Source organism: Streptosporangium sp. NPDC048047, assembly GCF_040653115.1.
In the GTDB taxonomy this organism is placed as follows: domain Bacteria; phylum Actinomycetota; class Actinomycetes; order Streptosporangiales; family Streptosporangiaceae; genus Streptosporangium.
In genome coordinates this window covers 160,154-217,824 of record NZ_JBEZNH010000006.1, presented here as the reverse complement: position 1 = coordinate 217,824, position 57,671 = coordinate 160,154, and the positions used below count along the sequence as shown (strand labels likewise).

The 57,671-nt window shown below is 72.1% G+C and carries 50 protein-coding genes, 1 tRNA gene and 1 pseudogene (2 of these 52 running past the window's edge); 21 read left to right on the top strand and 31 right to left on the bottom strand.

Annotated features, from left to right (window positions below):
• The 6 genes from AB0D67_RS07990 to AB0D67_RS07965 form a co-directional block, all read right to left on the bottom strand.
• Positions 1 to 723, bottom strand: partial view of a TIGR04222 domain-containing membrane protein gene (locus AB0D67_RS07990; RefSeq protein ID WP_362931167.1) — the 5' portion only. It extends 297 nt beyond the left edge of the window; 723 of the gene's 1,020 nt are visible here — the first part of the coding sequence; it begins with the start codon at positions 721 to 723; its stop codon lies off the left edge, out of view.
• A 132-nt stretch (positions 724 to 855) separates the two neighbouring features.
• Positions 856 to 2,658, bottom strand: a complete 1,803-nt coding sequence (locus AB0D67_RS07985; protein ID WP_362931165.1) for a phosphoenolpyruvate carboxykinase (GTP) — start codon at positions 2,656 to 2,658, stop codon at positions 856 to 858.
• A gap of 290 nt (positions 2,659 to 2,948) precedes the next feature.
• Positions 2,949 to 3,476, bottom strand: a complete 528-nt coding sequence (locus tag AB0D67_RS07980) for a hypothetical protein (RefSeq protein WP_362931163.1) — start codon at positions 3,474 to 3,476, stop codon at positions 2,949 to 2,951.
• A gap of 214 nt (positions 3,477 to 3,690) precedes the next feature.
• Complete coding sequence (locus AB0D67_RS07975) at positions 3,691 to 4,983, bottom strand: C40 family peptidase (RefSeq protein ID WP_362931161.1); 1,293 nt, start codon at positions 4,981 to 4,983, stop codon at positions 3,691 to 3,693.
• Between the two features lie 240 nt (positions 4,984 to 5,223).
• Entirely contained in the window at positions 5,224 to 5,724 is a 501-nt protein-coding gene (gene greA, locus AB0D67_RS07970; protein ID WP_362931159.1) for a transcription elongation factor GreA, read from the bottom strand.
• A 126-nt stretch (positions 5,725 to 5,850) separates the two neighbouring features.
• Entirely contained in the window at positions 5,851 to 6,279 is a 429-nt protein-coding gene (locus AB0D67_RS07965; protein WP_362931157.1) for a DUF4307 domain-containing protein, read from the bottom strand.
• Between the two features lie 243 nt (positions 6,280 to 6,522).
• On the opposite strand from AB0D67_RS07965, the gene mca reads away from it, so the two are divergent.
• Together mca and AB0D67_RS07955 are read left to right on the top strand one after the other, a co-directional pair.
• Positions 6,523 to 7,413 carry a mycothiol conjugate amidase Mca gene (gene mca / locus AB0D67_RS07960; protein ID WP_362931155.1) on the top strand — a complete coding sequence of 297 codons (891 nt, stop codon included), beginning with the start codon at positions 6,523 to 6,525 and terminating at the stop codon, positions 7,411 to 7,413.
• 34 nt (positions 7,414 to 7,447) lie between these two features.
• Positions 7,448 to 7,630 carry a hypothetical protein gene (locus AB0D67_RS07955; RefSeq protein WP_362931153.1) on the top strand — a complete coding sequence of 61 codons (183 nt, stop codon included), beginning with the start codon at positions 7,448 to 7,450 and terminating at the stop codon, positions 7,628 to 7,630.
• 187 nt (positions 7,631 to 7,817) lie between these two features.
• Here AB0D67_RS07955 and AB0D67_RS07950 read toward each other — a convergent pair whose 3' ends face one another.
• Complete coding sequence (locus AB0D67_RS07950; protein ID WP_362931151.1) at positions 7,818 to 8,966, bottom strand: hypothetical protein; 1,149 nt, start codon at positions 8,964 to 8,966, stop codon at positions 7,818 to 7,820.
• Between the two features lie 127 nt (positions 8,967 to 9,093).
• Positions 9,094 to 10,092 (bottom strand): Lrp/AsnC family transcriptional regulator, encoded by a 999-nt coding sequence (locus tag AB0D67_RS07945; protein WP_362931149.1) that lies wholly within the window; start codon positions 10,090 to 10,092, stop codon positions 9,094 to 9,096.
• Positions 10,093 to 10,231: 139 nt separating this feature from the next.
• Here AB0D67_RS07945 and AB0D67_RS07940 point away from each other — a divergent pair, with 139 nt between their 5' ends.
• The 9 genes and pseudogenes from AB0D67_RS07940 (at position 10,232) to AB0D67_RS07900 (ending at position 21,631) form a co-directional block, all read left to right on the top strand.
• The gene (locus AB0D67_RS07940; protein WP_362931147.1) at positions 10,232 to 11,542 is read left to right on the top strand and encodes an MFS transporter; all 1,311 of its coding nucleotides are present in this window, start codon (positions 10,232 to 10,234) and stop codon (positions 11,540 to 11,542) included.
• Entirely contained in the window at positions 11,539 to 12,591 is a 1,053-nt protein-coding gene (locus tag AB0D67_RS07935) for a membrane dipeptidase (protein ID WP_362931145.1), read from the top strand. Before AB0D67_RS07940 ends, AB0D67_RS07935 begins: the two co-directional genes overlap by 4 nt.
• A 136-nt stretch (positions 12,592 to 12,727) precedes the next feature.
• Complete coding sequence (locus AB0D67_RS07930; RefSeq protein ID WP_362931143.1) at positions 12,728 to 13,915, top strand: amidohydrolase; 1,188 nt, start codon at positions 12,728 to 12,730, stop codon at positions 13,913 to 13,915.
• Positions 13,912 to 15,183, top strand: a complete 1,272-nt coding sequence (locus tag AB0D67_RS07925) for an amidohydrolase (protein ID WP_362931141.1) — start codon at positions 13,912 to 13,914, stop codon at positions 15,181 to 15,183. The genes AB0D67_RS07930 and AB0D67_RS07925 overlap by 4 nt, the downstream gene beginning before the upstream one ends.
• A complete protein-coding gene (locus AB0D67_RS07920; RefSeq protein WP_362931139.1) occupies positions 15,180 to 16,367 on the top strand; it encodes a 2-dehydropantoate 2-reductase in 1,188 nt (395 codons plus the stop codon). Before AB0D67_RS07925 ends, AB0D67_RS07920 begins: the two co-directional genes overlap by 4 nt.
• A complete protein-coding gene (locus AB0D67_RS07915; protein WP_362931137.1) occupies positions 16,367 to 17,161 on the top strand; it encodes an SDR family oxidoreductase in 795 nt (264 codons plus the stop codon). Before AB0D67_RS07920 ends, AB0D67_RS07915 begins: the two co-directional genes overlap by 1 nt.
• A 103-nt stretch (positions 17,162 to 17,264) precedes the next feature.
• A complete protein-coding gene (locus AB0D67_RS07910) occupies positions 17,265 to 17,567 on the top strand; it encodes a hypothetical protein (protein ID WP_362931135.1) in 303 nt (100 codons plus the stop codon).
• A 288-nt stretch (positions 17,568 to 17,855) separates the two neighbouring features.
• Entirely contained in the window at positions 17,856 to 19,454 is a 1,599-nt protein-coding gene (locus AB0D67_RS07905; RefSeq protein WP_362931133.1) for a recombinase family protein, read from the top strand.
• Between the two features lie 148 nt (positions 19,455 to 19,602).
• Positions 19,603 to 21,631: pseudogene (locus tag AB0D67_RS07900) on the top strand (thioredoxin domain-containing protein).
• Between the two features lie 164 nt (positions 21,632 to 21,795).
• On the opposite strand, the gene AB0D67_RS07895 reads toward AB0D67_RS07900, so the two are convergent.
• A complete protein-coding gene (locus AB0D67_RS07895; RefSeq protein WP_362931131.1) occupies positions 21,796 to 24,009 on the bottom strand; it encodes a transglycosylase domain-containing protein in 2,214 nt (737 codons plus the stop codon).
• A gap of 104 nt (positions 24,010 to 24,113) precedes the next feature.
• Positions 24,114 to 24,593, bottom strand: coding sequence for an Lrp/AsnC family transcriptional regulator (locus AB0D67_RS07890; RefSeq protein WP_362931129.1), 480 nt, complete (start codon positions 24,591 to 24,593; stop codon positions 24,114 to 24,116).
• Between the two features lie 102 nt (positions 24,594 to 24,695).
• Here AB0D67_RS07890 and hppD point away from each other — a divergent pair, with 102 nt between their 5' ends.
• The 3 genes from hppD (at position 24,696) to AB0D67_RS07875 (ending at position 27,984) form a co-directional block, all read left to right on the top strand.
• A complete protein-coding gene (hppD, locus tag AB0D67_RS07885; RefSeq protein ID WP_362931127.1) occupies positions 24,696 to 25,805 on the top strand; it encodes a 4-hydroxyphenylpyruvate dioxygenase in 1,110 nt (369 codons plus the stop codon).
• A gap of 186 nt (positions 25,806 to 25,991) precedes the next feature.
• Complete coding sequence (locus AB0D67_RS07880; RefSeq protein WP_362931125.1) at positions 25,992 to 27,482, top strand: M1 family metallopeptidase; 1,491 nt, start codon at positions 25,992 to 25,994, stop codon at positions 27,480 to 27,482.
• Positions 27,483 to 27,705: 223 nt separating this feature from the next.
• Positions 27,706 to 27,984 carry an FtsX-like permease family protein gene (locus AB0D67_RS07875; protein ID WP_362931123.1) on the top strand — a complete coding sequence of 93 codons (279 nt, stop codon included), beginning with the start codon at positions 27,706 to 27,708 and terminating at the stop codon, positions 27,982 to 27,984.
• A 22-nt stretch (positions 27,985 to 28,006) separates the two neighbouring features.
• Here AB0D67_RS07875 and AB0D67_RS07870 read toward each other — a convergent pair whose 3' ends face one another.
• The 3 genes from AB0D67_RS07870 to AB0D67_RS07860 form a co-directional block, all read right to left on the bottom strand.
• Positions 28,007 to 28,639 carry a LysE family translocator gene (locus tag AB0D67_RS07870; protein WP_362931121.1) on the bottom strand — a complete coding sequence of 211 codons (633 nt, stop codon included), beginning with the start codon at positions 28,637 to 28,639 and terminating at the stop codon, positions 28,007 to 28,009.
• A gap of 292 nt (positions 28,640 to 28,931) precedes the next feature.
• A complete protein-coding gene (locus AB0D67_RS07865) occupies positions 28,932 to 30,056 on the bottom strand; it encodes an ROK family protein (RefSeq protein WP_362931119.1) in 1,125 nt (374 codons plus the stop codon).
• 9 nt (positions 30,057 to 30,065) lie between these two features.
• Positions 30,066 to 31,256 carry an FIST N-terminal domain-containing protein gene (locus AB0D67_RS07860; protein ID WP_362931117.1) on the bottom strand — a complete coding sequence of 397 codons (1,191 nt, stop codon included), beginning with the start codon at positions 31,254 to 31,256 and terminating at the stop codon, positions 30,066 to 30,068.
• A 151-nt stretch (positions 31,257 to 31,407) separates the two neighbouring features.
• Between AB0D67_RS07860 and AB0D67_RS07855 the strand changes: the two genes are divergently transcribed.
• Positions 31,408 to 32,805, top strand: coding sequence for a sigma 54-interacting transcriptional regulator (locus tag AB0D67_RS07855; protein ID WP_362931115.1), 1,398 nt, complete (start codon positions 31,408 to 31,410; stop codon positions 32,803 to 32,805).
• Positions 32,806 to 32,948: 143 nt separating this feature from the next.
• Positions 32,949 to 34,898, top strand: a complete 1,950-nt coding sequence (locus tag AB0D67_RS07850) for a hypothetical protein (protein WP_362931113.1) — start codon at positions 32,949 to 32,951, stop codon at positions 34,896 to 34,898.
• Between the two features lie 10 nt (positions 34,899 to 34,908).
• Here the strand turns inward: AB0D67_RS07850 and AB0D67_RS07845 are convergent, their stop codons facing one another.
• The gene (locus AB0D67_RS07845) at positions 34,909 to 35,331 is read right to left on the bottom strand and encodes a DUF6292 family protein (protein ID WP_362931111.1); all 423 of its coding nucleotides are present in this window, start codon (positions 35,329 to 35,331) and stop codon (positions 34,909 to 34,911) included.
• A gap of 407 nt (positions 35,332 to 35,738) precedes the next feature.
• On the opposite strand from AB0D67_RS07845, the gene AB0D67_RS07840 reads away from it, so the two are divergent.
• A complete protein-coding gene (locus AB0D67_RS07840; RefSeq protein WP_362931109.1) occupies positions 35,739 to 36,200 on the top strand; it encodes a hypothetical protein in 462 nt (153 codons plus the stop codon).
• Between the two features lie 195 nt (positions 36,201 to 36,395).
• Here AB0D67_RS07840 and AB0D67_RS07835 read toward each other — a convergent pair whose 3' ends face one another.
• Both AB0D67_RS07835 and AB0D67_RS07830 read right to left on the bottom strand, forming a co-directional pair.
• Positions 36,396 to 37,535 carry a cystathionine gamma-synthase gene (locus tag AB0D67_RS07835; RefSeq protein ID WP_362931107.1) on the bottom strand — a complete coding sequence of 380 codons (1,140 nt, stop codon included), beginning with the start codon at positions 37,533 to 37,535 and terminating at the stop codon, positions 36,396 to 36,398.
• Between the two features lie 191 nt (positions 37,536 to 37,726).
• Positions 37,727 to 37,990: a hypothetical protein gene (locus AB0D67_RS07830; RefSeq protein ID WP_362931104.1), complete on the bottom strand. Its 264-nt coding sequence runs from the start codon at positions 37,988 to 37,990 to the stop codon at positions 37,727 to 37,729.
• A gap of 136 nt (positions 37,991 to 38,126) precedes the next feature.
• On the opposite strand from AB0D67_RS07830, the gene AB0D67_RS07825 reads away from it, so the two are divergent.
• On the top strand, positions 38,127 to 39,386 hold the full coding sequence (locus AB0D67_RS07825; RefSeq protein WP_362931102.1) for a histidine kinase: 1,260 nt from the start codon (positions 38,127 to 38,129) through the stop codon (positions 39,384 to 39,386).
• 34 nt (positions 39,387 to 39,420) lie between these two features.
• On the opposite strand, the gene AB0D67_RS07820 is transcribed toward AB0D67_RS07825, so the two are convergent.
• Positions 39,421 to 40,791 (bottom strand): cystathionine beta-synthase, encoded by a 1,371-nt coding sequence (locus AB0D67_RS07820; RefSeq protein WP_362931240.1) that lies wholly within the window; start codon positions 40,789 to 40,791, stop codon positions 39,421 to 39,423.
• Positions 40,792 to 40,931: 140 nt separating this feature from the next.
• Here AB0D67_RS07820 and AB0D67_RS07815 point away from each other — a divergent pair, with 140 nt between their 5' ends.
• The 3 genes from AB0D67_RS07815 to AB0D67_RS07805 all read left to right on the top strand — a co-directional run bounded on the left by AB0D67_RS07815 (position 40,932) and on the right by AB0D67_RS07805 (position 44,841).
• The gene (locus tag AB0D67_RS07815) at positions 40,932 to 41,903 is read left to right on the top strand and encodes an SGNH/GDSL hydrolase family protein (RefSeq protein ID WP_362931238.1); all 972 of its coding nucleotides are present in this window, start codon (positions 40,932 to 40,934) and stop codon (positions 41,901 to 41,903) included.
• A 52-nt stretch (positions 41,904 to 41,955) separates the two neighbouring features.
• The gene (locus tag AB0D67_RS07810; protein ID WP_362931100.1) at positions 41,956 to 43,326 is read left to right on the top strand and encodes a PQQ-binding-like beta-propeller repeat protein; all 1,371 of its coding nucleotides are present in this window, start codon (positions 41,956 to 41,958) and stop codon (positions 43,324 to 43,326) included.
• A 294-nt stretch (positions 43,327 to 43,620) separates the two neighbouring features.
• Positions 43,621 to 44,841, top strand: a complete 1,221-nt coding sequence (locus tag AB0D67_RS07805; protein ID WP_362931098.1) for an acetyl-CoA C-acetyltransferase — start codon at positions 43,621 to 43,623, stop codon at positions 44,839 to 44,841.
• Between the two features lie 54 nt (positions 44,842 to 44,895).
• Here the strand turns inward: AB0D67_RS07805 and AB0D67_RS07800 are convergent, their stop codons facing one another.
• The 14 genes from AB0D67_RS07800 to mfd form a co-directional block, all read right to left on the bottom strand.
• On the bottom strand, positions 44,896 to 45,306 hold the full coding sequence (locus AB0D67_RS07800; RefSeq protein ID WP_362931096.1) for a PPOX class F420-dependent oxidoreductase: 411 nt from the start codon (positions 45,304 to 45,306) through the stop codon (positions 44,896 to 44,898).
• Positions 45,307 to 45,375: 69 nt separating this feature from the next.
• Complete coding sequence (locus tag AB0D67_RS07795; RefSeq protein ID WP_179826446.1) at positions 45,376 to 45,603, bottom strand: DUF4287 domain-containing protein; 228 nt, start codon at positions 45,601 to 45,603, stop codon at positions 45,376 to 45,378.
• 292 nt (positions 45,604 to 45,895) lie between these two features.
• On the bottom strand, positions 45,896 to 46,678 hold the full coding sequence (locus AB0D67_RS07790) for a Bax inhibitor-1/YccA family protein (RefSeq protein ID WP_362931094.1): 783 nt from the start codon (positions 46,676 to 46,678) through the stop codon (positions 45,896 to 45,898).
• A gap of 263 nt (positions 46,679 to 46,941) precedes the next feature.
• A tRNA-Leu gene (locus tag AB0D67_RS07785) sits at positions 46,942 to 47,014 on the bottom strand.
• Between the two features lie 169 nt (positions 47,015 to 47,183).
• Positions 47,184 to 48,500, bottom strand: coding sequence for an FAD-dependent oxidoreductase (locus tag AB0D67_RS07780; protein ID WP_362931092.1), 1,317 nt, complete (start codon positions 48,498 to 48,500; stop codon positions 47,184 to 47,186).
• Positions 48,501 to 48,669: 169 nt separating this feature from the next.
• Entirely contained in the window at positions 48,670 to 49,467 is a 798-nt protein-coding gene (locus tag AB0D67_RS07775; RefSeq protein ID WP_362931090.1) for a uracil-DNA glycosylase, read from the bottom strand.
• Positions 49,468 to 49,735: 268 nt separating this feature from the next.
• Positions 49,736 to 51,121, bottom strand: a complete 1,386-nt coding sequence (locus AB0D67_RS07770) for a hypothetical protein (RefSeq protein WP_362931088.1) — start codon at positions 51,119 to 51,121, stop codon at positions 49,736 to 49,738.
• A gap of 176 nt (positions 51,122 to 51,297) precedes the next feature.
• Entirely contained in the window at positions 51,298 to 52,269 is a 972-nt protein-coding gene (locus AB0D67_RS07765) for a Ppx/GppA phosphatase family protein (RefSeq protein ID WP_362931086.1), read from the bottom strand.
• The gene (locus tag AB0D67_RS07760; RefSeq protein ID WP_362931084.1) at positions 52,266 to 52,871 is read right to left on the bottom strand and encodes a DUF501 domain-containing protein; all 606 of its coding nucleotides are present in this window, start codon (positions 52,869 to 52,871) and stop codon (positions 52,266 to 52,268) included. Before AB0D67_RS07760 ends, AB0D67_RS07765 begins: the two co-directional genes overlap by 4 nt.
• Positions 52,868 to 53,284, bottom strand: coding sequence for a septum formation initiator family protein (locus AB0D67_RS07755; protein ID WP_362931082.1), 417 nt, complete (start codon positions 53,282 to 53,284; stop codon positions 52,868 to 52,870). The genes AB0D67_RS07760 and AB0D67_RS07755 overlap by 4 nt, the downstream gene beginning before the upstream one ends.
• A gap of 131 nt (positions 53,285 to 53,415) precedes the next feature.
• The gene (gene eno / locus AB0D67_RS07750; RefSeq protein WP_362931080.1) at positions 53,416 to 54,693 is read right to left on the bottom strand and encodes a phosphopyruvate hydratase; all 1,278 of its coding nucleotides are present in this window, start codon (positions 54,691 to 54,693) and stop codon (positions 53,416 to 53,418) included.
• Positions 54,694 to 54,795: 102 nt separating this feature from the next.
• Positions 54,796 to 55,836, bottom strand: coding sequence for a MazG family protein (locus AB0D67_RS07745; RefSeq protein ID WP_362931078.1), 1,041 nt, complete (start codon positions 55,834 to 55,836; stop codon positions 54,796 to 54,798).
• A 161-nt stretch (positions 55,837 to 55,997) separates the two neighbouring features.
• Positions 55,998 to 56,618: a SurA N-terminal domain-containing protein gene (locus AB0D67_RS07740; protein ID WP_362931076.1), complete on the bottom strand. Its 621-nt coding sequence runs from the start codon at positions 56,616 to 56,618 to the stop codon at positions 55,998 to 56,000.
• 123 nt (positions 56,619 to 56,741) lie between these two features.
• A protein-coding gene (gene mfd, locus AB0D67_RS07735) for a transcription-repair coupling factor (RefSeq protein WP_362931074.1) crosses the window boundary here: on the bottom strand, positions 56,742 to 57,671 show its final stretch. Its footprint extends 2,640 nt past the window's final position; 930 of the gene's 3,570 nt are visible here — the last part of the coding sequence; its start codon lies beyond the right edge, outside the window; the stop codon is at positions 56,742 to 56,744.

Genomic DNA, 57,671 nt, shown 5'->3' with positions numbered 1-57,671 from the left:
GGGCAGGCCCGCGGCACGGGGGACGCCCCGCACATGGGTTCTGCCGGCGTCGGCGAGGACCTCGCGCCCGGCGTCGGTCAGCATGCCGCGCAGCTCACGCCTCCGTCGCCGGTAGGTCGTCAGGCCGACGACCGCGGCGAGGGCGCCGGCCAGCAGCGTCACCACGGCGAGCCCTCCCCCGCCCCTGATGAACATGACGGTGAGGAACTCGAAGACGAGGGGGCCGAAGGCGAGGACCTCGAAGGCGACGGCGATGACGGTGAGGACCAGCAGGACGTTGAGCAGCCTCCTGGCCGGGGCGACCGCGCCGTCGGGAATGAGAAGACCCGCCCGCGTCAGGCCGTCGCGCAGGTCGTTCATGGCCTGGTCCTCGGCGACGGCGTGACGCAGCTGCCCGGCCTGGCAGGACCCGCCCCGGACGCGGAGCGCCTCGAGGACGGCCCGCTCGATCGGATCGGGGGACGGCGGGGCCCCGGTGACCAGGCTGACCTGGCCGCCCCGGGACACGCGGACGCCGCCGCCCCTGGCGAGCACGGCCAGGGCGGTGTTGACCGCCCGCAACGGCCCACCGGCCAGGTAGGCCAGCTCGTAGTGCCCGGGTGAGCCGGTGAGGGTGACGGATGAGGCCGAGCGGACCCGGCGATGCTCCCTGGACAGGGCCGACGCGGTGAAGCCCACGGCGGCGAGGAGGATCAGTGCGACGACGAGCAGTGTTGCTGCCATGTCCGGCCTCCTGGGGGTGGAGGAGATGCGGATGCCCCGCCGTCATGTAGACGATCGGGGCATCACGGAAGTTCGCCGCGGAGGCCGTTTTTCCACCGCATCCCGGATCGCTCCGGGGTGCGGCGGCCGGCCCTACCCGCCCAGGCGCTCGACCAGGGCGTTGTACTCGTCCCAGAGCTCCTTGGGGAGGTGGTCGCCGAAGGTCTCGAAGAAGGCCGGGATCAGCGCGGCCTCCTCCTTCCAGACCTCGGTGTCGACGCTCAGCAGGGTCCGCAGGTCCTCGGCGGAGAGGCCGAGGCCGTCGGTGTCGAGCTCGGCGGGCAGCAGGCCGATCGGGGTCTCCACCGCCTCGGCCCTGCCGTTGATCCGGTCGACGATCCACTTCAGGACGCGGATGTTCTCCCCGAAGCCGGGCCAGACGAACTCGCCCTCGTCGTTCTTGCGGAACCAGTTGACGTAGTAGATCTTCGGAAGCCGGACGCCCTCCCGACGGCCGACGTTGATCCAGTGGCCGAAGTAGTCGCCCATGTTGTAACCGCAGAACGGCAGCATCGCGAACGGGTCGCGGCGCAGCTCGCCGACCTTGCCCTCGGCCGCGGCGGTCTTCTCGGAGGCGATGTTGGCCCCGGTGAAGACGCCGTGCTGCCAGCTCAGCGACTCGGTGACCAGCGGCACCGCGGTGGCGCGGCGCCCGCCGAACAGGATCGCCGAGATCGGCACGCCCTTGGGGTCCTGCCACTCGGGGGCGATGGTCGGGCACTGGCCGGCGGGCACGGTGAACCGGGCGTTCGGGTGCGCGGCCGGCTCCTCGCTGTCCGGGGTCCAGTCGCGGCCCTTCCAGTCCGTCAGGTGCGCCGGGGGTTCGTCGGTGAGCCCCTCCCACCACACGTCGCCGTCGTCGGTGAGGGCGACGTTCGTGAAGACGCTGTTGCCCCAGAGCGTCCTGATCGCGTTGGCGTTGGTGGACTCGCCGGTGCCGGGCGCCACGCCGAAGAAGCCCGCTTCGGGGTTGATGGCGTACAGGCGGCCGTCGTCGCCGAACCGCATCCAGGCGATGTCGTCGCCGATCGTCTCGACCTTCCAGCCGGGGATGGTCGGCTGGAGCATGGCCAGGTTGGTCTTGCCGCACGCGCTCGGGAACGCGGCCGCGACGTAGCGGGTCTCGCCCTCCGGCGGGGTCAGCTTGAGGATGAGCATGTGCTCGGCCAGCCAGCCCTCGTCGCGGGCCATCGTGCTGGCGATGCGCAGCGCGTAGCACTTCTTGCCGAGCAGCGCGTTGCCGCCGTAGCCCGAGCCGTAGGACCAGATCTCACGGGTCTCGGGGAAGTGGCTGATGTACTTGGTGGAGTTGCACGGCCACGGCACGTCCGCCTGGCCGGGTCCGAGCGGGGCGCCGACCGAGTGGACGGCCTTGACGAAGTCGCCGCGCTCCTCGATGAGCCGCAGCGCGGCCTCGCCCATGCGGGTCATGACCCGCATCGACACGGCGACGTACGGCGAGTCGGTGATCTCGACGCCGAGCTGCGAGATCTCGCCGCCGAGCGGGCCCATGCAGAACGGCACGACGTACATGGTGCGGCCGCGCATGCATCCGGAGAAGAGCTCCCCGAAGGTCCTGCGCATCTCGTCCGGGGCGATCCAGTTGTTGGTCGGCCCGGCGTCCTCCTCGCGCTCGGAGCAGATGTAGGTCCGGTCCTCCACGCGGGCGACGTCGCTGGGGTCGGAGGCGGCGTAGAAGCTGTTCTGCCGCTTGGCCAGGCGCTTGAACGTGCCCTGTTCGACCAGGAGGTTCGTGAGGCGCGTCCACTCGGCTTCCGAGCCGTCGCACCACTCGATCCGGTCGGGCTGCGTCAGCTGGGCGATCTCGGCGACCCAGGCGGCCAGTCCGGCGTGGCTGGTCGGGCTGGGGGCGGTTACGTCCTCGATAACGGACACTGCTACGGCTCCTTACGCTTCTCAGGGCCAAAACATCATTGACCAGGAAACCGCGTCCGATCCAATTGGCGTAGACCAGTGAATTGACGCGGCCGGCGGTCGCCCTGGCCCCTCACCCGCCCGGCTCCCCGGACGTATGAGCTGGCAGGGGGCATGTGATTGAGACGACCTACCCAAAAGAAGCGAGCCTAAAAAAGACGCTTACCGCAGTGGTATAGGCCACTGAGAAAGGTCTAAACCAATCAATGAACAGGTTCAGACCAATTCACGGCCGTTTTCCCTGACCAGGCTCACGAATCCAGGTCGGGCCCGGCGGCCCGGACCTGGTCCACGTGCCGCAGCGCGTCCCGTAGATCCGCCAGCCAGGAGTCGGTGTTCCTGCCGACCAGACGGACGCACCAGGCCAGCGCGTCACTGCGGCTGCGGGCCACCCCGGCGGCCACGAGGGTGTCCAGCACCCGGCGCTCCGGCTGCCTCAGCCGCGTCATGACGGGGACCGACAGTGTGGTGAACATCACTGTCTCGTCGCCCACCTCGATCCCCCAGGAGACCTTGCGGCGGAAGCGGCGCTCCGCCTCCAGGGCGATCTCGATGCGCCGCTCCCGGGTCTCCTCGCGGAACCGCTGCATGCCGCCCTCCAGTGCGGCGGCGCGCTCCACCTCCGAGACGTCGTCGGCGAAGGAGGGTGCGGGGAGCCGGCCGATCACCGTGATCTCCTCGCGGTCCAGGACGATCTCGGGCTGTCCCTCGAACCAGTCCTCGGGCAGCCGCCCGGAGAACCAGCCGCGCAGCTTCTGCGTTGCTTCCTCGATATCCATGTAATCGACATTACAACGCTAAAGACGTTGGGAACAGAGGCGGATTCGCCGTACGCGGGAAACGGGCACGGGCAGGCCATGCGGCCGTCCGGGCGGGACGTCCGGGGAGGCGAGCGCGTCGCGTGGCCGGCCGAGACCGTACGGGGCCGACCGGGGCCGTACGGGGCACGGTCCGCACCGTACGCGGGGGTGGTGAGGGGGAGGACCCCGCGGGTCAGCGGACGCGGGCCGCGGCGACAGGGCTGACCCGGACGACCCCGGCGAGGTTGCGGGTGCTGATCGGGCTGAACTTGACCACGTCACCGGTCCGCGGCGCCTGGAGCATCTTGCCGTCGCCCCAGTAGATCGCCACGTGCGATACGTACCCGGGGTTGGTGGGGTCGGACCGCCAGAACAGCAGGTCGCCGGGCTGGGCCTGGGAGAGCGGGACCTGCGGGCCGGCGGCGAACTGCTGGTGCGTCACCCGGGGCATCCTCACGCCCGCCTGGGCGAAGGCCCACTGCACCAGGCCCGAGCAGTCGAAGGTGTCGGGTCCCTCGGCCCCCCACACGTACGGCCGGCCGAGCTTGCCGGCGGCCGCGGTGAGGGCCACCCTGATCTGGCCCGCGGTCATGAAGGAGCCCGCCGGCCAGACCGTGCGCCCGGGCTGCTTCCCGGACTCCTTCCCGGGCTGCTGCACGGGCGCCCGCAGCACCGGGTCGATCGCGGCGACCTGGCTGCCCTTGGGCAGGACCCGCAGCAGGGCGGCGCGCAGCCTGGCGGCGCCGGCCCTGGGCGCGCTCACCACCAGCGCGTTGTTCTCCGGGACACCCAGCGCCCGCGCGGTGTCCCGGGAGACGACCGCGTCGATTGCGCCCATGCCCATCGTCGCGTAGGCGCCCACCCGCAGGTTGCGCCCGGCCGCGTTCACGACCTTGCCCAGCGGCATGCCGCCGTCGTTGCCCAGGACGAAGGAGACGGCCATCTCGCCGGTGGCGACGTTGTGCCAGAGCCGGTCGGAGCGGGCGGTCGGCTTGGGAGTGTAGGCGCGGAACGTCGAGGGATCGACCCCCAGGGTCTGCACGCGCTTGCCGTCCATGCCCACCTCGGCGGCGTCGGCGCGCTCCACCGCCCGCACCCCGGGGATCTGGGCGACCTTCGCGACCACGGCCGAGCTCAGCGCCCGGTTCGCGACGACGAACATGCTGGGCTTGTGGATCGAGGTGAGCGGCGCCACCCGGGGGGACGCGTTCCCCGTGGCCGCGGGAGCCGGCGTGGCGGCGGCCCGGACGGTCTCCGTGGTGACCGGCCTGCGCAGGGCGACCGTGGTCTCGGGGACCCGCTCGGGCAGGGTGACGACGACCAGCGTCCCGGCCGCCAGGGCGGTGACGAGGAGGAGCAGGACGACGGGGAACAGGCGCCGGCGCCGCGGGATGCCGGGCTCGGCGCGCCGGATGCGCGGCGCGTAGGCGAGGTCCTGCCGAGCCTCGTGGATCAGCTGGGAGACGCGCGTCCGCCCCTCGAACACGTCGTCTCCTTCCCTCAACCCGGTGCCAGACCAAGAGTGCCGGAAATCAGGCGATGACGCACGGAAAGCCGCTAAAAGTTCTCTAACGACTTATCGCCGCGCGACCGGGACGGCGCTCTCCCCCGCGGTGCGCGGACCTACGCGGCGCGAAGCCCCCGCACACGGAGATCCGCCGGGACGGTGTCCCGGCGGATCCGCCGGCTGGGAACATCTCGGCCCGGAAGGTCACGGGCCGGCGGGTCAGCTGCCGACGTACGGCACGGCGTCGAGGATCTCCACCGAGTTGGAGCGGCCGTTCGGCATCGTGTAGGTGGCCTTCTCGCCCACCTTCTTGCCGTTGATCGCCGAGCCGAGGGGCGACTTCGGCGAGTAGACGTCGATCGGGGCGCCGCTCTCCTCACGGGAGGCCAGCAGGAACGTGACCTCCTCGTCATCGCCCTCGAAACGGACGGTGACGGTCATGCCGGGGCCCACGACGCCCTCGGTGCGGGGCGCCTCACCCACCTTGGCGTTGTCGACGATCTGGCGGAGATGGAAGATCCGGGCCTCCATCTTGCCCTGCTCGTCCTTGGCGGCGTGGTAGCCGCCGTTCTCCTTCAGGTCACCCTCTTCGCGGGCCGCCTCGATCTTCTTGGCGATGTCGACGCGCCCGGGCCCCGAGAGGTATTCCAGCTCTGCCTTCAGGCGGTCGTACGCCTCCTGAGTGAGCCAGGTGACGCTCTCGTTGTGGGAGTCGGCCACGGGTTCTCCTTGCATCCTCTTGAAGGGGGCTTCGTACTCGGACAGGCATTCGTACGCTGGGTGGCGCACGGTCGAATCTCGACAGGCTAACAAGTTAACGGCTCGAACGCTTCCCCAAATATCTCACTATACGAGATGACAGTATTGGACCGAGCCGGAAGTCGCCTGGGCACTGGTCTGCAACCGCTCGGTGAGGCGGATATATCCCTTACCAGCAGGAATATCGATCTCACGGCTGCCCACTTCGACGTGGTTGACGTCCACGGCCCGCAGCCGGCAGACGGCGGCGCGGTCGGACGGCTTGACCACCTCGAAGGTGATCTGCAGGGAATCGCTGCGGTTGGCGTCGAATGCGATGACCTCGTCGATGACGTCGGTGCTGCCCTTCGACGCCCACATGACGTAACCCCACCCGGCGGCGCACACCGCGCACAGGATGGCGATCACCACGTGCACGACGAAGTTGCCCCGGCGGCGCTCCCGCTCCGGGAAGTCGCCGGGACTGCCGAGCACGGGCCGGGGCTCCCGGCCCTGCTCGGCCTCACTGATGGCCATGACGGAATCTCCAAGCACTACCGCGGTGTTGTCCGAGACAATTGTCCCCCGCGGGGGCGTCGCCCCCGCGACCGCCCACGAGAAACTAACCTCTCTCTAGAGTGCCTCAGGCCGGGCCGTGGAACGGCACGGCGCTCCAGGGCTCGGGCGGGCGGCCGGTCCCCCGGACCGCGGCGGGGCAGACGGAGATCCGAGCGTGACAGACAGATGAGCGTGACAGACAAAGAGGAGACAGCGAGCCCCGTGAGTGCACCGCTGAGGCTTATGGCCGTTCACGCGCACCCCGACGACGAGTCGAGCAAGGGCGCCGCCACGATGGCACGTTACGTCGCCGAGGGCGTGGAGGTGCTGGTCTGCACCCTCACGGGCGGAGAGCGCGGTTCCATCCTCAATCCCAAGATGGACCGTCCCGACATCCTCGAGAACATCGGCGAGGTCCGCCGCCTGGAGATGGAGCGCGCCCGCGAGATCCTGGGCGTGGGGCAGCGGTTCCTGGGCTTCGTCGACTCGGGCCTGCCCGAGGACGAGAACGAGCCGCTGCCCGAGGGCTGCTTCGCCCTCCAGCCGCTGGAGACCGCCGCGGCGCCGCTGGTCGCGGCCGTGCGCGACTTCCGGCCGCACGTGATCCTCACCTACGACGACGACGGCGGCTACCCCCACCCCGACCACATCATGACCAACAAGGTCTCGGTGGAGGCGTTCGAGGCGGCCGGCGACCCCGACCGCTACCCGGACGCCGGCGAGCCCTGGCAGCCCCTGAAGCTCTACTACCACATGGGTTTCACCCGGGAGCGGTTCGAGGCCCTGCACGAGGCGATGGTCTCCCGCGGCCTCGGCTCCCCCTACAGCGACTGGATCGCCCGCTGGGAGGACCGCCCGCAGAAGGACAGGTGGCCGGTCACCACCCGGGTCCCCTGCGGGGACTACTTCGAGGTCCGCGACCAGGCGCTGATCGCGCACGCCACCCAGGTCGACCCCGACGGGTTCTGGTTCGTCTGCCCGCGCGACGTGCAGATCGAGGTCTGGCCGACCGAGGACTACCACCTGGCGCGATCCCTGGTGGACACCGAGCTTCCCGAGGACGACCTGTTCACCGGTGTCCTGGCCGAGGAGACCTCCCCCGCCCGCCACTGACGGGACCGCCGGGGGGCGGTGGCAGACTTGAGAGGTGACTTCCATCGTGTTCGCCGCCGCCGCCCAAGGCGACGTCAGCCCGGGTGTGCTGGGCTTCCTCGTCGTCGCCGCCATCGGCTTCGCGCTTTTCCTGCTCGTCAAGTCGATGCGGAAGCAGATCTCCAAGATCGACCTTCCCGCCGAGCGGGATACCCGCAAGCCCGGCGGAAACGCCTGATCGCATCCGCCGCGGGGTCCCGCCGGCCGTGCCCCGGGGGCGGGGCCGGCGTTCCCGCGCCGGTGGGGCCGGCGTCTCCGCGCCGCTCGCGGCCGGGCCGCCGTACACCGCCACCCGGCCCGCGCGCCCGGCCGTACGGCTCGGCCCGCCGTGACCGGGCCCGCCGCGGCTCCGGCCGTACGGCTGCTCAGCCGGCCTGCGACCAGGCCCGGTCCAGGGCCCTGGGCAGGCCCCAGTGGCCCAGCGGGGTGAGCACCTCGCTCCGGTCGACGATCCCGAGGCAGGCCCACAGCGGCGTGACCGACCCGAACAACGCTTCCGCCGACTCCAGGTCCTCCGGCTCGTCCATCCGGACGTCGATGTCCTCCGACTCCGCGATGAGCCGGGCGATCCGCTCCGGTGAGGCCAGCACTCCTGGGCCGCGCCTGGCCAGCGCGGCCACCACCGCCAGCCAGTCGGCGTGGTCGATCGCGCACAGCGCCGCCAGCACGGAGTCCTCGGAGTTCAGCTCGCCCTCCAGGTCGGCGAACGCGTCGGCCGTGTCGCCCTCCTCCGGCAGGTCGGAGATCGGCCCGGCTATCCCCGCCGCGACCGTGAGCCACAGCTCCTCGTCGTCGGCCGGCAGCGGGCCGCCCTCGTAGCCGGCGCAGGCGCGCAGCACGTTGCCCGGGTAGCCGGGGGCCGTCATCAGCTCGCGCAGCCGGGTGCTCGCCGCCCGCAGCGCCTCTCCGGGCCGGTCGGCCTCGGGCAGATCGGCCATGATGCGCCGCAGCTCGCCGAGGGCGAACGCCTCCTCCTCGTGCCAGGCGGCCGACAGCTCCTCGTCCTGCTCGTCGCTCACCGCGTCCCTGGGCACCCGCCCGTCGGGCAGCGGGGCGCCGAGCCAGCGCTCCTGGATCTCCTCGTAGGAGGCCCTGGCCGACTCGTCGCCCAGCGCGAGGGCGTCCGGATCGACCTCGCCCGCGGCGACCCGCCGCTCCAGGTGGGCGACCAGCCGGTGGAACATCTCCTCGGCGACCGGCCCGCGCTCGTCCTCCTCGGGCCAGACGAACATGCTCCGGGTCAGCAGCAGCGGCTCGGTGCCGGTGGACTCCAGCCAGCGCTGCACGTCGCCCACGGTCGCGGCGCCCGACTCGATCGCCCCCAGCGCCGTCCTGGCGGACTCCCAGAAGGGCGGGGTCAGCGGGTTCCCGGCCCGCTCCATCGCCCGGCGCAGGTCGGGAAGGGCCACCAGTGCCACGCCGGACGGCACGGCGAGCAACGCGCGCACCACATCACGCCGGGTCAGCTCCGCGACCGGCCTTGCGGCGTGCACGCGGACGAAGTCGAGATCCACGCTCAACGAGCCTACGCCCCGAACCCGCCCGAACACACCTATCCCCCGCTCCCGGCGGCGCGCCGCCCCGCCGAGCCGTACGGCGCCCCCGCACCCCCGCGCTCCCGGCGGAGAGCGTCAGGGGTGATCAGAACGGCGAGGGGGGCGGCTGGGGGAACCACGGGCTGACGATGGAGGCGCGTTTCAGGGTCTGCAGGCCCATCGTCACGTCCACGTCGCGGATCCCGGGGATCGCGCCGAGGGTCCCGGTGAGGAAACCGTGCAGGTCCGAGTACTCCGCCACCGCCACCTCCCCGCAGATGGTGTGCTCGCCGGCCGTCGCGCACAGGAGCAGCACCGCCGGATGCCGTGCCAGCTCCCCGGCCACCGCGTCGACCCGGTGCGGGTCGACCCGCAGCCACAGGAACGCCGTCACCGGCAGCCCCAGCGTCTCCGGCTCGACGATCGTGCGCAGCCTCAGCGCGCCGGACCTGCACAGGTTCTCCACCCGCCGGCGCGCGGTGCTCTCCATGGTCCCCACGCGGGCCGCGAGGTCCCGCCAGCGCATCCGGCCGTCCTCGGCGAGGGCCGCGACCAGCAGCTCGTCCACGTCGGACAGCGGCGGCACGAGTTCGGTGGGGTGCGCCCTGTCCCAGCGGTCGAGCCGGCCCGCGCGCAGGGCCGTCACCGCCGCGGGGTCCAGCAGTCCCGGATCCCAGCCCACCCCGGTGGTGAAGCGGCGCAGCACGATCTCGGAGCTGCTGCCGACGACCCCGTCCAGTTCCGGCAGCCGCAGCAGGGTGAGGTCGAGCAGGTCGCTGCGGTCGGCGGCCACCAGTTCGACCAGGCAGTCGGCCGCCCCGGAGACCAGGGAGACGAACCGCACGCTCGGCCAGCCGGTGAGCGCGTTGGCGACCGACACCGTCCTGCGCGGCTCGCACCGCACCCGTACGAACACGGGCACGCCGCGGCCGGTGGCCAGCACGTCGAGGGTCGCCGCGACGTGGACCAGCCCCGAGGAGAGGATCCTGGCCGCGCGCCGGGACACCGTGGCCTCGGAGACGTTCACCGCCCTGGCGACCGCGGGCCAGCTCGCGCGCGGGTCGGCGATCAGGGCGGCGATGACGCGGAGGTCGACCTCATCCATGCGAGCGACATCCTTCACCTGGCAAGCAGAAATTGACGCATCCATGCAGATTTATCACCAACATTGCTGTTTAGCGTATGCAAGTCGCACTATGTGATGCATCATCACCCCCCTCCCTATTTCTTCCGTGGAGTCGCACATGTCCTCCTCCACCACGGCCGCCCCCGGGGCCCGGACCGCGGGTGGCACCGCGAACGCGCTGATCGGCGGCACCATCGGCAACTTCGTCGAGTGGTTCGACTGGTCGGTGTACGGGTTCTTCGCCGTGTACTTCGCCGACCAGTTCTTCCCCGGCGGCGGCACCACCGCCACCCTGTCGACGCTGCTGGTGTTCGCGATCAGCTTCTTCATGCGGCCGGTCGGCGCGACCGTGCTCGGCGTCTACGCGGACCGGCACGGGCGCCGGCACGGCATGACCCTCACCATCCTGCTGATGGCCGGGGGCAGCCTGCTCATCGCCCTGGCCCCCACCTACGACGCGGTCGGCTGGCTCGCCCCGGCGATCCTCATCATCGGCCGGCTGCTGCAGGGGTTCTCCACCGGCGGCGAGTTCGGCACGTCGGCCTCGTTCCTCGTCGAGTGGGCCAAGCCGGGACGCCGCGCCTTCGCCGGATCCTTCCAGCAGGTCTCGGTGGTGCTGGGCATCCTGTGCGCGTCGCTGAGCGCCACCGTGCTCACCCGGGTCCTCGACGACGCCGCCATGTCCTCCTGGGGCTGGCGGGTCCCGTTCGCCCTCGGCGCGGTGATCGGCCTGGTCGGCATGTACATCCGGCGACGCCTCGCCGAGCCGGAGGCGTTCCGCCTGCTGGAGCAGAGCGGGAAGCGGGAGCAGCGCCCGCTGGGCGCCATGGCCGCGGGTCACCGGCGCGGCGCGTGGTTCGTGTTCGGCATCTCCATCGCCGGCTCGGTGATCACTTACATGTGGCTGACCTACCTGCCCACCTACGCGGTGCTCACCCAGAACGCCGACAAGGCGGACGCGCAGCTGGCCAACACCCTCGCACTCGCCTTCTTCGTCGTGATCCTGCCGTTCGCGGCGCTGCTGTCCGACCGGTTCGGACGCCGGCCGACGATGCTGGTCTACGCGGCGGCGTTCGTGATCCTGCCGTTCCCCCTGCTGTCCATGCTGGGCCCGAGCTTCGGCAGCGTGCTGATCGTGTCGCTGGTCGGCATGGCGTTCCTGTCGCTCAACCACTCCAACCTCGCGACGGTCTTCGCCGAGCTGTTCCCGCCGCAGGTCCGCACCATCGGCATCGCCCTGCCGTACGCCATCTCGAACGCGATCTTCGGCGGCACCGCGCCCAGCGTGATGCAGTTCTTCGGCGCCCGCGGCAACCTCTGGGCCGTACCGCTCTACGTCAGCGTCTGCGCGCTGGTCACGGGGGTGTTCTTCTACTTCATGCGGGAGACCAAGGGCGTGGACACGCACGACGTGGAGATGCGCGCGTGATCCCCCTCGCCGCGGACGTGGACCGGCTGCCGCCGTACCCGCTGGACCTCGACGACCGGCAGCGCGAGCGGGTGGACCGCCTGATGTCCGGGACGGTGGTGTCGCTGCACGACCACCCGGTCCGGCTGCCCGACCCCCTCACCCCGGAGAGCTGGGCGGAGTACGGCGAGAGCGGGACCGAGCACCTGGGACACGCCGGCCTGGAACGTTCCGGGCTGGACGTGGTGCTGGCCAGCTCGCTGGCCGAACCCGACCAGGACCGGCTGCTGCGCTGGGCCCGCCGGATGCGCGACGCCCTCGCCGCCGTCGCCTCCGGGCCCGTGATCCTGCCGGCCCTGGAGGACCTGGGCAGCATCGGCGCCGACCTGGACGGCATCGCGGACCTGTACGACGCCGGGATCCGCTCCGCCGGCCTCGCCTACAACGCGGGCAACCCCCTCGGGGGCGGGCTCGGGCAGCCGGTCGACGGGGGCCTCACCCCGCTCGGCCGGCGGGCGGTGGCCGAGATGAACCGGCTCGGCATGCTGGTCGACCTGTCCCACACCGGCGACCGCACCGCCATCGAGACCGCCGCGATCAGCGAGGCGCCGGTGGTGATCAGCCACGCCGGCGCGCGGGCCCTGTGGCCCAGCCCGCGGATGAAACCCGACGACGTGCTGCGCGCGGTCGCCGGCGCCTCGGGGGTGATCGGCGTGGAGGCCGCGCCGGGCTCCACCAGGGTGGAGGGCAACCCCGAGCACGACCTGGACGCGGTGATGGCCCACGTCGAGTACATCGCGGAGCTCGTCGGCGTCGACCACGTCGGTCTCGGCCCCGACACCTTCTTCGGCGACCACACCGGCCTGTACGCGGCCGCCGGATGGGCACCGCAGCCGGTGCCCGGCCACGAGGGGCTCGCGCTGCCCGGGTACGTCTCCGGCATGGAGAACCCCGCGGAGGCGCCGCGCAACGCCGCCGGCTGGCTGGTACGGCGCGGCTGGACCGACGCCGACATCGCCAAGGTCCTCGGCGGCAACGCCCGCCGCGTGCTCGACGCGGTGCCGCGCTGACCCGCCGCACACCCGGCCCCACGGCCGGCGCGCCCCGTACGGCGACGGCCCGCCGTACGGCCGGCTCTCCCCGCGCGACCCGTACGGCGGCCGGCCCGCCGTACGGCCGACCCACCCCACGACGAAGGAGATCCCTGTGAGCGGCGCCGCCGCCGAGATCCACGAGCGGATCGAGGAAGAGATCCGCGGGCTGTCGGACGACCTGATCGGCCTGAGCCTGGACCTGCACGCCCACCCCGAGCTGGCGATGAACGAGAAGTACGCGGCCGGGCGGCTGACCGACCTGCTGCGTGCGGACTTCGCGGTGGAGGAGGGGGTGGGCGGCCTGCCCACCGCGTTCCGCGGCACCGCGGGCGCCGGGTCGCCGGTGCTCGCCTTCCTCTGCGAGTACGACGCGCTGCCCGGCATCGGGCACGGATGCGGGCACAACCTGATCGCGGCCGGCGGGGCCGGCGCGGCGATCGCGTTGCGCCGCGCCGCGCCGGAGCTGCCCGGCACGGTGACCTGCGTCGGCACGCCGGGCGAGGAGGGCGCGGGCGGCAAGGTGCTGCTGCTGGAGGCCGGCGTGTTCGACGGCGTGGACGCCGCCCTGATGTTCCATCCCGGCGACACGACGATGCCGATCCGGCACGCCACCGCCACCCGCCAGCTCGTGCTGGAGTTCCACGGCGTGGCCGCGCACGCGGCCGCCAGCGCCCAGGACGGGCGCAGCGCGCTGGCCGCGATGATCCAGTTCTTCACCGGGGTGGACTCGCTGCGCCAGTTCGTGCCGGAGACCAGCCGCCTGCACGGGATCATCACGCACGGCGGCGACGCGCCCAACGTGGTGCCCGCCTACACCCGCGCCGAGTTCATGGTCAGGGCGCTCACCGGCGACGTCGTGGACGACATCGCCGGCCGGGTCGAGGCGGTCGCCACCGCCGCCGCCACCGCCACCGGGACGACGGTCCGGATCAGCGGGGGACTCGGCTACGCCGAACGCAAGAACAACCACCTGATCGCCGGCCTGGTCGCCGGGCACCTGCGCCGCCAGGGCGTCACCGTCGAGCAGCCGGTGCTGCGCGGCGGCACCGGCTCCTCCGACATCGGCAACGTCAGCCTGGTGCTGCCGACCGTCCACCCCTACCTGCAGGTGATGGACACCGGCACGCCGACCCACTCCGCGGCCATGGCCGAGGCGGTCGCCCTGCCCCGGGCGCAGCAGGCCATGCTGCGGATGGCCACCGCGCTGGCCTGCGCCGGAGCCGACCTGCTCGCCGACCCCGAGCTGTTCGACGCCGCGCGGGCGGAGTTCGCCGTCAGCGGGCCGGACCTGCCGTCATGACGTCCCCGTGGCCCCGCGACGTGACCGACGTGGTCGCCGTACGCCGTGACCTGCACGCCCACCCCGAGCTCGGCTTCACCGAGATCCGCACCGCCGCCAGGGTGGACACCGCGCTGCGCGACCTCGGCTGGAGCGTCCGCTCCGGGCGGGAGGTGTTCGACGCGGCCGGACTGCCCGGCCTGCCCGAGGTGGCCGTGCTGGAGCACGCGGCCGACCGTGCGGCGGCCGAGGGCGTGCCGGAGGACCTGGTGACCCGGTTCTCCGGCGGCCGCACCGCCGTGGTCGCCACCCTGCGCGGCGACCGGCCCGGACCGACGGTCGCGCTGCGCTTCGACATGGACGCGCTGCCCATCACCGAAACGGCCGACGACGCCCACCCGCCGCTCCGGCGGGGCTTCGCCTCCCGGCACCCGGGCGTGATGCACGCCTGCGGCCACGACGGGCACGTCGCGATCGGCCTCGCCCTGGCCGCGGCCCTGTCCACGCGCGACTTCCCCGGCACCGTGCGGCTGCTGTTCCAGCCCGCCGAGGAGGGGGTGCGCGGCGCGCAGCCCCTGGTGGCGGCGGGCGTCTGCGCGGACGTGGACGTGCTGCTCGCGATCCACCTCGGGTTCGGCCTGCCCAGCGGGCGGCTCGCCCCGGCGGCCACCGAGCTGATCGCCACGTCCAAGCACCTGGCCAGGTTCACCGGCCGCGAGGCGCACGCCGCCAAGGCGCCCGAACAGGGGCGCAACGCGCTCCTCGCCGCCGCGACGGCCACGCTGAACCTGCACGCGCTGCCCCGCTTCGCCGGGGCGACCACACGGATCAACGTCGGGCGGCTGCAGGGCGGGGTCGCGGCCAACGTGATCGCCGGAGAGGCGGAGCTGGCGTACGAGACGCGCGCGGACACGGCCGGCGTGGCGGACGAGCTGGCACGGCGCGCCGAGGTCGTCGTGCGCGCCGCCGCGGCGATGCACGAGGTCGGCGTCGAACTGACCCGCACCGGGCACGCCACCGCGGCCACGACCGACCCCGCGGTCGCGGCGGCGCTGACCTCCGCCGCCGAGGGACTGGCCGAGGTGCGCGCCACCCATCCGCTCGGCGCGAGCGACGACGCGAGCCTGCTGATGCGGGCCGTGCAGGAGGCGGGGGGCGTGGCGGGCTACGCCGTCGTCGGGTCGGACGGCCCCGGCCCTCCCCACTCCCCCGGATTCGACGTGGACGAGGAGGTGCTGCCGGTGGCGGTGGCCTGGCTGGAGCGAGCCGTACGAGGAGGACAGTGGTGAGCGGGAACTACACCGTCGTCGGCGGCGGCGCCATCGGCGGCACGATCGCCTTCCATCTGGCCGGGGCCGGCCACCGGGTGCTCATCGTCGACTCCGACGCCGCGCAGGTGGCGGCGGTGCGCGAGCGGGGCCTGACCATCCGCCGCGCCGACGGCACCGAGCGGAGCGTGCGGATCGAGGCCCGCACCCCCGGCGAGGTGACGGAACCGCTGCGCGACGTGCTGCTCGCGGTGAAGGCGAACGCCACCGCGACGGCCGCGCGGTGGATCGCCCCCAGGCTGGCCGAGGACGGGTTCGTGGTGAGCCTGCAGAACGGCCTGTGCGAACCGGAGATCGCCGCGGCCGTGGGAGCCCGGCGGACCGTCTCCGCCTTCGTGAACCTGTTCGCCGACCTGGTCGAACCGGGGGTGATCGCCGACGGCGGACCCGGCGCGCTGGTGGTCGGCGAGCTCGACGGCACGGCCGGCCCCCGGGTGCGGAGGATCGTCGCGGACCTTCAGGCGTGGGGCCCGGCGACGGCGAACGGGAACGTCGCCGGTTTCCTGTGGTCCAAGCTCGCATACGGCGCGGTCGCCGCGGCCAGCGCCACCAGCGACGACCCGGTCGCCGACACCATCGAGCGGCATCCCGGGCTCACCGTCGCGCTGGCCCGGGAGGTCTACGCCGTCGCCGCCGCGCAGGGGGTCACGCCGGAGTCGTTCGACGCCTGGCGGGCGGACGCGTTCGCCGAGGACGCGCCGCCGGACCTCACGAGCACCGCCCTGACCGGGTTCTGCGCCTGGCTGCGCACGCAGCCGAAGACCAGGACCGGCATCTGGCGGGACCTGGCGGTCCGGCGCCGCCCCACGGAGGTCCCGGCCCAGTACGGCCCCGTACTGCGCCTCGCGGAAGGCCACGGCCTCCGGTGCCCCGGGGTCGAGGCCGTGCTCCGGCTGATCGGCGAGCTGGAGGCCGGACGGCGGCCGATGTCCCGGGACAACCCGGCCGAGCTCGAACGCGCGGTCCTCGGCGGGAACACCGGCACGGCGTACGGCGGGAGCCCCGGCGCGGTTCGCAGCGGGACACCGGGAACGGTTCACGGCGAGGCACCGGACACGGTTCGCGACGGGACACCGGGAACGGTTCACGACGAGGCCCCCGGCGGGGACCCCGAGGCGCTTCACGACGAGGAGAGGAACACCTGATGTCACGTCACGTACTGATCACCGGAGTCGCGGGCGGCCTCGGCGGCGCCATCGCCGAACGGTTCGCCGCGGCGGGCGACCGGATCACCGGGGTGGACGCCCGGGAGGAGCCGCTGCGCGAGCGGCTCGACGCGATCGCGTCGGCGTACGGCGTCGCCACGGACGCCGTCACGGCGGACCTGGGCGACCCCGGCGCGGGGGAGGTCGTCGACCGGGCGTGGCGGAGGTCCGGCCCGGTGGACGTGCTGGTGAACGCGGCGGGCATCTGGCCCGCGACCCCGCTGCTGGAGATGACCGCGCCGATGTGGGACCACGTGCTGGGCGTCAACACCCGGGCCCCCATGCTGACCACGGTGGCGCTGGCCCGGCTGGCCGTGGCCGAGGGCCGCCCGGCGAGCGTGGTGAACCTGGCCTCGGGCGCGGCGATCCGGGCCAGGCCGGGCGCGGCGCACTACTCGACGTCCAAGGCGGCGCTGGAGATGCTCACCCGCTCCTGCGCGGTCGAGCTGGGCGCCGCGGGGATCCGGGTGAACGCCGTGTCGCCCGGGTTCGTGGCCGGCAGCAGCCAGGAGGTCAACCCGATCACCGAGGAGTACGCGGCGGCGGTCTCCGGCAACCCGCTCGGCCGGGTCGGGCAGCCGGCCGACGTGGCCGCCGCGGTGTTCTTCCTCGCCTCACCCGAGGCCGCCTGGACCACCGGCGCGGTGCTGCGGGTGGACGGCGGCTCGTCGGCGGGCAACCCCGCGCTTCCGGTGCACTGGACGGAACCCACCTCGGCCCAGTCACCCCGCTGACCCGCCCCCGGCGCCGTCGGCTGAGCCGCCGGTGTCACCGATGGCACACGAAACCGTACGGCGACGCCGTACCCTGGCGGGAAAGCGAGGAAAGGCGGTACGGATGAGCACCCGGCCCGTCCACCGGCACGCGACCGACTCGCAGCGGGTACCTCGGACGATCGGCAGGATCTCCAGCGCGCTGCGCGGCGGACGGCGCGCCCGGTTCTTCGCGGAGCTGCTCGAAGCCCGTCAGGGACCGGAGCTGGACGGTGTGCTGACCGCCTGGTGGGGCCACGCGATGCTCGACACCGACCCCGACCGTGACCGCGTCCACGCGGCGGCCGAGGCCGGGACGCTGCCTACGACCACCATGGACGAGATCCTCCGCCGTCGGCGTCCCGTAGGAGCCGGTAGGAATCCGTAGGAACGAACAAGGAGAGTGTCCGGGAGTCGAGGACCACCGGGCGGGCGGCTCCTTCACGCGGCGTCCCGCCCAATGCCGCCGACGCTCTCTCCGAACAGTTCGCGGTGCGCCACCTCGCTCCCTCCGACACAACGCCATGGACGAGAAACCCATGCCGGTGAACGACTTCTCGTAATATTCTGTTAAACGTTGAGAACGTGGTCGATGAACAAGGCCGCTTAATTCCAGCATAAGGGTCATATCTCTTCAGATCGGAAAGGGTCCGCATTGCGTCCGCAAAAGGGAGAGGTGCTCGCAGAACTGGCGGAGCACGGGGTGCCGACAGGCATCCCATCTGTGGCCGAGTGCATTGAGCAGGGAGTCATCTGCCTGATCGCTTACGCACGTATCTCCGACACCAGGAGAGGCAAAAACGAGACCAGCGGGATCACCACCCAACATGGCTGCATGCGGATGCGGGTCCGCCGCATGGGCCCGCGATACCGAATCGTTCGCCGTTACATCGACAATGATCTATCCAGCGCGAAGAATGACTACAGACCTGAATACGAAGCCATGATCGACGACCTGATCCGGCACACCACTCCGGAGGGATATCCGGTGCATGGTGTCATCTGCACGGAGGAAGACCGCATCTACCGCCTGCCGGATCAGTGGCAACGGTTCGTCACCGCATTCCGGTCACATCCCGGTAGACATTTCTACGACCACGCCGGACACCAGGATCTGTACGCAGAAGGCGCTGATCTCAGAGGATTGATCAACGTCACCGTCAGCTTGGGCGAGATCAGGAAGAAGAAATCCCGTACTCGAATATGGCACGAAGGCCGCGCCATGCGAGGCATCCCGCACGTGGGGGTACGCCCCTTCGGCTGGTCGCCCGACGGCAGGATGTCAAATCCAGAAGAGGCTCCGTTGGTCCGCAAGGCCGTCGAGGCATGCATTGCCGGCGAGAGTTGGGCCGGCATCGTCCGCATCTTCCAGGAATCTGGAATCCCGACGCGCAGCGGTGGCCCTTGGCGGGGTCAAACTATAAAACAAATCGTTGCGAACCCCCGCAACGCGGGACTCAGGATGATCGACGGCACAGTCTATATGGACGAAGAAACCGGGCAGCCGAAAATCGGTGACTGGGAAACGATCTGCACCGTCGCAGAACTCGAACAGGTCTGGACACGGTACAGACCCCGCATCCGCCGCACCAGCCGGGACGTCCTTCCCGCGACCGGAGAGGAACCACGTCCAGCGGTTCCAGCCGAACGAGGCAGGTCCGTCGACAAGGCAACCAAGTATCTCCTGTCAGGTCACCTGAGATGTGGAAGGGTCCGACCCGACACGGAACGGCCGTGCATGGCGAAACTAAGGGGTACGGCTACCAATAAAGGCATAGCCGGTTACACCTACACCTGTCCGCCGAAGAGCGAAGGCGGATGCTCAGGCGTCGGCCGCTCGGGGCCGGAGACGGACAGGCGCATCGAAGAACTCGTCATCACGAAGATGAAGGAGCGGGCCACCCGAGCGACCCTTACCGAACCGTTCACGAAGGAGGGGGTGATCACCGAGCTTGACCGCAAGCTGGACGCCCTGCATCGAAAATGGCTCGCAGGCGAAATCACCGATGAACGGTACTTCACCGCGTCCATCGATATCAGAGATCACTTAGTGCGACTGCAGATGGAGCGCACCGCCTGGAAGAAGGAGCGGAAGGCGGCCGACGGGCCGTCCATGGACGTCGATCATTTATGGAGAGACGGCATGAACCTCGGCCAGAAGCGAGCGATCATCGCCGACATGTTCACAATGATCATCGTGAACCCCGTGGGAAGAGGGAGAAAGACCGGAAAGGAGCAGGCCATCCAGGTCGTATGGAGCCAAGGCTATGAATGACCAGGAAATCCAGGTCTCCCGTACGGTCTCGTCAGGTCATGATCGACATGATGTCCGCAGCGCCCCCGGCGAGTCCATCATCATCCGGCGCGACGGATGTTTCTCAGCACCCTCGTGTCACAGACGGGTCGCATGAGACCATGGGGGCATGAACCGACTGGGTAGCGAGACATCTCCCTACCTCCTCCAGCACGCCGACAACCCAGTTGACTGGCGGCCTTGGGGAGAGGAGGCGATGCAAGAAGCGAGACGGCGGGACGTTCCCCTACTGATCAGTGTGGGGTACTCATCCTGCCACTGGTTACCCGCTTCTTGACTTCACCTGATGTCACGTCATGGCGCACGAGTCCTTCGAGGACGGCGAGACCGCCGCGCTGATGAACGAGCACTTCGTCAACGTCAAGGTCGACCGGGAGGAGCGTCCGGACGTGGACGCGGTCTACATGACCGCGACCCAGGCCATGACCGGCCAGGGCGGGTGGCCGATGACGGTCTTCGCCACCCCGGACGGGCACCCCTTCTACGCCGGCACGTACTTCCCGCGGCCCCACTTCCAGCGGCTGCTGACCGGGGTCGCGAGCGCCTGGGCCCGTGACCGCGAGGCGGTGCTGGACCAGGGCTCGAAGATCGTCCAGGCGCTGAACGAGCAGGCGGCGCTGCCGTCGGGCCCGGTGCCGGACCGCGACACGCTGGACCGGGCCGTGCGGAGCCTGCGGCAGTCCTTCGACCCCGACCGCGGCGGGTTCGGCGGGGCGCCGAAGTTCCCGCCGTCGATGGCCCTGGAGTTCCTGCTGCGCTACGCCGCCGCCTCCCGGCCCACCGCCCCGGAGGGCGACCGGAGCGCCGCGGGCGAGGCGGCGGCCATGGCCGGGCGGACGCTGGAGGCGATGGCGCGGGGCGGCATCTACGACCAGCTGCGCGGCGGCTTCGCCCGATACAGCGTGGACGCCGGCTGGGTGGTGCCGCACTTCGAGAAGATGCTCTACGACAACGCCCTGCTGCTGCGGGTCTACACGCACTGGTGGCGCTCGACCGGGTCGGTGCTCGCCCGGCGGGTGGCGCTGGAGACCGCCGATTGGCTGCTGGCCGAGATGCGCACACCCGAGGGCGGCTTCGCCTCGGCGCTGGACGCCGACAGCGAGGGCGTGGAGGGGAGGTTCTACGTCTGGACGCCCGAGGAGATCACCGGGGTCCTGGGCGAGGACGACGGAGCCTGGGCCGTCTCGCTGTTCGAGGTGACCGGCACGTTCGAGCACGGCGCCTCGGTGCTGCAGCTCCTGGCCGACCCCGACGACCCCGAGCGGTTCGCCCGCGTCCGCGCCGCCCTGCTGGCCGCCCGGTCCGAGCGGGTACGGCCCGGCCGCGACGACAAGGTGGTGGCCGCCTGGAACGGCCTGGCGATCGCCGCCCTCGCCGAGGCCGGGGCGCTGTTCGACCGGCCCGACCTGGTGGAGGCGGCGCGGGCGGCGGCCACCCTGGTCGACGAGGTGCACGTCGACGGAGGCCAGCTGCTGCGCACGTCGCTCGGCGGCCGGGCCGGCACCGGCGCCGGCGTCCTGGAGGACTACGCTGACCTGGCCGAGGGTCTGCTCGCGCTGTACGGCGTGACCGGTGAGGTCCGCTGGTTCCGGCTCGCCGGGACGCTGCTGGACGGCGCGCTCGACCGGTTCGCGGACGGCGCCGGTGGGTTCTTCGACACCGCCGATGACGCCGAGCGGCTGTTTCAGCGCCCGCAGGACCCCACCGACAACGCGACCCCGTCGGGGTGGTTCGCCGTCGCGGGCGCGCTGCTGTCGTACGGGGCGCTGACCGGTTCGGCCCGGCACCGGGAGGCCGCGGAGGCGGCTCTGGGCACGGTGAGCGTCCTGGCCGACCGGCACGCCCGGTTCGCCGGGTGGGGGCTGGCGGTGGCCCAGGCGGCCGTCTCCGGCCCCGTGGAGGTCGCGGTGGTGGGCCCGGCCGGTGACCCGGCGACCGTCGCGCTGCACCGTGCGGCCCTGATGTCGCCCGCTCCGGGCATGGTCGTGGCGCTCGGCGAGCCCGGCACGGCCGGCGTCCCCCTCCTGGAAGGCCGGGGGACGGTGGACGGGGCCCCGGCGGCATACGTGTGCCGCGGGTTCGCCTGCCGGATGCCCGTCACCACGCCGGAGGCGCTCCGGGCCGAGCTGACCGCCTGACCCGCGGGCGGCGCGGCCCCGGGCCGGCCGAAAAGGCCGCCGCGGGGCCGGGCGGATCACCGCGTCATCCGCGGCATCCGTGTGGGAGCCGTCCGGGACGCGGCGGAGCGGTCAGGCGACGGGAACCTCTGGAAGGCGGGGGCCGTCCGGGGCGCCCGGCGCGGTCAGCCGACGGGGAACCGCTGGGCGGGGCCCTCCTGCCGGGCGGGGTCCTGGGTGCGGGGGTCGCCGCCGCCGGTCCCGTCGCCGAAGCCCTGGCCGGGGCCGCCGTCGCCCGTGCGGTCCGGTGGGCCGTTCCGGGGGTCGTTCTGCGGGCCCGTGCCGTCGCCCTGGCCGTCCCCGGGGCCGTCGTTCCGGGGGCCGGTCCCGCGGTCCCCGGGGTCGGGGGACGGCGGGCCGTCGTCGAACGGCGGGGCGGACGGGTCGTCGCGGAAGCCGCCGTCGCCGTAGCCGTCGTCGCCGTAGCCGTCGTCGGGCGAGGCGGAGGGGCCGTCGCCGCCGTAGGGGTCGTAGCCGTAGTCGGACGGCTCGGGGAACTCCTTGACCGGCTTGCCCTTCATCGCCTCGGCCATGAAGGCCCGCCAGACCTGCGCGGGGTAGCTTCCGCCGTACTGGACGGCCCCGTTGATGACCACCGGCTTGTGGTCGTCGCGGAACATGTCCACCGCGGTCGCGAGCTGCGGGGTGAAACCGGCGAACCACACCGACGCCGAGCCGTCGGTGGTGCCGGTCTTGCCGGCCACCGGCCGGTCGTAGAGGCGGGCGGCCGAGCCGGTGCCGCCCTCGACGACCTGGGTGAGCGCGTAGGTGGCGTCGGCGGCGGTCTGCTCGCCGAAGGCCCGCCTGCCCTTGGCGTCGAACTTCGTGACCTTGCCCAGGGCGTCGGTCACCGACCGGATCACGTGGGCGTCACGGTGGACGCCGCCCGCGGCGAACGTGGCGAAGCCGGAGGCGTTCTGCACCGCGCTCACCGACGCCACGCCCAGCGGGAGCGTGGGCGCGCCGCGGTGCGGGGTGAGCTGCTCGGCGGGGATGCCCGCGGCCTTGGCCGCCTTGACGACCTTGTCCAGGCCGACCTTCTGCCCGAGGTCGACGAAGGCGGTGTTCACCGAGTTGCGGGTGGCGGTGACGAGGTCGATCTGGCCGTAGGAGGTGCCGCCGGAGTTGGGGATGGGGTCCTCGGGGGCGGAGGCGACCGTCATCGGCGAGTTGCCGTTCACCCGCGTGCCGAGGCCGAGGCCGTTCTCCAGCGCCGCGGCCAGCGTGTACGCCTTGAACGTCGAGCCGGCCTGCACCTTGGCGGAGAAGGAGTTGTCGAACTTGTTGGCGTCGTAGTCGCGCCCGCCGTAGAAGGCGACGACCTCGCCGGTGCCGGGGTCGACGGCGGCCAGGCCGGTGCGGACCTTCTTCGTGGTGCCGGCGGGCATGACGGAGGTGACGGCCCGCTGGGCCGCGGCCATGAGGTTCTTGTCGAAGGTCGACACGATCTTCAGGCCGCCCTGGTTGACGGCCTCGTCGGTGTATCCCCGGCGTTTGAGCTCGGCGGCCACCTGGTCGAGCATGTAGCCCTGCTGGCCCTTGAGGGAGAAGACCGGGCGGGGCTTCCTGAGGGTGGGGAAGGTGGTGGCGGCGGCCTGCTGGGGCGTCAGCGCGCCGATCTGCGTCATGCCGTCGACCACCGACCGCCAGCGCGTCCGGGCGGCGTCGAGGTCGGCGCCGTGCGGGTCGGCGAACCGGGACGGCTGCTGGATCACCGCGGCGAGGTAGGCGCCCTCGGCGACGTCGAGCTTGGCGACGTCCTTGCCGAAGTACGCCTGGGCCGCGGCCTGGACGCCGTCGGCGCCCCGGCCGAAGTAGATCGTGTTGAGGTACTGCTCCAGCACCCAGTCCTTGGGCTTGGACTGGTCGACCTTCAAGGAGATCATCACCTCCTTGAGCTTGCGGACGATGGAACGTTCCTGGCTCAGGCCGCTGTAGTAGTTGCGGACCATCTGCTGGGTGATCGTCGAGCCGCCCTGGAGCTGCTGACCGGTGACCGTGGACCACATGGCGCGGAAGGTGCCCCTGAGCGAGACGCCCTTGTCGTCGTAGAAGGAGCGGTTCTCGGCGGCGATGACGGCGTTCCTGACGCTCTCCGGCACCTGGGCCAGGGGCACGCTGCGGCGGTTGACCCCCTGCTTGGCCAGCACGGTCTTGCCGTCGCGATAGTAGATCACCGAGCCCTGCGCGGTGGCCTTCGGCTGTGTGCTGTCCGGGATGGGGGTCATCGCCCACACCACCCCGAGAACGCCCACCATGGAGACGATGACGACGCCCAAGGCGATCAGCGTCAGCCGCAGGAACCGCCGTCCCGGCCTTCTCTTCCCGCCCTCTCGCACGCGGTGACCCCCATCCCCTGGCGCGGCCGACCCCCCGTCAACTGCGCGAACCGTAAGGGTAAACGATGCATAACGGTGCCTGAACCCTGCTTGGGATGGTACGGCTAGCTCTTGACCTGGCGCGGCACATCGGCCACCAAAGGGAGGACCCGGTATGGCACGGGAGTGTCCAAGGCGATCACCGACGAGGTCCTGACCACCCCGTGGACGTCAACGATCAGGTCAATGACCCGCTGGAGATCGGCATTGCTGCGCGCCACGACCCGGCAGAGCATGTCGTCCCCGCCGGTGATCGTGTGCACCTCCAGCACCTCGGGGATGGCGGCGAGCTGGTCGACGACCGGGTCGTGCCCGCTGATCTGACGGATCTGCAGGGTGACGAAAGCGGTGACGTCGTAGCCGAGCGCCGCGGGTGACACGTCGGGCCCGAACCCGGTGATCACTCCCCGGGCGGACAGCCGGTCGAGGCGGGCCTGCACGGTGCCCCGGGCCACGCCCAGCCGCCGGGAGCACTCCAGCACCCCGAGCCTCGGTTCCCTGGTGAGCAGGGCGATGAGCCGGGCGTCGAGCTGATCGATCGTCATGATGTCCAGATACCCCCGGAAGGTGCGCGGCCGAATGGGCATATTGTCCAGTAATTCACGTAACTCTTGCGCACACAGCTCATGAAATCCGAAAGTATCGGCATGAGGGACAACTTTCCTGTGAACGGCATGGACGCCGTGGTCTTCGCCGTGGGCAACGCCAAGCAGGCCGCCCATTACTACTCCAGCGCCTTCGGCATGAAGCTGGTGGCGTACCGGGGGCCCGAGACCGGCAGCCGTGACGAGGTCTCCTACGTCCTGACCTCCGGCGGCGCCCGGTTCGAGCTGCGTGGCGCGGTGCGCGCGGGCACCGGGGTGTCCCGGCACGTCGCCGAGCACGGCGACGGCATCATCGACCTGGCCATCGACGTCCCCGACGTGGAGGCCGCCTACTCCTACGCGATCTCCCAGGGCGCCCGGGGGCTGGCCGAGCCGTACACCGTGGAGGACGAGCACGGGAAGGTCGTGATGGCGGCGATCGCCACCTACGGCGAGACCCGGCACACCCTGGTCGACCGGTCCAACTACAGCGGGCCGTACCTGCCGGGCTTCGTCGCCGCCGAGCCGATCGTCGCGGCGCCCGCGGTGAAGAACGGCCGCTTCTTCCAGGCCGTCGACCACTGCGTGGGCAACGTCGAGCTCGGCCGGATGGACGAGTGGGTGGAGTTCTACAAGAAGGTCATGGGCTTCACCAACATGGCCGAGTTCGTCGGCGACGACATCGCCACCGAGTACTCGGCGCTGATGTCGAAGGTCGTCGCGGACGGCACCCGCAAGGTGAAGTTCCCGCTCAACGAGCCGGCGGTCTCCCGGAAGAAGTCGCAGATCGACGAGTACCTGGAGTTCTACGGCGGTCCGGGCGTCCAGCACGTCGCGCTGGCCACCAACGACATCCTCAGCGCCGTGGACCACATGCGGGCCGCCGGCGTCGACTTCCTCGACACGCCCGACTCCTACTACGACGACCCGGAGCTGCGCGCCCGCATCGGCGAGGTCCGCGCCCCGATCGAGGAGTTGAAGAAGCGCAAGATCCTGGTCGACCGCGACGAGGACGGCTACCTCCTGCAGATCTTCACCAAGCCGGTTCAGGACCGCCCGACGGTGTTCTTCGAGCTGATCGAGCGGCACGGCTCGCTCGGCTTCGGCAAGGGCAACTTCAAGGCGCTCTTCGAGGCGATCGAGCGCGAGCAGGACCGCCGCGGCAACCTCTGACGCCGCCCGCGCGGCCTTTCCGGGCGTCCTGCCGCCCGGAAAGGCCGCGGCGCGAACGGGTCATCCGCGACACGACCCCACGGACACCCCCGGCCGATGCTCCGTTACCGTGGGTAGCACCTCCCCGTCACGTAGTCTGCGTGCGGTGCCCGGCACGGTCCGGGCCCGGAAGGGGGATCCACGGGCATGGCGTCCGGTCGACTGGCCATCGGGGCAACCGCCACGTTTCTCAGCACGCTCGCCGCGTTCGGCGGGGTCGGTGCGACCGCGTGCACGGCGTCGAAGGGGGAGGCGGCTCCCGCGGCCCCCGCGGCCTCCACAGCCCACGTCGCCGACGGCGATCCGGCGCCCCGGCACGACGCCCGGCGATCGGGGCGGATCGGGGCCCCCGGGATCGGCGATCCCGACTTCCCCGCCGACGGCAACGGCGGCTACGACGTCGAGCACTACGGCCTGCGGATCGGCTACGACCCGCCCTCCCGGCGCCTGGAGGGCGTGGCCACGATCACGGCGAAGGCCACCCAGGACCTGGACGCGTTCAACCTCGACCTGTCGGGCTTCCGCGTCGCCCGGGTCACCGTGGACGGGCGGGCGGCGACGTTCGCCCGGGCCGGCACCGAGCTGACCGTGACCCCCGCGACGCCCCTCCCGGCCTCCGGCCGCTTCACCGTCGTGGTCTCCTACGACGGCGAGCCCAAGCCGATCACCGGTTCCTCCAACCTCGGCACCTACGGGTTCATCCCGACCCGTGACGGCGCCTTCGTCACCAGCGAGCCCAACGGCGCCAAGACCTGGTTCCCCGGTAACGACCATCCCGCCGACAAGGCCGGCTACGACTTCGAGGTCACCGTCCCGGCCGGGCTGACCGTGCTGGCCAACGGTGAGATGGTCGGCGCCCCGGTGACGAGCGGGGGCAGGACGACCTTCCGCTGGCGCGAGAGCCACCCCATGGCGACCTACCTCGCCACCATCACGCTGGGCCGGTTCGAGCTGCGTCAGGGCACGACGGCCTCCGGGATCGCGAACCTCGCGGCGGTCGACCCCCGCTACCGCGACTCCCTGGGCAGGCTGTACAGCCAGTCGGGGCGGATCACCGACTACTGGAGCACGGTGTTCGGCCCCTACCCGTTCTCCTCCACCGGCGGCGTGATCGACGACTTCTCCGCGGGTTACGCCCTGGAGAACCAGACCAAGCCCATGTACGGCGGGTTCGTCCCCGACGACGACACCGTCGCCCACGAGCTGGCCCACCAGTGGTTCGGCGACAGCCTGAGCATCCGGCGGTGGAAGGACCTGTGGCTCAACGAGGGCTTCGCGACGTACGCCGAGTGGCTGTGGAAGGAGCACAACGGCGTCCCCGCCGAGCGGTCCTTCCGCGCCACGTACGACGCGCACCCCGCGGGCGACGCGATCTGGAAGTATCCCCCCGGCCGCGCGCAGCCGCAGGACCTGTTCAACGACTCCGTCTACCGGCGCGGCGGGATGGCGCTGCACGCGCTGCGGCGGAGCATCGGCGACGCGGCGTTCTTCAAGGTCCTGCGGACCTGGACGGCCGAGCACCGCTACGGCTACGTGACGACCGAGGAGTTCGTCGCCCTGGCGGAGCGGATCTCCGGCAGGCAGCTCGACGCCCTCTTCGACGCCTGGCTGTTCAAACCGGTCAGACCCGCCGCCTGACATCCGCCAGGCCGGACCCGCCCCGGGACCACCGGCCGCACCGCACCGGCCGCGTCCCGGCGTTCCGGCGCTCGGACAGACTCGCCCCCTGCTCGAAACGGCCGAGCCGGGACGCGCGCTGCCCCCGCTCCGCGAGGCGCGGGCGCTGGTCTCCGGCGGGCTGCGGGCCAGGATCGTCGCGGCGGCGGACCGGCCGGCCTGGCTCGACGGCCTGCACCTCGAGGTGACCGCGCTGTGTGCCGTCCAGCTCGCGACGCTGGTGCCGTACGCCGCCCAGTTCCTCCTGGAGTCCACCCTGATCGGCATGACCGGCGGGGTGATCGGCGCCGGAGCCGGCCTGGTCTCCGTCGTCGCCATCTCGGCCGCGCAGCGGTGGACCCCCGTCCTCGACGCCCGCCTCGCCCTGGCCGCGCCCGTGGCCGGCGCCCTGGTCGGCCTGCTCGCCGGCCTCTACCCCGCCCTCCGCGCCGCCCGCATGGAACCGGCGGACGCCCTGCGGTGAGCGGGGGTTCCCATCCTGGGAGTCAGGGGCGGGCGGAGAAGGCCAGGCGGATGCCCAGCGCGACGAGGACCGTCCCGGAGAGACCGTCGATCACCCGGCGCGCCGTGGGCCGGGCGAAGACCCTGCGCAGTGCGCCGACGAAGTTGGCCACTCCGAGGAACCACGCCATGGTGATGACGAGAGCGATCACCGACAGCGCCAGTGTGTCCCCCGGCGACGCCCCGTCGGGCAGGAACTGCGGCATCAACGCCACGAAGAACACCGCGGCCTTGGGATTCAGCACGTTGCACAGCAGGCCCTCGCGGAACGCCGTCCAGAGGCCCGTCTGATCGGCCCGCCGGGTGTCCGGCCCGGCGTCTCCGCCACGTACCGCCGCGACGAACATCCGGACGCCCAGATAGATCAGGTAGACGGCTCCCGCGATCTTGACGATCGTGTAGGCGAGCGCCGACGCGGCCACCAGCGCCGCCACCCCGGCCGCCGCGGCCACCGCCCAGACGAACACGCCGGCCGCGATGCCCAGCGCCGCGGCCATGCCCCGCTGCCTGCCCGAGACGGCGGAGCGCCGGACGACCACGGCGAAGTCGGGCCCCGGCGACATCGCCCCGAGCAGCACCACACCGCCGAACGCGAGCAGGTGTGGCATGGACGTCATGGCTGCCTCCACGGACCTGGGGGATGGGCCCCGGAGGCCGGAACCCGGCTGCCCCAAAAGGTAACACGCCAGAACTTCCCCCCTCATCCGTCTCATTCATCCCATCCGTTTGGCGGCCGGTGGAGTCCTACGAGGTCCGTCCGGTGGGCCGGCGGCAGAGGACACCGCGGTCGCGCGCCCCAGGTCATCCTGGTCCCGGAACGCGACGGCCCGGCGGAGGATCACCCTCCGGTGGACGCCCGAGCTGATCCCGGACTTCGGGGACGGGCGGCTCAAGGTCGGCCGGGACCGTTCAGCGGGACCAGTAGCGGTCGGCGGCGAGGATGAGGGCGGCGGCGCCGACCAGGCCCGCGTCCTGGCCCAGGGCGGCCGGGACGACCCTGACCCGCCGGGCGAAGCCCATCCGCGTGTGCTCCCGCAGCGCCGCCCGCAGCGGATCGAACAGCAGCGGTCCGGCCTGGGAGAGGCCCCCGCCGACGGTGACCACGTCGAGGTCGCAGAGGTTCACCGCGGAGGCGATGGCCACGCCCAGCGCCCGGCCCGCGCGGCCCATCGCGGCGAGGGCGATCTCGTCGCCCGCCGCGGCGTCCAGGGCGAGCCGTCTCCCGCTGGCCGCCGCCTCCTCCACGTAGCCGGGTCCGGCGCCCGGCTCCCCCGCGTCGCCGGAGCCGGTGTCCGGTGCCGTGCCGGCTGCTCCGCCGTACGGCGGAGCGCCCCCGTCGGCCGCCTCGCCGTACGGCGGAGCGGCCGGCCCTGTGCCGACCCGTCCGGGACGCCCGGATCGGGAGGCGGCGCCCGGGACCCAGCCCTGCTCGACCGCCCAGGCCGCCAGCCCCGGGCCGCGGGCGATCGCCTCCAGGCAGCCCCGGCCGCCGCACCGGCACTCGGGCCCGTCCGGGTCGACCACGACGTGCCCGATGTGCCCGGCGTTGCCGCTGCCGCCGTCGATCAGCCGGCCGCCGAGGATCAGCCCGCCGCCCACGCCCGTGGAGACGACCATGCCGAGCATGTTGGCGCTGCCCCGGCCCGCGCCGTACCAGTGCTCGGCGGCGGCCAGGCAGACCGCGTCGTTGTGGACGCGCACGGGGACCCCGGGGAACCGCGCGGCGAGCCGGGCCCGCAGCGGGAAGCCGCGCCAGCCGGGCATGTTCAGCGGCGAGACCTCGCCCTCGGGCCAGGTCATCGGGCCGCCGCAGCCCACCCCGACCCCGGTGACAGCGCCGCTCCCGCGGTCGTCGCAGCCCGCCGCGCGCAGCACGGAGCCGACGAGGCCGACGAGCGTCTCCCACAGGGCCGCCGCGTCACCGCCGGGCGGCGTCGCGACCCGGCGGGCCTCCTGGACGTTTCCGGTGTGGTCCACGAGGGCGGCGGCGAGCTTCGTCCCCCCGACGTCCACGGCGAGCACCGACTGGGGCATCCGCCGATCCTACGGCCCCTCCGCGGACGGCCGGGAGGAGAAGACCAGGACGGACGCGGTGAACCCGTGCACGTGGTTCTGCCCGGCCACCGGGCCGACCTCCCCCGCCGCGAAGAACCCGGCCACGCTGACCGGGCCGAGGGTATCGCGGACCGCGGCGGCGTCGTGGTCGGAGCTGCCGAACATGGCCGAGCCCCGGCCGTTGCAGGAGAACAGCAGCGCGCCGTCCACGTCGCCGAACTCCTCCCGGTGGGCGTCGAGCAGCTCGTAGAGGTCCTCGTCGGCGGTGGCGGCGTCGCGCACCTGGAAGCGCACGGTACGGCCGACCTCGACGACGTCGCCGATGGCCACCGCCTCCCGCTCGGGGTCGATGCCGAGCACGCCCCGGATCAGGAAGTCGCCGCGCTCGTGCCGCTCGGCGTACTCGTCCATGGCGACGCCGATCTGCAGCCCGGAGGCGACCAGCTCCCGGTCGTCCTCGTCCAGCGCGCTGACGATCTCCTCCAGCCGGGCGAGGGCGGGCTGGCCGGCGAGCTCCAGCAGGAGGTTCTCCTCGACGGCGGTGACGGCCATCGTGGGGCCGATCGGCCTGCACCCCTGGCTGACCAGGGTGCTGACGCTGAGCGAGCCGCCGAGCAGCACCCCGACGGCGCCCTCGGTGTAGACCTGCCCGTCGGCGAACAGCCGCACCGCCCCGCGGCCCCCGGTCGCGTTGGCCATGCCGCCGACCAGCGGGAGGGCGCCCAGCACCTCGTGGGAGCGCTCGACGAAGCCGTCGGTGGGGAAGCTGTAGGGGTCGGCGAGCAGGATGGCCGCGTGGTCGTCCGGGGTGTTCTCCGGCAGTCCGACCACGACGAAGCGGTCGTCGGTGCGCAGCGTGTCCAGGGCGAAGGTCGTCAGCCGCGCCCCGTCGAGGGTCGCGGCCCAGGCGCTCACCGACGGCGTGGTCTCCACGCCCTGACCGTCGCCGATCACCCCCGTGGCGCTGCATCCGATCACCGCGGCGCCCTCGGCCATCCGCATCGCCCGCAGCCCCGCGCGGGCGACCTCGTCGGGGTCGTCGCCGCAGATGAAGAAGCAGAGCAGGTCGGGTGATCCGCTGAGGCCGCCCAGGGCCTGGCGGACCGCGTTCTCGGTCGCCCCGACCAGGTCGGATCCGACGGCGAGACCATCGGCGAAACGGCTCGTCAACAGCGCCACGCGCCTCGCCTCTCCTTCTTGCCCGAAATCTTGTCCTGGAGCGATTCTCCCCACTGATGGACCAGGCACGCCCACCGGCGGCCAACAATGGCGAAGATCCGAAACCGGGATAAGAGTGCCGGTTTCGGAGCGGGCGACGTAGGCTCGTTGCGTGCCTCACACTCCAGAGCCACGAACTCTGCGCGAGCTTCGCGCGAGCGGCCATATCCACCGGACCACCAAGGCCGAGATCCGCGAGAACCTCCTGGCCCGGCTCAGATCGGGGGAGTCGCGGTTCCCCGGCATCGTGGGATTCGACGACACCGTCCTGCCCCAGCTGGAGCGGGCCCTGCTCGCCGGGCACGACCTGGTCCTGCTGGGCGAGCGCGGCCAGGGCAAGACCCGGCTGATCCGCACCGTCACCGGCCTGCTCGACGAGTGGACCCCGGTGGTGGACGGCTGCGAGATCAACGACCACCCCTACGCGCCCTCCTGCGTGCGCTGCCGCCGCCTGGCCGGTGAGCTGGGCGAGGAGCTTCCGGTCTCCTGGCGGCACCGGGACGAGCGCTACGGCGAGAAGCTCGCCACGCCCGACACCTCCGTGGGCGACCTGATCGGCGACGTCGACCCCATCAAGATCGCCGAGGGGCGCACGCTCGGCGATCCGGAGACCGTCCACTACGGCCTGGTGCCGCGGAGCAACCGGGGAGTCTTCTCCGTCAACGAGCTGCCCGACCTCGCCGAGCGCATCCAGGTGGCACTGCTCAACGTGCTGGAGGAGCGCGACATCCAGGTGCGCGGCTACAACCTGCGGCTGCCGCTGGACCTCCTGCTGATCGCCAGCGCCAACCCCGAGGACTACACCAACCGCGGCCGGATCATCACCCCGCTGAAGGACCGCTTCGGCGCGGAGATCCGCACCCACTACCCGCTGTCGATCGAGACCGAGCTCTCCCTCATCCGGCAGGAGGCCGACCTCGGCCACGTCGGCGCGGACCTGCCCGACCACCTGGTCGAGACGATCGCGCGCTTCACCCGGCTGGTCCGCGAGTCCACCGCGGTGGACTCGCGGTCGGGCGTGTCGGCCCGCTTCTCCATCGCCGCCGCCGAGACCGCCGCGGCCTCGGCCGTACGGCGGGCCGCGCTGACCGGTGAGGAGCGCGCGGTGGCCCGGGTGGCCGACCTGCCGGGCATCGTGCACACGCTGCGCGGCAAGGTGGAGTTCGAGGTCAGCGAGGAGGGCCGGGAGACCGAGGTGCTGGCCCACCTGCTGCGCCGGGCGGTGGCCGAGACGTTCCGCGGCACCCTGGGCGGCATGGACCTCAGCGCGCTGCTGGAGAAGTTCTCCCAGGGCGTCCAGGTCGAGTCCGGACCGCTGGTCCCGGCCTCGGAGCTGCTGGGCAGGATCGGCCCGGTGACCGGCCTGGCGAAGATCATGGAACGGCTCGGCATCGGCAACGAGTCCCCGGGGCACGCCGCGGCGGCGCTGGAGTTCGCCCTGGAGGGTCTCTACCTCCTGCGCCGGCTGTCCAAGGACGAGACGGACGGCGGGGCGGTCTACCGCACCTGATCCACCCGCCCCGCGGGGACGCCGCGGGGACCTCGTGGGGACACCGTAGGAGAACCGGTGGAACCGCGGGAACACCGGCGGCCCTCCGGCCCTCCGGCAGGAGCCGTCGGCCCATCGGGCCCATCGCATCGGGAAGGGGCACCATGTCCTACCGCTATGGCGAGTACCGGGACGGCCCGGACCCGCTGGCCCCGCCGTACGACGTGCGTTCGGCGCTGGACCGGATGGGCGACTCGGTGCTGTCCGGCTCCAACCCCGCCCACGCGCTGCGCGACCTGCTACGGGAGGGCCTGCCCGGCGCGCGGGACCGGCGGGGGCTGGACGACCTGCTCCGCGAGGTACGGCGCCGCCGGCGTGAGCTGCGCGAGCGCGGCCGCCTCGACGGGACGCTGGAGCGGGCCCGCGCCCTGCTGGACCGCGCCCTCGAACAGGAGCGGGCCGCGCTGTTCCCCGACCCGTCCGACGAGGCCCGGCTGCGCGAGGCCGAGCTGGACGGGCTGCCGGAGGACACCGCGGGCGCGATCCGGGAGCTGACGGACTACCGGTGGCGGTCGCAGGAGGCGCGGCGGACCTTCGAGGAGCTGCGCGACCTGCTGCGCAGGGAGGTGCTCGACAGCCAGTTCCGCGGCATGAAGCAGGCGCTGGCCAGTCCCGATCCCGAGGCGATGGAGCGGGTCCGGCGGATGATGTCGGAGCTGAACGACATGCTCGACCGGGACTCCCGGGGCGAGCACACCCAATCCGACTTCGACGGCTTCATGTCGAAATATGGGGACATGTTCCCGGAGGCGCCGCGCAACCTGGAGGAGCTGGTCGACATCCTCGCCCGGCGGGCCGCCGCCACCCAGCGCCTCCTGGCCTCGCTCACCCCGGAGCAGCGCGAGGAACTGGCCGACCTGATGAGCCAGACGCTGGAGCAGGCCGGCCTGGACGAGGAGATGCGCCGCCTGGGCGAGTCCCTCTACAACCGCCGCCCCGACCTCGCCTGGAACACCCCCGAGCGGTTGTCCGGCGAGGAGCCGATGGGGATGGGCGACGCGGTCACCGCCCTGGACGAGCTCGCCGACCTGACCCAGCTGGAGGCGGCGCTGCGCCAGGACTACCCGGGCGCCCGCCTCGACGACATCGACGAGGCCGCGGTCCGCCGCGCCCTGGGCCGCTCCGCGGTCGACGACCTGGAGGCGCTCAGGCAGGTCGAGCGCGAGCTGGAGCAGCAGGGCTACCTCCGCCGCCAGCGCGGCAAGCTGGAGCTGACCCCCAAGGCCGTCCGCCGCCTGGGCGAGACCGCCCTGCGCCGCGTCTTCGCCTCCCTCGACGCCGGACGCCGCGGCGACCACGACCAGACCGACGCCGGCTCGGCCGGGGAACTGACCGGTTCCTCCCGGCCGTGGCGGTTCGGCGACGAGCAGCCCATCGACGTGGTCCGCACCGTCGTCAACTCCGTACGGCGCGGCGGCGGGGGCGGCGGAGCGGTGACCCTGTCGGTCGACGACTTCGAGGTCGCCGAGACCAAGCGGCGCACGGCCGCGGCCGTCTGCCTGCTGGTGGACCTCTCCTACTCGATGGCCCTGCGCGGCACGTGGGCGGCGGCCAAGCAGACCGCGCTGGCCCTGCAGGCACTGGTCAGCTCGAAGTTCCCGCAGGACTCGGTGCAGATCATCGGCTTCTCCAACTACGCCCGGGTCCTCGCGCCCGACGAGCTGGCCGGGCTGGAGTGGGACATGGTCCAGGGCACCAACCTGCACCACGCCCTGCTGATCGCGGGACGGCACCTGGACCGCCACCCCGACTTCGAGCCGGTCGTGCTCGTGGTCACCGACGGCGAGCCCACCGCCCACCTGCGGCGCAACGGCTCGGCGGCCTTCGAGTGGCCGCCCACGAACGAGACGCTGGAGCTGACGCTCGCCGAGGTGGACAAGATGACGCGCCGCCGGGCGACGCTCAACGTCTTCATGCTCGCCGACGACGAGCGGCTGCGGGACTTCGTGAACGAGGTGGCCCGCCGCAACGGCGGCCGGGTCTTCTCCTCCGAGGCCGACCGCCTCGGGGAGTACGTCGTCAGCGACTTCCTGCGGACCCGCCGGTCCCGCTGACCCGCCGGGCTCAGGCGCCGACGTAGGCCGGGTAGGAGTCGAGCGCCAGGTCGAAGCCGTCGCGGTAGTGGCGGTAGGAGCGGTAGCAGGGCCGCCAGGCCGTGCTGTTGCCCACCCCGGCCCGCGCGTCCGCCACGGCCTCGGGCACCCGCTCCGGGCGGAGCAGCAGACCGCCGCCGAGATAGCGGGCGTCGGCCAGGGCCGTGCAGGTCTCACGGTCGCCGGAGACGTAGCGGCCCCGCCGCCAGCCGCTCTCCTCGTCCCACACCAGCGCCTCCCCGCCGGTCAGCAGGATCGTGGCGGCGCGCGGATCGCACGGGCCCTCCCACCAGTCGGCGACCTCGGCGCCCAGCGCCTCGGCGACGCGGCTCACGTAGAAGGCCGGCTGACGCCGCCACTCCTCGGTGTACGGCTCGACATGTCTCACACCCACTGGGGGCACTCCCTTGTGCCGTCGTCCACGATCGGTTCTCACCACCCGCCCGGAACGGCCACGGCCGGAGCCGTCTGGGACCTCACACACGGGAACGAGTTCGCCTGTGATCCTACTCACCCCGACGGAGTGCTCAGTGGCGAAATGCGAAGATCTACCCTCGCGTGATGCCGGAACCGGCCCTCCACCGCCCGCCCGGCCCCTGCTCACCGCCCGGAAACCGCTCACGGCCCGGAAACCCGGGCGGTCCGCCGACCGGTCTCCGCCCGGGTCCTCCCCGGAAACCGGCCCCGGCGGCCCGGCCCGCGTCGGGCCACGTTCCGAGAACGATCATCGGCGACGGAAGTGTGGGTAAGGCCCGAGCGAGCCGTATGCGGGCGGGATCACCGCGGGTTAGTGTCTGGCGCATGACAGACCTGCTGCTCTGGCTCCACATCGGCTTCGCGATCTTCGCGCTGGGGCCGCTCACCGCCGCCACCATGTCCACCCCGAGGTTCATCCGCGCCGGAGACGTCAACGTCCTGCGTTACCTGCACCGGACCACCCGCATATACGGCATCGCGGCTCTGGGGGTGTTCCTGTTCGGCGCGCTGCTGGGCCGCGAGTATCTCGGCAGGCCGTACCTGTCGGTCTCGATGACGCTGTTCATCGTCGCCCTGGCGCTCCTCGCCCTGGTGGTCCGCGACCAGGGCGTCGCCCTGCGGATCCTCTCCGGCGATCACGGCAAGGACGGCAAGGACGGCGGGACCGCCGAGGGCCGCAAGGGCGACGCGAAGGTCCAGGTCGGACGGGTCGCCGCGCTCTCCGGCGTGATCGGCGTGATCTGGCTCGTCATCCTGGTGCTGATGGTCTGGGGCAATCCGTCCTGACCGGCCGCTCCGGCCCGGCCGCCCGCGGCGGGGCTCCGCACGGACCCGGCCCGGCGGTGCGGCCCGGTGATGCGGCCCGGTCCGTCCGGAACGGTCGCGGTCCGTCCGGAACGGTCGCGGTCCGGCGCGTCCGCGCGTCCGGCCCGGCCGCGCCGTACGCGCCGGGCCGTACGGCCGGTCCCGCCCGTCAGACCGTCAGCCCAGCGCCCGCGTCAGGTCGGCGAGCAGGTCGTCGATCGTCTCGATGCCGACCGACAGCCGGACGAGGTCGGAGGGCACCTCCAGCGGCGAGCCCACCGCCGAGGCGTGGGTCATCCGGCCCGGGTGCTCGACCAGCGACTCCACCCCGCCGAGCGACTCGCCGAGGGTGAACAGCTTCGTCCGGTTGCAGATCTCGACCGCCTCGGCCTCGCCGCCGGCGACCCGGAAGGAGACCATGCCGCCGAAGCGCCTCATCTGCTTGGCGGCCACCTCGTGGCCGGGGTGCTCGGGCAGGCCCGGGTAGAGCACCGACGACACCTTCGGGTGGGCCAGCAGCAGGTCCACGACCCGCTCGGCGTTGTCGCAGTGGCGCTCCATCCGAACCGCCAGCGTCTTGATGCCCCGCAGGGTCAGCCACGCGTCGAACGGACCGGCCACCGCGCCCATGGCGTTCTGGTGGTAGGCGAGCTTCTCGCCCACCTCGGCGTCGCGCGCGACGAGCGCCCCGCCGACCACGTCGGAGTGACCGCCCACGTACTTGGTGGTGGAGTGCACCACGATGTCCGCGCCCAGCGACAGCGGCTGCTGAAGGTACGGCGAGGCGAAGGTGTTGTCCACCACCAGCAGCGCGCCGTTCTCGTGCGCGAGGTGGGCCAGCGCCTCGATGTCGAAGACGCTCAGCAGCGGGTTGGTCGGCGTCTCGACCCAGACGATCTTCGTCTTCGTGGTCATGGCGGACGCCACCGCGTCCAGGTCGCCGAGCGGCACCGGGTCGTAGTGGAGCGACCAGGGCTCGTGCACCTTGGCGAAGAGCCGGTAGGTGCCGCCGTAGGCGTCGTTCGGGATGATGACGTGGTCGCCCGGCCGACACAGGGCGCGCAGCACGGCGTCCTCGGCCGCCAGGCCGGACGCGAACGCCAGGCCCCTCGCGCCGCCCTCGATGGCCGCGACGGCCTCCTCCAGGGCGGTCCTGGTCGGGTTGGCCGACCGGCTGTACTCATATCCGGAGCGCAGGCCCCCGACGCCGTCCTGCTTGTAGGTGGAGACGGCGTAGATCGGCGGGACGACCGCCCCGGTGACCGGGTCGGGCTCCTGGCCTGCGTGGATCGCCAGTGTTTCGAATCCTTCACTCATGGGGCCAACGCTACTCGGAAGAGGCGGGCGGCCCGTCCCGCACGGTCCCGTTCCGCCACCCGCCGCCCCACCCGCGCAGGCCGCCCCGAGTCGTCGGGGTCTGCGGCGCCCGCCGTTCCGAGCCGCCGCGGGCCGCCCCGAGCCACCGCGGTCTCCGGCGCCCGCCGTTCCGGGCCGCCGGACCCTCCGGCTCAGGCCGCCCTGGCCCGGTGCCCCCCGGCGCCCGTCCGCGGCAGCCGGATGAGCTCGCCGTCCGCCTCCTCCGCACCCCCTGCGGCCCTCTCCGGGGTCCCGCCGTCCTTCGGCGGCACACCGGCGCCCTTCCCGGTCTTCCCGCGCCCGGCCGCCTCCCTGCCCTGGGCGGCGGCGCGCGACAGCAGGACCGGATCCGCCATGGCCAGGCAGAGCCCGACCGCGAACCCGATGGCCAGCAGCACGATCCCGATGACGGTCATGGTTCCTCCCCTTCGACACATCGAGCATCGCCCGCCGCCCCGCCCCCGCGCCTCCGCTGAAGGACCGGTCCCGCCGGACGCCGGTCGGCCGAACGGCCGATCTGCCGTACCGACCCGGGGCCTAGGCTCGGTGAGCGTGGGTGAGTCACATCGCGTCGTTCACTGGATCAGGCGGCTCAGCGAGATCGCGCTGATCGGCTGGCTGACGCTGCTGTTCCTGATCGACGTCGCGCTGGCGGTGGGCCTCCACACCTGGCCGGTGTGGCCCAACCTGCTGTGCGGCGCGGCCGGCCTCCTCGCCGTGCTGTGGCGGCGCACCCGCCGGGTGAGCGGCCTCCGCGCCTTCCTGGCGCTGTCGTCCGGCGTCACCCTGATCATCCTGTTCACCGGCGGCGACGGCAGGCCGGGGTTCGCCGAGATCGGGGCGCTGCTGATCCTCACCGTCAGCGCGCTGCGCTCGATCGAGCCGGTCCGGCGCGCGGCGCTGTTCTCCCTGGCGGCGATGGTCGTGCTGGAGTTCTCGGCCTGGCGCCTGCGGTCGGCCCCGGAGATCGTGGCCACCGCGTTCTCCCTCTTCGTGCCCTGGGCGTTCGCGGCCGGGGCGGGCGCCTACCTCCGCTTCCAGCTGGAACGCCGCCGGGAGGCGGTGTCCGCGGTACGGCGGTCCGAGCGGCTGGAACTGGCCAGGGAACTGCACGACCTGGTCGCCCACCACATCACCGGGATCGTCGTGCAGGCGCAGGCCGCCCGCGTCGTCGCCGAGCAGAAACCCGACGCCGTGGTCCCCGCCCTCGACGCGATCGCCGGCGCCGGGGCCGACGCGCTGACCTCGATGCGCCGCCTGGTCAGCGTGCTGCGCGCCGAGGACGAGGCGGCCCGCTCCCCGGGCAGCACGCTGCGGGACCTGCGGCTGCTGGTCGAGCGGTTCTCCGCCGGCGGCCCCACGGTCGCCTTCGACATCGGCCCCGGCATCGACGACGGCACCCTCCCCCCGGAGGTGCTGACGACCCTCCACAGGGTGCTGCAGGAGTCGCTGACCAACGTCCGCCGCCACGCCCCGGACGCGGGCTGGGTGGAGGCGAACCTGAGACTGACCGGCGTCCCCGCCGGACCGTACGGCGCGGGCGGCGCGGAGAGCCCGCCCGGTCCGCGTGACGGCCGGCCGGACGGCCCCGGCGTCAGGGGGACGCCGGGGATCGTGGTGCTGCGCGTCCGCAACTACGGCTCGGCGTCCGACGGCCGGTTCTCCCTGCTGGGCGGCGGGTTCGGCCTCGTGGGCATGGCCGAGCGCGTCGAGGCGCTGGGCGGCCGGCTGGCCGCGGGCCCCACCCCCGAGGGCGCCTGGGAGGTGACGGCGGAGTGCCCGCTGGCACGACCGGCCTCCTCCCCCGGCTGACCCACCGGGAGAGAGGCCACGGAAGACGCCGGGATCAGTGGTTGGCGAGGAAGGCCAGCAGGTCGTGGCGGGTGAGCAGGCCGACCGGCTTGCCGTCGTCGAGCACGACCGCCGCGTCGGCCTTCTCCAGCGCCTCGACCGCGATGGAGACGGGCTCGCCCGCCCCGATCATCGGCAGCGGCTGCGACATGTGGCCGGCCAGCGGGTCGTTCGGCGAGACCTTGCCCCGGTAGAGGGCGTCGAGCAGATCGCGCTCCAGGATCGAGCCGACCACCTCTGCGGCCATGACCGGCGGCTCCTCCTTCATCACGGGGAGCTGCGACACGCCGTACTCGCGCATGATCGAGATGGCGGTGTCCACCGACTCGTGCGGGTGGGTGTGCACGAACTCCGGCATGCCGGACCCCTTGCGGGTCAGCACGTCCTTGACCAGGCCCTCCTCGCTGGAGGTGGTCAGGAAGCCGTAGTCCGCCATCCAGTCGTCGTTGAAGATCTTTGAGAGGTAGCCCCGGCCGCCGTCGGGCAGCAGGACGACGACCACGTCGTCCGGGCCGGCCTGCTGGGCGACGCGCAGCGCGGCGACCGTCGCCATCCCGCAGGAGCCGCCGACCAGCAGCGCCTCCTCGCGGGCCAGGCGGCGGGTCATGCCGAAGGAGTCCTTGTCGGAGACCGCGATGATCTCGTCGCAGATCGTGGTGTCGTAGGTGGCCGGCCAGATGTCCTCGCCGACGCCCTCCACCAGGTACGGCCGGCCGGTGCCGCCGGAGTAGACGGAGCCCTCCGGGTCGGCGCCAATGATCTTCACGCGGCCGCCGGAGATCTCCTTGAGGTAGCGGCCGGTGCCGCTGATCGTGCCGCCGGTGCCGACGCCCGCCACGAAGTGGGTGATCCGTCCCTCGGTCTGCTCCCAGATCTCCGGGCCGGTGGAGTGGTAGTGGCTCTCGGGGTTGTTGACGTTGGAGTACTGGTCGGGCTTCCAGGCACCCGGGGTCTCTCTGGCCAGGCGGTCGGAGACCGAGTAGTAGGAGTTCGGGTGGTCGGGCGAGACCGCCGTCGGGCAGACCACGACCTCGGCGCCGTAGGCGCGGAGCACCGAGATCTTGTCCTGGGCGACCTTGTCCGGCACGACGAACAGGCATTTGTAGCCGCGCTGCTGGGCCACGATGGCCAGGCCGACGCCCGTGTTGCCCGAGGTGGGCTCCACGATGGTGCCGCCGGGGCGCAGCTCGCCCGACTTCTCGGCGGCGTCGATCATCCGCACCGCGATCCGGTCCTTGACCGAACCGCCCGGGTTGAAATACTCGACCTTGGCGAGCACCTGGGCCTGGACCCCCGCCGTCACCTTGTTCAGCCGGACGAGCGGCGTGTTGCCCATCAGTTCGACGAGCGAGTCGTATACGCGCACGGTGAAGATCACCTCGAAATACCATAGCTTTGTCAGCTGTTGTGCGGAACGCCGTGGTCCCCATGGGTGGTCGGGGCTCGGCCGGCTGCTTACAAGGCCAACGCTACCGTCGTGTCGTATCGAGGGAGCAACGCCACGTGATGTGGACACCGGGAGCCGCACGGGCCGCGCGGCGCATCGCGGCCGCCGCCGCCGTGGGCGGAGGGGGGCTGACCGTGCTCGGCGCGGCCACCTACGGGCTGCTGTTCACCGAGGCGGCCGTGGCCCGGCGCCTCGTCGGCCGGCCGCACGGCATGGAGGGCCCGCCGTCCGACGGGATCTACGGCGACTTCGACGGCGAGCCGATCCGCATGGTGATGCTCGGCGACTCCACCTCGGTGGGGCTCGGCACCACCGACCCGGCGGACACCCCGGCGGTGCTGATCGCCTCCGGTCTGGCGGGCGTCGCCGAGCGGCCGGTCCGGCTGACCGTGGTGGGGAGGTCGGGGGCGGCCTCCGTCGATCTGGGCGACCAGGTGGACCGGGCGCTGCGGGCGCTGCCCGACGTCGCGGTCATCTTCATCGGCGCCAACGACGTCACCACGCAGACGCCGCCCGCGAAGGCCGTACGGCACCTGCAGAAGGCGGTGCGGCGGCTGCGGGAGGCCGGGGCCGAGGTGGTCGTGGGCACCTGCCCGGACCTCGGCACGGTCCGGCCGATCGCCCAGCCGCTGCGCTGGGTGACCCGGCGGTGGAGCCGCCAGCTCGCCGCCGCGCAGACGGTCGCGGTGGTCGAGGCCGGCGGACGGACCGTCGCCTTCGCCGACATGCTCGGCGCGGAGTTCGACACGAACCCGGATGAGATGTTCGGGCCCGATCGATACCACCCATCTGCCCAAGGCTACCTACAGGTCGCTTACGCGGTGCTACCGTCTGTAGGCAATGCGCTGGGACTGTGGCCCGAGCCGCGGCCGCGGCGCAGCGAGTCGATCTACCTCGCGGCGGCCATGGCCGCGGAGGAGCCCGGCGCCGAGGTCTCCGCGACCCGCGTCGCCGGCCGGGCCACCGGACCCCACGGACGATGGGTGACGATGCTCCGCCGGCGTCCCTGGGTCCAGCCTCGCGACGCCTGATTCCGGTCACCCTCCGCGTCGAAGCCGTCACGCCTCGACGCATTGGAGTGGAATGCCCGCCATCCGGCCCCCCGCGAAACCGATCCTGGCGCTCGCCGGAGCCCTGGCCCTGTCCGGTTGCGCCCTGTCCGGCTGCTCCGGCAGCGAAGCGGCCACCCCCGCCTACCCCACCTGGCACAACCCCGGGGTGAACGCGGTCAGCCGTACCGTCTCCGCCGGGGGCGTCGCCGCGACGACCTCCTTGCTGCCCGGCGGCACGCTGGAGACGGTCGCCTTCGACCTCGCGTCGGGCCGGAAGCTGTGGGCCCAGCCGGCGACCATGGCGGGCCGGCTGCCGGGGATGGGCGTCCCGGCCCCGGCGCTCGTCGAGACCGGCGGCGGGCAGGCCGTCGCGGTGACCGTCGATCCGTTCCGGCGCGGCCGGTGGAACGCCCTGCTCGTCGCCCGCGACGCCCGCACCGGCGCGCGGCGGTGGACCCGCCCGCTGAACTCCACGTTCGGGCCGCAGCGGTGCGGGGCGCTGGTGTGCGTCCCGGAGAACACCGCCCTGGAGACGGCCCGGATGGTCGTGCTCGACCCGGCCACCGGCAAGGTGCTGTGGAAGCTGCCCGGGATCGCCGAGGTCGAGTGGTCCGACGCCTCCCGCGCCGTGGTGCTGCGCCTGGCCCGGCACCCCGTCCTGGAGTCGCGCGACCTGCGGACCGGGAAGCTCGTCTGGAAGCTGCCGGTGGAGCAGCCGCTCGGCGCGGGGGTGGACCTCTCCGGCGGCTGGTCGTTCGGGGCGACCTCCGGCAACCTCGTCGGCTACGTCGCGCCGTACACCGTCCCCTCGACGAAGAAGCTCTCCGCCTTCGGGTTCTTCTCCGTGAAGATCGCCGACGGCACGGTCAACTGGATCCGTCCCTCGGTGGTGCGGGTCTACCCCAGCGGCAGCCCCGGTTTCGCGCCGGTGGTCCGCCCCGTCGACGAGCAGGGCCGGTACGGCGGGTTCGCCCGGCTCGACGCCGAGAGCGGCCGGGTCCTCGGCCAGATCCCGTCCGACCGGATCCCCGGCTCCGGCTGGTGGCTCGCCTTCCCCGAGCGGATGGACACGCTCGGTTTCCTCAAGCACGGCAAGGCGGGCACGGTCTTCGACCTCGCCACCGGCCGTCCCGGCGAGATCACCGGGCGGCGCGGCTGGTCCTTCTGTGTAACCGATCCCAAGCCGCTCGCGTTGCGGAACCAGGTCCCCGGCTTCTACTCGGTGGCATCGCTGTGCGAGTTCGACCTCGCCAGGGGCGAGAAGGTCACGCCGCGGGGGCCGGGCGCGCCGCCCGCGTGGTTCACCGGCAGCCAGGGGGGCTGGCGGATCTGGCGTGACGAGAAGGGCGGCCTGCACGGCGTCGAGGACGGCACGGGCACCGCCCCCGGCATGTACGGCTGAGCCGCCGTCACATACGGCTGAGCCGCCGTCACATACGGCCGGGCCTCCGGCGCGTGCGGCCGGGCCTCCGGCGCGTGCGGCCGGGCCTCCGGTGCGTGCGGCCGGCGGCTCGGCGCCGGAATGGACGACCGAGCCGGCCGGCGCCGTCCCCGGTGCGTACGGCCGGCCGGCTCCGCGCCCCGGCGGCTCGCCTGCCGTACAAAGTTCTGTTTTCTGCGGCCCCGGGGCGTGGCATTCGGGCTACCGCGCGGTAACCTCCGCAGGAGGAGAGGCACACGAACCCAGGAGAGCCACATGCCCGAGGCAGTCATCGTCGCGACCGCACGCTCGCCGATCGGCCGCGCCTTCAAGGGGTCCCTCAAGGACATCCGTCCCGACGACCTGACCGCGCAGATCATCAGGGCCGCGCTGGCGAAGGTGCCGCAGCTCGACCCGGCCGCCATCGACGACCTGATGCTCGGCTGCGGACTGCCCGGCGGCGAGCAGGGGTACAACATGGGCCGGGTGGTCGCCACCCTCCTGGGGCTGGACGGCGTGCCCGGCACCACGATCACCCGCTACTGCTCGTCCTCGCTGCAGACCACCCGGATGGCCCTGCACGCCATCAGGGCGGGCGAGGGCGACGTGTTCGTCTCCGCGGGCGTGGAGTGCGTCTCCCGCTTCGCCAAGGGCAACTCCGACTCGCTGCCCGACACGGCGAACCCCCTGTTCGACGAGGCCAAGGCCCGTACGGCGCGGGCCGCCGAGGGCGGGGGCGGCGTCTGGCACGACCCGCGTGAGGACGACGCGCTGCCCGACGTCTACATCGCGATGGGCCAGACCGCCGAGAACGTCGCCGCGCTGCGGGGCGTGTCCCGCCAGGAGCAGGACGAGTTCGGCGTCCGCTCGCAGAACCTCGCCGAGAAGGCCATCGCCAACGGCTTCTGGGAGACCGACATCACCCCGGTGACGCTGCCCGACGGGACCGTGGTGAGCAAGGACGACGGCCCCAGGGCGGGCACCACCTACGAGGCGGTCTCGCAGCTCAAGCCGGTCTTCCGTCCCGACGGCACGGTCACCGCGGGCAACTGCTGCCCGCTGAACGACGGCGCCGCCGCGGTGATCGTGATGAGCGACACCAAGGCCGCCGAGCTGGGCATCACCCCCCTGGCCCGGGTCGTCTCCACCGGCGTGACCGGCCTGTCCCCGGAGATCATGGGTCTCGGGCCGGTCGAGGCGTCCCGGCAGGCCCTGGCGCGGGCGGGCATGTCCATCGGCGACGTCGACCTCGTCGAGATCAACGAGGCGTTCGCGGCCCAGGTCATCCCGTCCTACCAGGAGCTCGGCATCGACCTCGACCGGCTCAACGTCAACGGCGGCGCCATCGCGGTGGGCCACCCGTTCGGCATGACCGGCGCCCGGATCACCTCCACGCTGATCAACAGCCTGCGGTTCCACGACCGCTCGATCGGCCTGGAGACCATGTGCGTGGGCGGCGGCCAGGGCATGGCCATGGTCCTGGAGCGCCTCAGCTGACCTCCGGCCGATGAGGCCGTGAAGGCGTGAGCCGGGCCGTACGGAGCCGGCTGCTCAGCCGTGCACGTCCGGCCCGGCGCGGGTGAGGTCGATCCGCATGACGACCCGCCGTTCGAGCTCCATGGACATCCGGTAGTCGTCCCAGTCGGGATGCTCGCCGGAGATGCCGCGGTAGTAGGAGATGAGGTGCTCCATCGCCTCGGGCAGCGAGACGATCTCCGCGGTCCCCTCGATCTGGATCCACTGGCCGAAGAAGCCGTCGGTCGTCACGCAGAGCGCGACGTTCGGGTCCCTGCGGGCGTTGCGGACCTTCGCCGCGGTCTCCCGGCTGCTGACGACGGCCCGGCCGTCGATGTCGAGACCCACGATGACCGGGGACATCTGCGGGCGGCCGTCGGCGTGCCGGGTGAGCAGGACGGCCCGGTGGTTGTCGCGGATGAAGTCGCGTGCGCTGTCAAGATCCATGCCCCCATCATGCGGGGGGCACACACAAGCCCGCACCCCCGGGCGGGGTACGGGCTTGGGGTAGACGGCCTACAGGTAACGGCTGCGGCGGTGACGCTCGTGCTCGTGGACGATGGCGGCGGCGTAGCCGTGGGTCAGCCCGTGCTCTGTTGCGAGCCAGTTGGCCCGCTCGTCGCAACGGAGGAAGGACGGGCCGTTGTCGATGGCCTGGAACCACTCTGGGAGTGCGCGTCCCGTGATGTCAGGGACCCTTGCGATCAGTTTGCTCTGCGTCTCCGGTGAGTGGTTCAACGACATGGACACCTCCAGGAATAGGGCTTCCTTTGCTCGACAGTGCATCACGATCCATCGGATGGCAAGCCCTCACAGGCAAAGGCTCCGCCGCGTTTCGTCATCCACTGCTCGCTCGTCATTCACCGTCATGCCCAGCCTTCGTAAGGAGAATCACCCTTCCGGACAGGAAAGAACCTTCGTTCGGGAGAGCCCCCGGGAGGCGTGGATCCCTGCCGGGGCTCCGGCCCCGGAAAGCGCGAACCCCCGCCGGAGGGGCTCCGGCGGGGGTTCGGGCGGACGGCGGCGCGGCGCGGCGCTAGTCCCTTGAGAAGTAGCTGATCAGGCGCAGGATCTCCAGGTAGAGCCAGACCAGGGTGACCGTCAGGCCGAAGGCCATCAGCCAGGAGTACCGCTCGGGGACGCCGGCCCGCACGCCCTCCTCCACCGAGTTGAAGTCGAGCAGCAGGAAGAAGCAGCCGATCAGGATGGCGGCGACGCTGAAGGCGTAGGACAGCAGGCCGTCGCCGGTGCGCAGCCCGAGGCCGCCCGCGATGAAGTAACCGGCGATCCAGTTGACGAGCATGAGGCCCATCAGCGCCAGGCCCGCGGCCACGACGAACTTGGTGAACTTCGGCGTGACCCGGACGATCCGCAGCGCGTACACCGCGAGGGTGCCGCCGAAGGCCAGGGCCGTGCCGAGCACCGCCTGGAGGACGATGCCGTTGTACAGGTCGTTGTAGAGGTGGCTCACCACGCCGATGGCCACACCGTAGGCGACGGCGTAGCCGAGGATCAGCACGGGGTTGGTGCTCTGCTTGAACGAGACGATCAGTCCGAGCACCAGGCCGACGATCACGCCGATCAGCAGGGCGGCGTTGCCGAGGTTCAGCGCCCAGGCCGCCGCCGCGGAGACGACCAGCGTGCCGAGCGTGATGAACCCGCGCACGACCACGTCGTCGATCGTCATGGCCCGCTGGGCGGGAGGTGCGTACGACGGCCTGTCGTACATTCCCTGAAGCTGGTCAGGGGTCGGCGTCGGCGCGCTCCAGCCTCGCTGTTGCGCGTTCGCCTGCCGGAATACCGGGTTTCTGCTCTCCATCGCTGCCTCCACGCTGCGACCTGCACGATGAGTGATCGGACCGGCCGTCACCCGGCCGTGTCACGTTGATCTCCGTTGGACCGGCCCCGCGGGCGCGGGGCCGGCGTTCGCCGCCGGGCAGGCCGTACGGCTACCGCCGTAGATCTCAACGCACGGGTCGTCCGTGCGGTTCCCGTCCTCCCCGCCGGATCTCCGGACGGCGGGCCGGTGGCCTCTCGGCCGGTCAGGGAGCCCCGGGGACGGCAGCGGGCAAGATCGGCAAGTGCCCCCGGAGGGACTCGAACCCTCACTACAACCCTTTTAAGGGGTTTGCCTCTGCCGTTGGGCTACGGGGACGCCGCAATCATACGTAACGGACCACTCATCCGAGGAGCACAGCTTTGTATCAGGCGTCACACAAACCATGATCGATGTATGCGATAGAACCCCCGGCGGGACAGGGCCTGCCGGGGGTTCGGGTCGTGTGGTCCGGCACGCCGCGCGGGGGCGGTCCGGGCCTCGGCGATCAGGTCGTCGCGGCCTGACGGAACTCGGTGCGGGGCTCGTGGAGCTCCCCGAGCGAGACGGTCTCCCGCTTGAAGAACAGCGCCAGGGTCCAGTCGGCCACCACGCGGACCTTGCGGTTGAAGGTGGGGATCCGCGACATGTGGTACGTCCGGTGCATGAACCAGGCGGGCAGCCCGCGGAGCTTGAGCCCGTAGACGTTGGCCACGCCCTTGTGCAGGCCCAGGCCGGCGACCGAGCCGACGTACTTGTGCCGGTAGTCGACGAGCTGCCGCCCGTGGAGCTGACGGGTGATGTTGTCGGCGAGGACCTTGGCCTGCCGTACGGCGTGCTGGGCGTTGGGCGCGCAGTACTGGCCGGGGTTGGTCACGTCGGGGACGCCCGCCACGTCGCCGGCGGAGTAGGCGTCCTGGACGCCGGCCACCGTCAGGCGGGTGGTGGTCTTGATCCGGCCGCGCTCGTCCAGCGGCAGGTCTCCGGCGTTCGCGACCGGGCTGGGCTTGACGCCCGCGGTCCACACGATGGTGGCCGACTCGAACTCGTCTCCGTCGGAGAGCTTGACGTGGCCGCCGACGCAGGACTCCAGGCGGGTGCCGAGCTTGACCTCGATGCCGCGCTCGCGGAGCTGCTCGGCGGTCCACCTGCCCATCTCGGGGCCGACCTCGGGAAGGATGCGGTCGGTCGCCTCGACCAGGACCCAGCGGAGGTCGTCGCGGGTGATGTTGCGGTAGTAGCGCACCGCGTCCAGCGACATGTCCTCCAGTTCGGCCAGTGCTTCGACGCCCGCGAAGCCGCCGCCGACCACGACGAACGTCAGCGCCCGGCGGCGCAGCTCCTCGTCGTCGTCGGACTCGGCCCGGTCGAGGAGGCCGAGGACGCGGTTGCGCAGCGCGGTCGCCTCGCCGATCGTCTTGAAGCCGATGGCGGCGTCGGCGAGGCCGGGGATGGGGAGCGTGCGGGAGACCGAGCCGGCGGCCATGACGATGATGTCGTAGCCGATCTCGTGCCCGGTGCCGACGTTCGGCGCGAAAGTGACCTTCTTGGAGGCGTGGTCGATCTTGGTGACCTTGCCGTTGAGGATCGTCGCCTTGTTCAGGACGCGGCGGAGCGGGACCACCACGTGGCGGGGCGAGATGTTCCCGGCGGCGGCCTCGGGGAGGAACGGCTGGTAGGTCATGTACGACTCGGGGGTGAGGACGGTGATCCGCACGCTGCCGTCGCGCAGTTCCTTGCGGAGCGTGTGCTGCAGGCGCAGCACGGTGTAGAGGCCGACGTAGCCCCCACCGACGACCACGATGTGCTTGGAGTTGCGGTTCACTTCGGCGCCATCCTTATCCTTGGCTTTGTGAAAGCTTTCACAAGCTTACGTCGATTCGTGGGATGATGCCACTGCGGGTGGGGCAAAACTTGAGGATCTTCTCAGATCGACCCGGAAAAACTACGCATCTCGCCCATGAGGGCGAGAAATTATCCGTTTGTGATTGACTTCACAACTTACTCAGCGCGTCCGCCCGGGCGAAGAGGGCGTCGAGCATGGCCGCGGTGACCCTGCCGGTGAAGGTGTTCTGCTGGCTCGGGTGGTAGCACCCCAGCAGGTGGGCGGGGGCGCCGTCCCGGGAGATCTCCACCTCGGCGCCGTGCCCGAAGGCCGGCCGCGGACGCGGCAGGTCGTACCCGGCCTCCCGCAGCGCCGGCCAGACCGCCTGCCAGGCGAAACCGCCCAGCGCGACCACCACCCGCACGCTGCCGGCGACCATCGCGATCTCCTCTGCCAGCCACGGGAAGCACGCCGCCCGCTCCGCCGGGTCGGGCTTGTTCGCGGGCGGGGCGCACCGTACGGCGGCCACCATGCGCGCCCCGATGAGCCGCTGCCCGTCACCGGCGTGGACGCTGGTCTCCTGGGCGGCGAGGCCGTTGCGGTACAGCGAGGCGAACAGCCAGTCGCCGCTGCGGTCGCCGGTGAAGATCCGGCCGGTGCGGTTGCCGCCGTGCGCCGCCGGCGCCAGCCCGACGATGAGGATCCCGGGCCTCTCCTCGCCCCAGCCCGCGATGGGCCTGCCCCAGTAGGTCTCCCCGGCGAACGCCCGCCGCTTGACCGCCGCGACCTCCTCCCGCCAGTCCACCAGACGCGGGCAGGCCCGGCAGACCGACTGCCGGGCCGTCAGCTCGGCGAGCGTGCCGCTCGTCCGGGCCAGCTCGGCCACCTCGGCGGCGTCGTGGGCGACGGGGGTGCCGGGCAGGGCCGGGTCACCCGGCCAGCCGGATCCGGGAGGAACACAGGTCATGCCTTCGATGGTGCCCGACGGAAGGGGGTGCCCAGGACCGGAACGGCGGACGGGACACGAGAGACGAGCACGGGAACGGGGGGACGGGCGTGGGAACGGGAGACCGGGCACGGAAGGCGGACACGGAAAGGCGGACACGGAAAGGCGGACACGGAAAGGCGGCGTCCGCTGAGCGCGGACGCCGCCTTCCTCTCTCGTTCTCACTCGGACCCGTCCGGGCGGGCGTCAGGTTCCCACGCCGCCCGCCCGGATCCGGCCGGGCGCGTGACTACGCCTCGCAGACCGCCTTGTACTCGGCCGACGAGTTGCCGCCGCCGACGATCGACAGCTTGGCGCTGCCGGCCTTCGTGCCGCTGGAGTCGGCGGTGAAGGACACCGTCTGCTCGCCGGCACCGGTGAAGGTCAGCTCGCCCGACTTCACGTCGGAGCCGTTGACGCTCCAGACGTACTTGACCGTGATCGCACCGGTCGCGTAGATCTTGCCGGTGCCGCTGACCGTGGCCGCCGGGCAGGTGCCCGCCTTCTGCTCGGCCGAGACGCCGGAGATGTACGCCTTGGCCTCGGGGGCCGCCTCACAGGCGACCTTGGCCGAGGCGGTGCCGGAGGTCGGGCCGCCCGCGATGTCGATCGCGCGCCTGGCGGTGCCGGACTCCGACGCCTTCCAGGAGTCGGTCACGGTACGGCTCTGCGCGCCGTGGCCGTAGAAGGAGACGGTCTCCCAGGAGCCGGCGACGCCGTCGCGGATCCAGCGGTACCGCACCGGACCGTCGGCGTCGGAGACGCGGATGGTGCCGGAGAAGGTACGGGTGACCGGGCAGCTGCCGGAGTAGTCGGCCGGGGCGTCCACGGAGGCGCTCACCCTCGGCGAGTGGTCCTCACAGTGGATCCTGAAGTAGGCGCCGTCCGACGCGCCGCGGTAGCCGAGGATCTCCAGCCGCACCTGGCCGCGAAGGTCGTGACCCGGCTTGATCACCTGGTAGACGCGGCGCGAGCCGTTCACGTAGACCGAGTCGCGGTCGACGACGTGGCCGTTGACGACCCACTGGTAGCGCACCCAGCGGTCACGCGAGGTGCTGATCCGGCCGATCGCGACGGCCTTGCAGTCGCCCTCGTCCACCCAGACGCGGGCGGAGGTCCAGTGACGGGGACGAGGCTTGACGACCTCTTCCTTGCCGCCGTCGCCGTTGTCCTCACCGCAGGCGATGGTGAAGTAGCCCTTGGCCGAGGTGACCTTGCGCGGCGACAGGACCTGGACCGAGTTCCAGCTCCTGAGGTCACCGCCCTTGAAGCTGGCGGACTCCTTGACGCCGATGTACTTGACGCCCTTGCCCTTGATGGAGATCTTCTTGATGCCGCTCTTGGAGCCGTCACCGCGCAGCCAGCGGTAGGCGACGGTCGTCCTGCCGCCGTAGGCCTTCACCTTGATCTTCGAGGAGAAGGTCACCTTGACGGGGCAGTCGGTGGTCTTCGACGGGGAGGCCTTGGGCCTGCCGACCGACACCGCGGCCTTCGGGGCGCTGTGGGCCGCCGAGGCCCGCGCCTGAGTGGAACCGCTGGCCGCCGCTGCGGGCGAGGCCAGCAGTCCGGCCGTCATGGTCGCCAGCATGGCCGTACCGGCGCTCAGGACGGCTAGCTTGCGTGCTAGTCCGGACATGAGGGGTTGCTCCGTTCGTTAGGAACATGAAGAGCGCTTCGGAGACGGTTGCCGCCCCGGCACAGCTGTGCCGGGCCCCACGGCAAAGCCTCACTAAAGCTTCTTTACCTAACCATAAACGGAAAGGCCCCTCAATACTCCATCAATAGGAGAATTGTCTAGGGTCTGTAGTGGTTTCACATGCTTTTGCCAGGTTTAGCGATAGACCAGGCGATTCCGTCCAGAATGTCGCGTTCGCTGACCACGACCTCCGCGAACCCGTACCGCTCCATGACGCGGTCGAGGATGAGCGCGCCGGCGACGATGACATCGACCCGGCCGGGATGCATGACCGGGACCGCCGCCCGCTCATCATGTGTCATCTCCAGCAACCGCGCGGAGATCTCATGAACCCGCGCCGCCGGAATCCGCGAATGATGAATTTTCCGCGGATCATATTCCGGAAGGCCGAGCGCCATTCCCGCCACCGTCGTCACCGATCCGGCGAGCCCCACCAATGTGAGCGCCCGCTCGACCGGGACCTCGCCGGACACCCGGTCGAGCGCGTCGTCGACATCGGCCGCCAGCGCCTCGACCACCTCGGCGGACGGCGGGTCACCCGCGTCTCGCAGGTGCCGCTCGGTCAGCCGCACGCAGCCGACGTCCACCGACAGCGCGGCCTCCACGTGCGTCGAGCCGACCACGAACTCGGTGGAACCGCCGCCGATGTCCACCACCAGGTACGGCGGGCGGGTGCCCTCCGGGCACGGCAGTCCCGTCTCGGGCGAGAGGCGCGAGAGGTCATGGGTGGCGCCGTCGAAGGACAGCTGCGCCTCCTCGGCGCCCGTGATCACCTCGGGCTCCACCCCGAAGATGTCGCGCACGCCGTCCACGAAGTCCTGCCGGTTGGCGGCGTCCCTCGTCGCGCTGGTGGCCACCACGCGGACCGCCGACGCGCCGTGCCGCTCGATGAGCCCGGCGTAACCGCGCATCGCGGCGAACGTGCGCTCCAGCGCCTCGGGGGCGAGCCGGCCGGTCTCGTCCACGCCCTGCCCGAGCCGGACGATCTCCATCCGCCGGTCCACGTCGGTCAGGGTGTCGTGGGCGACGTCCGCGACCAGCAGGCGGACGGAGTTGGTGCCACAGTCGATCGCGGCGACGCGGGTCAAGGGGTCTCCTGTTCGGTGGTCGGGGCGGGGGCCGCTCCGTGCCCGGACTCGGGGGCGGGGCAGCACGGCCCGTCGGCCCACCACCCGCCGAGCGCTTCGAGCGCGTCGAGCGCCTCGCGGCCGAAGGGGTTGCTCCCCGGCACCGCCAGCTCGTGCGCGACCAGGGCGTGCAGGCACTTGACCCGGGCGGGCATGCCCCCGGTGCTCTGCATGTCCCTGGGCAGCGGATCGAGGCCGTCCGCGACGGCGGCCTCGTCGCGGCGCGCGACGTAGTCGTCGTGGGCGGCCTGGTAGGCGCGGGCGAGCTCGGGGTCGTCGGCGAGCCTGGCCTGCATGTCGCGCATCAGGCCGGAGGTCTCCAGCCGCCCGATGGCGGATGCCGCCTTCGGGCAGGTGAGGTAGAACAGCGTCGGGAACGGCGACCCGCCGGGCAGCCGCGGCGCGGTCTCCACCACGTCGGGCAGCCCGCACGGGCAGCGGTGCGCCACCGCCCGCAGGCCACGCGGCGTCCGGCCGAGCTGCCGCTCCACCGCCGCCACATCGCGATCGTCCACCACCGTGACACCCCCTGAGAAAGACGACACCAAGGGTATCGGGGTCATCCCCCGGCCCCGGCCGCCTTCCGGCCCCGGCCGGTGTCGGCCGCCTCGACCGACTGCCACAGGGTCTCGTACCAGGGCGCCTTCACGTCCTTCTTCGTCCCCGCCGCGCTCTTCCGCCGGTCCTCCGCGCGGTCGTCGCCCATCACGACGTAGCACTTCTGCCCGGGGTCGCAGTAGAAGAGCCGCTCCCTGGCCGCCTTCTTGATGTAACCGGGGTCCAGGAGCCGCCGGTGACGGTCGTCCAGAGCCTTGATCGCGGCCTGCTCCCTGGCCTGCTCCTGCTCCAGCTGGGCGATCTGGCGGCGCTGCGCGACGTACTCCCTGATCGGGTAGGCGAGGCTCATCGCGATCGCGCACACCACGACCGCCAGCACCGCGGCCCGCCCCGTCAGCTGCGGCCGTCTCGCCAACACACCCACCCGCCTCTCGTCACCCCGGGCCCCTCGGGGTCCGTACGGCCGGCCTCGCGTGAGGACCGCGGGGCCGGCCTGCCTCGCGTACGGCCAGTGCCCCGGCAAACCGGGCGCAAGCCGTACAGGCGAACCTACCCCTGGAACCTCGGGAAAGCGGCGCGACCCGCGTAGCGGGCGGCGTCGTCGAGAAGCTCCTCGATGCGCAGGAGCTGGTTGTACTTGGCCACGCGGTCGGAGCGGGCCGGGGCGCCCGTCTTGATCTGGCCGCAGTTGGTCGCCACGGCGAGGTCGGCGATGGTGGTGTCCTCGGTCTCGCCGGAGCGGTGGCTCATCATGCAGCGGTAGCCGCTGCGGTGGGCCAGGTCCACCGCGTCGAGGGTCTCGGTCAGGGTGCCGATCTGGTTGACCTTGACCAGCAGCGCGTTGGCGGTGCCCTCGGCGATGCCGCGGGCCAGCCGCTCGGGGTTGGTGACGAACAGGTCGTCGCCGACGAGCTGCACCTTGTCGCCGAGGGCCTTCGTGATGGCGTTCCAGCCCTCCCAGTCGCTCTCGTCCAGCGGGTCCTCGATGGAGACCAGCGGGTAGTTCGCGACGAGGTCCTCGTAGAAGGCGATCAGCTCGGTGGCCGACATCCCCTTGCCGTCGATGGTGTAGACGCCGTTCTCGTGGAACTCCGAGGCGGCCACGTCGAGGGCCAGCGCGACGTCCTCGCCCGGCGTGTAGCCGGCCTTCTCGATCGCGACCAGGATGAGGTCCAGCGCGTCGCGGTTGGACGGCAGGTTCGGCGCGAAGCCGCCCTCGTCGCCCAGGCCGGTGGCGTAGCCCTTCTCCTTCAGCACCGCCTTGAGCGCGTGGTAGACCTCGGTGCCCATCCGCACGGCCTCGCGGAAGGTCTCCGCCCCGATCGGCGCGATCATGAACTCCTGGATGTCCACGTTCGTGTCGGCGTGCGCGCCGCCGTTGAGGATGTTCATCATCGGCACGGGCAGCAGGTGCGCGTTGGGACCGCCGAGGTAGCGGAACAGCGGCAGCTCGGCGCTGTCGGCGGCGGCCTTGGCCACGGCCAGGGAGACGCCCAGGATCGCGTTGGCGCCCAGACGGGACTTGTTCGGCGTGCCGTCCAGGTCGATCATGACCTGGTCGATGGTGCGCTGCTCGGCGGCGTCGAACCCGACGATCTCGTCGGCGATCTCGTCGGTCACGCCGAGGACGGCCTTCTCGACGCCCTTGCCGCCGAAGCGCTCGTCGCCGTCGCGCAGCTCCACGGCCTCGAACTGGCCGGTGGACGCGCCGCTCGGCACCGCGGCCCGGCCCTGGCTGCCGTCGTCCAGCAGGATGTCGACCTCGACCGTCGGGTTGCCCCGGGAGTCAAGGATCTCGCGAGCGGTGACGCCCTCGATGGAAGCCACGAAGCACTCCTAAAGTCGCAGGACAGTTTGCCGCAGAAGCCTACCGAGACCCGCCCCGCGACACGGCGACCGCCGTCCTACCCACCGGTACGGCGGCCCTCGTCACCCGTCTCCCTCGTCTCCTTCGTGCCGCGTCTCCCTCGTCTCCCAGGTGCGGACCCGGTCGCGGTAGGCGCGGGCCGCGGCGCGCAGCTCGGCCTCGGGATCGAGACCGGCCTCGTGCGCCTGCCGTACCAGTGCGAAGAGCCGGGCGCCGAGGTCGCCTCCGGCCGCGGCGGGCTCGGCTCCGGCGGGTCCGGTCCCGGCCGGGGCTTCGGGAGCGGCGGGGGCTTCGAGGGCGGCGGGGGCGCCGGCGCGGTCGGCGCGCCGCAGGAGCTGGGCGGCGAGGGAGAGCGCGGGCTGGCCCATCGGGACGCCGTCCAGGACCGACCCCGCGTCACCGGCGTTCTTCGCCGCGCGCTCGGCGGCCTTGATGACCTCCCAGTTGTCGCTGACCTCCTCGGCGCCCTCGACCCTGACGTCGGCGAAGACGTGCGGGTGGCGCCGGACCAGCTTCGCGACGATCGCGTCGGCCACGTCGTCGATGTCGAAGCCGCCCTCGGCGTCCGGGCGGTCGCGGGCGACGCGGGCGTGGAACACCACCTGGAGCATCAGGTCGCCCAGCTCCTCGCGCAGGGCCGCGTGGTCGCCCTCCTCGATGGTCTCCAGCACCTCGTACGCCTCTTCGAGGAGGTACGGCACCAGCGACTCGTGGGTCTGCTTCGCGTCCCACGGGCAGCCGGTCCGCAGCCGGTCCATCACCGACACCAGGTCCAGCAGCCGGGCCCCCGGCAGGTCGTAGGAGCCCGGGACGACCTCGATCAGCGGCGGCTCGTCGAGCGCCAGCGCGGCGTGGCCGACCGAGCGCATCAGCGCCTCGTCGGCCTCCAGCCACACGACGTCCTCGCCCTGCGCCCTCCTGACCAGGGCGGCGGGGTCGGCGGTCACGACCTCGACGGCGATCCCGGCCTCGGCGAGGTAGGGCAGGAGCGGGTGACCGGCCGCCTGGGTGAGCACCGGGCCCTCCTGGAGGACCTGCCAGGCGCGCCGGCTGAGCAGCCCCGGCGCGACCCGGGGCGAGGTGGTGACGACGATCAGGGGCATGTCCCCGAGGTTATCCGGCGTTCACGGCGCGGCCCGCACCGCCGCCGGGCCCCGGGCGGGACCGCCGCGGACCGCGGTCACGAGCCCCGGCGCGGGGCGCCCGCGTGTCCGGGCCCCGGGGCGGGGCTCATCCCGCCGAGCCGGAGCCCGGCGGGGCCACGTCACTGGACGGGCGCGGCCTCCGGCGCCTTGCCGAAGCGGTCCTCGGCCGTGAAGATCTGCGGCTGCTCCTGGCTCGGCTGCGCGTTGATCTTGCCGTACCGCGGGTTCCACTCGATCCGCACGGACTTCAGGTCCTCGACCACCCGCTGCTGGCCGCGCTGCAGGGCCTCCTGGTCGGCGCCGCCGCCGTACTTGGCCATGAGCTTGGTGATCATCAGCCTCGCCCGGGTGTAGGCGCGCGCCTGCGACGGCGCCACGGCCTGCTGCAGGAGCTGCTGCCCGTACTGGTCGGCGCCGCCCTGGGCGTTGATCGCCTGGTCGACCTCGCCGTCGGTGACCGTGACGCCGTTCTTCTCGGCGACCTTGGTGTACTGCCTGGCGGTGGCGAGCTGGTAGAGCACCACCTGCGGGACGCTGCCGGGGAACTGCAGCTGCGCCGCGGACAGGCCCGACTTGGTCAGCGCGGCCTCGTACTCCCGGACGTTGCGGTCCAGCTCGCCGGAGCTGATCCGGTCACCGCCCACGACGGCGGCGGCGCCGACCTGCGAGGGGGAGCAGGCCGTCAGAGCGACACCGGTGGCGATGACCGCCAGGATGACGCGAACTCGAGTCGACTTCACAGACAGTCCCTTCACGACAAACGTCGCTTACCTTACCGCTACGCGCCCCCGGGACGGCCCCCGGCGGGTGCTCCCCCGGGGGTCCGCCGCCGCTACGGCTTCGGAGCGCCCTCCAGGAACCCGCTACGACTTCGGAGCGCCCTCCAGGAACATCGCCTGGACCAGGTCGCCGCACCACTTCAGCAGGTCCAGGTCGCGCAGCGGCTGCCCGCCGAGCGGCCGGGTCTTGGGGACGGGCACCAGCAGCATGCCGGCCGCCTGCTTCAGCAGCGCCTTGGGGTAGAGGCGCTGCAGCCGCACCTGCTGGGAATCCCTCAGGTCCACCGGGGCGAACCTGATGTTCTGGCCCTGCAGGGCGACCTCGGTCAGGCCGGCCGTACGGGCGCGGATCCGGAAGCGGGCGACCTCCAGCAGGTTCTCCACCGGCTGGGGCGGCCTGCCGTACCGGTCGACGAGCTCGTCGCGCACCGCGGCGATCTGGGCGTCGGAGGCGACGGCGGCGATCCGCTTGTACGCCTCCAGGCGCAGCCGCTCGGAGGTGACGTAGTCGTGCGGGATGTGGGCGTTGACGGGCAGCTCGACCTTGACCTCCGGCCGCTCGGCCTCCTCGGCCGGCACGCCGGACAGCTTGGCCTTCTGCTCCTGGACGGCCTCGGCCATCATCCGGACGTAGAGGTCGAAGCCGACGCCGGCGATGAATCCGGACTGCTCGGCGCCGAGAATGTTGCCCGCGCCGCGCAGCTCCAGGTCCTTCATCGCCACGTACATGCCCGCGCCCATCTCGGTGTGCTGGGAGATGGTGGCCAGCCGCTCGTGGGCGGTCTCGGTGAGCGGCTTCTCCGGCGGGTACAGGAAGTAGGCGTAGCCGCGCTCGCGGCCCCGGCCGACCCGGCCGCGCAGCTGGTGCAGCTGGGACAGGCCGTAGTTGTCGGCCCGGTCCACGATCAGCGTGTTGGCGTTGGGCACGTCGAGCCCGGACTCGACGATCGTGGTGCAGACGAGCACGTCGAACTCGCGCTCCCAGAAGCCCACCATGATCTTCTCAAGCTGGTG

Coding starts and splice junctions, on each gene's coding strand:
- AB0D67_RS07980 (WP_362931163.1), bottom strand. CDS start 3,476: ATGGATATCGAGGAAGCAACGCAGAAGCTGCGCGGCTGGTTCTCCGGG.
- AB0D67_RS07965 (WP_362931157.1), bottom strand. CDS start 6,279: ATGGCCATCAGTGAGGCCGAGCAGGGCCGGGAGCCCCGGCCCGTGCTC.
- AB0D67_RS07945 (WP_362931149.1), bottom strand. CDS start 10,092: ATGGATGAGGTCGACCTCCGCGTCATCGCCGCCCTGATCGCCGACCCG.
- AB0D67_RS07940 (WP_362931147.1), top strand. CDS start 10,232: ATGTCCTCCTCCACCACGGCCGCCCCCGGGGCCCGGACCGCGGGTGGC.
- AB0D67_RS07925 (WP_362931141.1), top strand. CDS start 13,912: ATGACGTCCCCGTGGCCCCGCGACGTGACCGACGTGGTCGCCGTACGC.
- AB0D67_RS07915 (WP_362931137.1), top strand. CDS start 16,367: ATGTCACGTCACGTACTGATCACCGGAGTCGCGGGCGGCCTCGGCGGC.
- AB0D67_RS07910 (WP_362931135.1), top strand. CDS start 17,265: ATGAGCACCCGGCCCGTCCACCGGCACGCGACCGACTCGCAGCGGGTA.
- AB0D67_RS07890 (WP_362931129.1), bottom strand. CDS start 24,593: ATGACGATCGATCAGCTCGACGCCCGGCTCATCGCCCTGCTCACCAGG.
- hppD (WP_362931127.1), top strand. CDS start 24,696: ATGAGGGACAACTTTCCTGTGAACGGCATGGACGCCGTGGTCTTCGCC.
- AB0D67_RS07880 (WP_362931125.1), top strand. CDS start 25,992: ATGGCGTCCGGTCGACTGGCCATCGGGGCAACCGCCACGTTTCTCAGC.
- AB0D67_RS07870 (WP_362931121.1), bottom strand. CDS start 28,639: ATGACGTCCATGCCACACCTGCTCGCGTTCGGCGGTGTGGTGCTGCTC.
- AB0D67_RS07865 (WP_362931119.1), bottom strand. CDS start 30,056: ATGCCCCAGTCGGTGCTCGCCGTGGACGTCGGGGGGACGAAGCTCGCC.
- AB0D67_RS07850 (WP_362931113.1), top strand. CDS start 32,949: ATGTCCTACCGCTATGGCGAGTACCGGGACGGCCCGGACCCGCTGGCC.
- AB0D67_RS07840 (WP_362931109.1), top strand. CDS start 35,739: ATGACAGACCTGCTGCTCTGGCTCCACATCGGCTTCGCGATCTTCGCG.
- AB0D67_RS07835 (WP_362931107.1), bottom strand. CDS start 37,535: ATGAGTGAAGGATTCGAAACACTGGCGATCCACGCAGGCCAGGAGCCC.
- AB0D67_RS07830 (WP_362931104.1), bottom strand. CDS start 37,990: ATGACCGTCATCGGGATCGTGCTGCTGGCCATCGGGTTCGCGGTCGGG.
- AB0D67_RS07815 (WP_362931238.1), top strand. CDS start 40,932: ATGTGGACACCGGGAGCCGCACGGGCCGCGCGGCGCATCGCGGCCGCC.
- AB0D67_RS07810 (WP_362931100.1), top strand. CDS start 41,956: ATGCCCGCCATCCGGCCCCCCGCGAAACCGATCCTGGCGCTCGCCGGA.
- AB0D67_RS07805 (WP_362931098.1), top strand. CDS start 43,621: ATGCCCGAGGCAGTCATCGTCGCGACCGCACGCTCGCCGATCGGCCGC.
- AB0D67_RS07800 (WP_362931096.1), bottom strand. CDS start 45,306: ATGGATCTTGACAGCGCACGCGACTTCATCCGCGACAACCACCGGGCC.
- AB0D67_RS07795 (WP_179826446.1), bottom strand. CDS start 45,603: ATGTCGTTGAACCACTCACCGGAGACGCAGAGCAAACTGATCGCAAGG.
- AB0D67_RS07790 (WP_362931094.1), bottom strand. CDS start 46,678: ATGGAGAGCAGAAACCCGGTATTCCGGCAGGCGAACGCGCAACAGCGA.
- AB0D67_RS07775 (WP_362931090.1), bottom strand. CDS start 49,467: ATGACCTGTGTTCCTCCCGGATCCGGCTGGCCGGGTGACCCGGCCCTG.
- AB0D67_RS07770 (WP_362931088.1), bottom strand. CDS start 51,121: ATGTCCGGACTAGCACGCAAGCTAGCCGTCCTGAGCGCCGGTACGGCC.
- AB0D67_RS07760 (WP_362931084.1), bottom strand. CDS start 52,871: ATGACCCCGATACCCTTGGTGTCGTCTTTCTCAGGGGGTGTCACGGTG.
- AB0D67_RS07745 (WP_362931078.1), bottom strand. CDS start 55,836: ATGCCCCTGATCGTCGTCACCACCTCGCCCCGGGTCGCGCCGGGGCTG.